Consider the following 48,046-nt stretch of genomic DNA (forward strand, 5'->3'; position numbering starts at 1 on the left):
TTATTTACCAATCTTTGGGACTGAAATAGCAACACTTTTTGTCCTATAACCCTTATTTTATCTATTCATATTTACTGTATCATAAAAAGGACTCTACATTCTTATGAGTAGAGTCCTTTGTTGTATATAGACTGCTATAGGATATCTATTATAAACTAGATATCCGTCTATAGTTAGCTTATTTAAGTTGTCCAGCGGCAATAGCAAGGTCACGCCAATAGATGGCTTGCATATAACCATATGTATCTGGTTTTAAAGTGATTAATTTAGCTTTATTACGTTTTTCTTCACGTAATAGTTTACCTGTGCGAGCGTCAATAATATTACGTTGGTCTTGAACCCATTGAATCGTATCATTGTCTTGATCAAAGTAATAATGGTTAATATACTCTGTCATATAGTATTGAGCGCCTTGATGACTATAGGTACGACCTATAATTTCAAATTTATTACCTTCACCAGCAATAACTTTAACGCGTTGTTCAGCGTAATAATTTTGGCCGTTCATACGATATAAATAGGCATAGCCTCGTGCATTCTCTAAATCGGCAATATTAACTGCTTGAGAGGGCAGGATACCTAAGATTGTGAAAGCCGCTACAATTAACAAAATTTTTTTCATTATTACACCTCAGGATAGAGAACTTTAGCCTCTTTTATTGCGTCTTGAATGATTTTCTTGTTACGTGATCTTACCATTCCAGGGATACGGAATAAGTCGATAATCATCCAAATACCTAAGCCACCAGCTGTTAACCAATAGATGATATTAATAACTGGTTTATTTAAATAAAAATAATGGACCCCAAAGACAAACCAGAATAAATACGCTAGACCCGTATCTTTTTGGCGTGCTTGTGCTGATAAAACATAGTTTTTTTGTTGCTCAGTTAAACCTTGCATAAGTGCTAATATATCAGGTGTCATATAATCTCCTTTATACTATATACTATTTGGCATGTGGCTGGTCAGATTCAGCCACAACATGGACAACTAATTCTTGATCAGAAGGAATCTGTGCCATGACCATAGGCATAGGTACATCCATAGCAGCTGCAATACCTTTGATTTGGCGCATTGCTACTGGTACGACAGTACCATCGTCTTGTACATTTTTCTCTAATACTTCAATTTCAGTGGTAGTTAAACCTGCTTTATTTGCAAAGTCTTCAATGGATACTCCGTTGGATTCACGATATTCTTTAATGAAATCTCCGATATACATAGATTCCTCCTATTTATAGATACTATTATATTGTAATTAAAATTATCATATATGGCAATAGATGAATGAAAGATGAAGTTAAAAGCAAGAAAGCAATATATAAAAGGTAAAGCATAAAACGTAAAACATAAAATATGAAACATAAAACATAAATGGTGAAGTATATAGTAGGTGTTAGAATAGGAGTAGAAATAGAATTAAAATTAAAATTAAAATAGTTGATAAACCTGTCAAGTACGATAATAGTAATGATATCCGAATAGTGTATAACTGCTATTTATATATGTATAAATTAATGGATAGTAGAATTGTTAATAAAATTACAAAAATAAATTGACTTAATACGATAGCGGTGTTAATATTAACTCATAGAAAACATCATATTTGGGAATAGGTGCTGAAAAGCATAATAGAGAAGCTGGTTAAATGCCAGCACGGTCCCGCCACTGTATGGTCGAGCGAGTCTAAATTAAGTCACTGGGAAACTGGGAAGGCTAGATGAGCGATGAAGCCGAGTCAGGAGAACTGCCTATTCAACATTCACCATTTGACCTACGAGAGATAGGGAGGAGAAGTTAATAGCTCCTTTTTACGTACCCGTAAAAAGGATTTTTTAGTTCTATACAATCTAAATTACATGACTTTAGTTTAATTTAGAGATTAGTACTATATGACCTAAATGTCGTGCTATGGTCATGGTGGATTATACCTTCACGGTATTACCAGCATGACATATGTTATGACTGTTAATATATTTTATGGTAAATGTAGGGCATGCATTTATTCATCATCATCCTAAAAAAGAGGCTGACCCAGGATTCTAGTAGTTCGGATTATGGGTCAGTCTCTTTTTATCTGGGGCGGTCTCTTTTTAATAGATTTATGAAATTTAAGTTAAATATCAAAAAATGATTGACGATGAATTCTATACATGATATTATTATTTCAGTTGAGACGCGGGAGTGGCGGAATTGGCAGACGCACCAGACTTAGGATCTGGCGCCTTACGGCGTGGGGGTTCAAGTCCCTTCTCCCGCACCAACTTTATTGCACCTTTTGAGGTGCTATTTTTTTTGCCCAAAATTTAGCGACTATATTAAAAAATAGATGCTTAATTTGTAAACAATGAGTTATTAGTAGACAAAGAGTTATTACATTATATGTTATAATGAATTAGTTAGAACTATTCGATTAATAACGACTATTTAATAATACAATTAGAGTAATACTATATGGTGCAGTATGGATAATACATTAACTCAGCTGCTTTCACATAACCCATCCTTTGTGGAGGGGCTAAACGCATTTCAGCGGAAAGGAAAGTCAGTTATATATGGTCTTAGTGGATCTCAAAAGAGTTTCCTCTTACGCCAAGCCTTTTCTGCAGGTCTGACAAAACCTGTAGTTATCGTAGTCCATGATAAGGATCATAAAGAGATGTGGGAACGGGACTTAGCTTTTTTCATGCCCCATGTTCCAGTTCTATCATTTCCTATTACAGATCATGTAGACTTTACAACTGTAGCACGTAGTCTTGAAGACCAAGGTGCACAGATGCGAGCATTAGCACTTCTGGCATGGCAAGAGCCGACGGTGGTCATTGCTAATGCGGAAGAGGTGACACAGTATGTGGTATCTCCTCAGTATTTAAAGGGTCAATCATTGCGTTTTGCATTGAATGATACTATTGAACGTGATACTGTTCTTGAACAGCTTGTAATAATTGGATATGAACGGGTAGACCAGGTGGAACAACGTGGTCATTTTGCTGTGCGCGGAGATATATTAGATATTTATCCTGTTAATAGTGATAATCCCATACGTATAGAATTCTTTGGAGATGAAATCGATACATTGCGGTTTTTCTCTGTAGAGAATCAACGCTCTATTGAACAAATTGAGTCTTATACGGTGACACCTTTCTTCCTTGGTAAAAGCGATGCAGATAGTACTTTATTATCGTATGTAAAGGATGGAATCCTCATTTACGATGAGCCAGGACGTATTCAAGAAGCGTTAAAGAAGTTCCTCAAGGAAGACCCTACACATCGTAAAAATCATTGTGACTGGAGTGAATTGCAGCGCACTGTAGCAGCGACTACTCAAGTGGCTTTCACATTTATGCAACAGCGCTCTATTGGTCTTACTGGATTTAACCCTATTGGTATTCAAGGGAAGACGATGACGAGCTTTGAGCGTCAAATTCCTTTATTAACAGATGAAATTAAGCAATGGCATCGCCTAAATCATCAAGTTGTATTGGTGTTAAATAACCAACAACGACGAGAAGGTATTGAACGAGCTCTTGAAGGGGAAAACATTGCTTTCGTTCATGGTGAAGAATGGATTGCAAAGCCTAATACGGTTGTTATATTACAAGGCTTATTGACTGACGGCTTTGAATTGCCAAATAGTCATTTAGTAGTGGTCGTAGAAGGTAACATTTACGGACAACAAAAGCGCAAGCTTCGCAACAAGCCTAAAAAGGGTCAAGAAATCAATTATTTTACGGATTTGACCCCTGGGGACTATGTAGTACATAGTATGCACGGTATCGGTAAGTATATTGGCCTTAAAACGATAGAAACGGAAGGTATTCATCGTGATTATATTGAAATTGCTTATGCGGGAACGGATAAACTATTCTTACCAGCCAACAATTTAGATCAGTTACAAAAATATATCGGCAATGAAGGTGATGTGCCTCGCATTCATAAGATGGGTGGCCGTGACTGGGCTAAGGTTGTTACAAAGGCCAAAAAATCCATTGATGATTTGGCAGATAAGCTCGTTGAGATATATGCACAACGAGAGATTACAGAAGGCTTTGCGTTCTTGCCCGATCAACCGTGGCAGCAAGAGTTTGAAGATGCGTTCCCTTATGAAGAGACGGAAGATCAGTTACAAGCTACGGCAGAGATTAAAGAATCTATGGAACGACCTGTTCCTATGGACCGCTTGCTAGCAGGCGACGTAGGCTTTGGTAAAACGGAAGTAGCTATGAGAGCTATCTTTAAAGCCGTTATGAGTGGCAAGCAAGTTGCAGTGCTCGTACCGACTACTGTTCTGGCACAACAACATTTCCAAACCTTCTTGAATCGTTTTGCCCCATTTGGCGTAAAGGTAGATGTACTCAATCGTTTCCGCAGTACAGCTGAGAAGAAACAAGTTCTTAAAGGTGTTGAGGATGGATCCATTGATGTTCTCATCGGTACCCATTCGCTACTTAACAAAAAGGTTGTCTTTAAAGACTTGGGTATGCTCGTTGTGGATGAAGAGCAACGTTTCGGGGTAGCACAAAAGGAAAAATGGAAAGAGTGGGCTAGTAATATTGATGTGCTTACCTTAAGTGCTACACCGATTCCAAGGACTTTACATATGTCTCTCGTAGGTGTTCGTGAGATGTCCGTTATCAACACGCCACCAGAAGAACGCTTACCTGTTCAAACCTATGTGGTGGAATATGATATGAATCTTGTGGCTGATGCGATTAAACGCGAATTAGCACGGGGTGGGCAGGTTTACTTTGTTTATAACCGCGTAGCATCTATTAATCATATGGGTGAATTATTAGAGGCCGCGTTGCCTGGTTTACGCTATGCTATTGCGCATGGACAGATGACAGGTCGACAAATTGAGGAAATCATGACCGATTTCTATGAAGGACATTATGATGTATTATTGTCTACCAGTATCATTGAAACCGGTTTAGATATTCCGAACGCCAATACTATCATCATTTATGATGCGGATCGGTTGGGTTTATCTCAGCTCTATCAAATGCGTGGACGGGTAGGGCGCTCTCGTAGACGGGCCTATGCATACTTTATGTATCGACCTGACAAAATGCTTTCAGAAGCTGCAGAAAAGCGCTTAAAGGCTATTGAAGAGTTCACGGAACTGGGTGCGGGTTTCAAACTTGCTATGCGAGACTTAGAAATTCGTGGTGCTGGTAATCTATTAGGTTCACAGCAACATGGCAATATCGCATCTGTCGGCTTTGGTATGTACGTAAGCATGTTAGAAGAAGCCATTGCGAAGGCTCAAAATAAAGAAGTTGAGCGAGAAGTATCCATTGATCCAGCTATCGACTTAGAGGTAGATGCCTTTATTGATGATGAGTACATTAAAGACAGTGCTCGTAAGATTTCTGTATATCAACGGTTGTTACATATTAAATCTAAAGAACAGCTTGATGACATGACAGATGAACTCATAGATCGTTTTGGTACGCCTACAGATCCGGTAGATAGATTATTGCGTATTGCACAAATTAAAGAGCAAGCACGTCTGCTGGGCATTAAAAGTATCGTTCGTAGAGATAAACAGCTTACGATTCATTGGCATGATGACTCCAAAATGGCCGACTGGGATATGGGGGCTGTACGAGAAGATTTATGGAAAAAAATGAAATTTGCAGATACTAAGCCAGCCACATTATATGTGAGCCTTAATGGCATGAAAGGTTCTGTTTTGACCATTACGGAAGCGGTGATGAAGGCACTGAGCCACAAGTCATCGACTAAGGAGGGCCTATGAATCGATTTTTAAAGGGTGCCATGATTTTAACCTTAGCCGGTATTATCGTGAAGGTCATCGGTGCGTTTAGTAAAGTTCTTATCGCCCGTGTTCTTGGTGGTGAAGGCATTGGCCTATATATGATGGCTTATCCAATCTACCAAATTATCGTCAGTATCTCTGCGGCAGGCATTCCAGTAGCCATTTCTATTATGATTGCGGAAAAGCTCGCCAATGATGATATGCGGGGCGTACAACAAGTATTTTCTGTATCTTTAAGAGTACTCACTATTTTAGGCTTGGTATTTAGCGTGGCCTTATATGGTAGTGCACAGTGGCTCATAGATACCCAGATTATTACAGATCCACGAGCACTCATAGCCATTCAGCTATTGTCGCCAGCTATCTTTGTGGTGACTATTCTAAGTTGCTTTAGAGGGTATTTCCAAGGGTTCCAATACATGGTACCGACAGGAACGAGTCAAATCTTTGAACAAATCTTCCGCGTATCCTCTATGGTTGGGTTAGCTTACTACTTCATCGATCGAGGCTTACATTTAGCGGCTGGAGGTGCTACCTTTGCCACCTTCCCAGGCGTGTTAGCAGGTTTACTGGTATTAATTTTCTTTTACTATCGTCAACGACGTGTGCGTGAGCAGATGCTTTCACAACAGAATCCAAATGCTATTTATGAAAGCAACAGCGCTGTAGTGAAACGATTATTTAGTCTCGCTATACCTGTATCTATGGCAAATATTATGTTGCCTATGGTATCTCTCATCGATACATTCATAGTGCCGAAGCGTTTGATGGATATTGGGTATTACCTCAATGAAGCAACAACACAATTTGGTTACCTCACAGGGATGGCCACGTCACTCATTGGTTTACCTATCATTATGACCACCTCTTTGGCGGCTAGTTTAGTACCGGCTGTATCTGAGGCTCATGCACAAGGTAATGTAAAGCGAATCGTACAGAGAGCAAGTACGGCTTTTAAAATTGCCAATATGTTTACTATTCCAGCTTGTATCGGTCTTTGTGTATTAGCTACCCCTATTTCCTTGCTGATTTATGCAACTCCTAATGCCGGGCCTGTTATTGCCGTTATTAGCCTAAGTATTGTATTCTTAGGGTGGCAGCAAATTACAGCTGGTATTCTGCAAGGTTTGGGGCGAACTATAATTCCTATGGTAGCGATTTTCGTTGGTTTATTAGTGAAAACATTCTTAGATTATGAGCTGACAGGAACTGTTGAACTTGGTATCAATGGTGCTGCATGGGCCACAAACTTAAACTTCGCCATTGCTGCACTTATTAACTATATGTTCGTAAAGAAATATGTAGGTTCTGTTCTTAATAAACTTGAATTACTGAAAATTGTCGTATCTGCTATGGCCATGGGGGGGGCAACGCAAGTTATCTATGTGAGTACCGTAGAGTTATTAGGTAATGGTGGTGCAGTAGCTGCCGCTATTGTAGTAGCCGTATTCGTATATGGACTATCTTTGTGGCTTACTAAGGCCGTTGTGAAGGATGATATGTATCATTTACCAATTATCGGCAAGCGTTTACAAGCTCGTCGAGATAAGGAGGAAGCAAAACTCTATGAAGAACAATACTAATGAACCTGTATCTGTGCAACCATTAGTGGATGTTGTAAAAGCCTTACGTGCACCTAATGGGTGTCCTTGGGATCAAAAGCAAACTCATGAATCCTTACGCCGTTATTTCATTGAAGAAACCTATGAAGTAGTAGATGCCATTGATAATAAAGATATGCCCAATCTTCGTGAAGAATTAGGGGATGTATTATTACAAGTTGTCTTTCATAGTCAACTAGCAGAGGAAGCTGGACATTTTACCTTACAAGATGTAATAAATGATGTCACTGCAAAAATGATTCGTCGTCATCCTCATGTTTTTAATCCTGAAAATGATGAAAAATCATACTCATGGGATGAATTAAAGGCAAAAGAAAAGAAAAATATTCAAAATTCTGTATTAGATGGTGTGTCTAAAAGTTTACCTGCTCTAGTGGCCGCTTATAAGCTTCAAGAAAAGGCTGGAAAGCTAGGTTTTGACTGGGATGAGCTCGATCCGGTTTGGGCGAAAGTTTCCGAAGAAATGGATGAATTTAAGGAGGCTATTGCCCAAGAAGATAGAGAAAATATGGAAAAAGAGGCAGGAGATGTGCTTTTTTCCTTGATTAATCTATTAAGATGGTATAAAATAAGCGGTGAAAATGCACTAAATCGCACAAACACAAAGTTCCGACAGCGTTTTTTACATGTAGAAGCTTGTGTTAACCAAAGCGATCGCTCATGGGAAGACTTTTCATTAGCTGAGCTGGATGCTTTTTGGGAGGAGGCTAAAGTGCAGGAAAAGTAGCCTGGAGGTTTGCATACTTCTAAGGTATAGTATTTTTAAGGAGGTTCTGTCATGAACAAAACAGAATTAATCGCAAGTGTTGCACAAAAAACTGAATTAACTAAAAAAGACGCTGAAAAAGCAGTAAAAGCTGTATTTGATACAGTTGCTGAAGAATTAGCTGCTGGCGGCAAAGTACAAGTTATCGGCTTTGGTACTTTCGAAGTTCGTGAACGCGCTGCTCGTGAAGGCCGTAACCCACAAAACGGTAAAACTATCACAATCGCTGCTTCCAAATCCCCTGCATTCAAAGCTGGTAAAGGTTTGAAAGAGCAAGTTAACGCTACAAAAGCTAAAAAACGCAAAAAATAATCCTTAAAGGATATGAAAGAGACCTTTCGAGGTCTCTTTTTTTGTCTATTTATGGTATAATGCACAGAGAAAGGGTGCACTATGAATAACGAAACATCAAGGAAGGTTCTCATCGTGTCCGCCTCTATTGGGACAGGACATATGCAGGCCGCAAGAGCAATAGAAGAATATTGGAAAGAGAAAGAACCACAGGCAGAAATTACCCACGTTGATTTTCTTGATACAGACACAATATCTGTAGAGCATTTAATTAAGGGAACGTATATCAAGATGATCGACGTGTTCCCAATGCTATACGATATGATTTATCATGCATCAAAAGGGGAGCGAGGGGGATCTATTTTGCAAACTGCATTATCGTATCTCCTTAAAAGTCGTATGCTCAAGCTTGTTCAACAAGAGCAACCAGATGTGATGGTCTTTACCCATCCATTTCCATGTGGGGCGGCGTCTATTTTAAAGCGCCAAGGTCATATTAATTTGCCACTGGTAGCGATTATGACGGACTTTAGCAGTCATCAATTTTGGCTCTATCCACAAATTGATACATACTATGTAGCGACCGAGTCTATGGTCCCCGAAATGGTATCTGCTGGTATTGATAAAGCTCGTATTCATGTTTCTGGTATCCCTGTGCGTCGTGCCTTTTTCCGTGACGCTATTGAGGAATATAGATTAGAGGAACCTGTGAAAGTACTCGTAATGGGTGGTGGTCTTGGTTTGGGCTCCCTCGAAACGGCACTCAAACATTTAGATGAGGTTAATGGTATCGGTGAAATTACAGTAGTAGCCGGTCAAAATACATCTCTCTATGAATCCTTGATTACCCTTAGTGAGTCCATGAAAACAAAGACTAATGTATATGGGTATACTACAAACATTTCAGAGCTTATGAAATCATCGTCCTTACTCGTTACAAAGCCAGGCGCTTTGACTTGTATGGAGGCTGTTACAATTGGGGTGCCCATGTTATTCTTTAATGCCATCCCAGGGCAAGAAGAGGCTAATGCAGAACTATTAGAGCAACAGGGCTGTGCCCGGTGGGCACGTGATATTCACAACTTAGAAGACGTTGTGACTGCACTGCTTATTAATCCTTCAAGACTACAACAAATGTCTGAGCGCGCTCGTGAATGGAATGTAGATGGGGCAGCTAATATCGTAAATAGTTTAATTGAATTTTTAGACGCTAAAAAGAAAGAGGAATTAGTACAAACTGAAGAAGTAATTGGCTAATCAAACTTTGATATATAGTAAAAAAAGGCTGTAATAGAATGCGGTTTTACCGCATTCTATTACAGCCCTTTGTATTATTGGTATTGTTCAATGTGTTCTTCTCTAATTCTTTGTAGTGTTTCTAAGAACTCATCTGTGCTTTCAGTACTATCTAAAAGATCTTTTAATTGATAAGAATCCTCCAATGTAACACTCCATTGGAAGGAGTCGTTATCATCGTATACATTGAATACGATTGGTGTCTCTAAGTCCTCTGGCATATGACCGTCGTCGTCGGACACAGTTGCATAGGTGCCATCTTCTAAAAGCTCAGTAAATAATGTGTCATACCCATCGATGTCGATAAGTTCAAAGTTAATACTTTCATAAAAGTCTAAAAGCATATCCGTCGCCATGTGGACCTCCTCATGAATATATATATGTTACGTTTATTCTACTGAGGGCGAATGTTACTGTCAATGGTAATGTGTAGTATAATAAGTAACAGAATTACAAAATAGGAGAATAACATGAACGTTATTAGTTTACAAAATATAGAGAAATCTTATGGTACAAGGCTACTCTTTAAAGAGGTCAATATTACATTTACCACTGAAAAGCGACTAGGCCTTGTGGGCATCAATGGCACAGGGAAATCTACGTTCTTAAAAATATTGGCAGGCCAAATGGAGGCTGATAAGGGCACCATTGAGCGCAATGGCAAGGCAAGTATCCATTACTTAGCGCAGACCCCTGACTTTGATGCGGAATCCACCTTGCTAGAGGCCGTTCTAGATGGGGACCATCCTCGATTACAAATGGTAAAAGCCTTTGAAACCATCAGTCGCGAATACCGTCAAATGCAAGAAACTGGTGGAGATGATGCTAAATTGTCTCGTAACTATATGAATGCCTTAGAACAAATGGATCAGCAAGATGGTTGGCAAGTAGAGCAGGAGGCTCGTATTATTTTGTCTAAACTGGGCTTTCCCGATGTAGAACAAAAGGTTGCCTTATTATCCGGTGGTCAAAAACGTCGTTTAGCACTTGGTCAAGCTTTGCTATATCCATGTGATTTATTATTACTAGATGAACCGACAAACCATTTAGACGAAGATAGTATCGACTGGCTTGAGTCTTATTTAAGTGCCCGTCAAGGGGGACTCTTAATCAGTACCCATGATAGATATTTCCTTGATTCTGTATGTAATGGAATTTTGGAACTGTCGAATCGTCGTATGTATCAATATGATGGGAACTATGAAGAATTCATTGCTTTGAAAGCAGACAGAGAAGCTCGTGAGGCTGCGACAGAAGAAAAGCGTCGTCAGTTTTTAAAACGAGAAATTGAATGGGTTCGCCGCGGTGCTTTGGCGCGAACTACAAAGCAAAAGGCTCGTTTAGACCGTTACGAAAAACTAAAAAATATGGAGAAAACGCGCCGTCCTGACCAAATGGATCCTATTGCTTTAAAGACGCGTTTAGGAAAAACCATTTTTGATATTGAGCATTTAGAGTTTTACTTTGATGAACGACCTATGATTAAGGACTTTACTTATCATGTGGTGCGCCATGACCGTATCGGTATTGTAGGACCTAATGGTGTAGGGAAGTCTACCTTTATGAATATCCTTGACGGCACCTATGAGCCTACAAGCGGTACTATTGGTAAGGGTGAGACAGTTCGTATTGCTCACTTCAAACAAGAGTTGCCAGAGTTTGACGAAGATATGCGTGTTCTCGATTATATTCGTGAAGACCATTCTTATATGGTACTCGGCGATGGCTCTACCTTGAGTGCCGGTCAAATCCTAGAACGATTCCTTTTTACACCTGAACTTCACGGTGTGCCGATTCGTAAGCTATCTGGTGGTGAGCGTCGTCGCTTATATCTTTTAAAATTGCTGATGAGCGCGCCTAATGTATTATTGTTAGATGAACCGACAAATGATCTTGATATCCCTACATTAGAGGTATTAGAGGATTTTCTTGATTCCTTTAGTGGCGTCATCGTTACCGTATGTCATGATCGGTACTTCTTAGACCGTGTAGTAGATAAGCTATTTGTATTTACTGGTGATGGTCAAATTGAAATCGTTCATGGTTCCTATTCTGATTACAAGGATGCTCTTGATGAAAGTAACGGTGGTAAACGTCCATTCTATGTGGCAAATGGTAGCACAACTGCTAGCACTAAAACTTTAAGAAATGTAGATTCTGATAATGCTGATACCGATGAGTCTATTCTTAATCAAGCTAATCTTTCCAATACATCTGCTGATAATAGTGGCATAATTAGTGGTGAAGTAGATACTTTTAAAGAAGCCCCTAAGAAAGGTCTCAATAAAGCGGAAGAGGCAGAGTATGCGAGCATTATGGATGAGTTGCCAAAACTCGAGCATTTATTGAAGGGTCTAGATGTGATGATAAGCCAAGTCGCTACTGATTATGAAAAAATGCAAGCCTTAATGGTTGAGCGAGAAGAGGCTCAAGCCCAAGTAGATGCGCTTACCGAACGATGGATGGAATTGGAAGAACGCTTATAAATTCACGTATCATGCGATTTATTAATATCTGCTATGCAAAGGAATTACAAGTGCTTTTATTGATAAAATATACAATGTATAGTATAATTTCTTCGATTAACGATAACAACGTTACCTAAGTAGGAGGAAACTCATGAGTAAGTATGAATTTTTAGACCGTCGCGTACCAATTGAAGACGGAAATATTGCATTAGTTCAAGATTTGTCTAAATGTAAAAATTGCTCCTTATGTCGTAAAGCTTGTGCTGTAGACATGGGTGTATTTGATTATTATGATTTAACAACTAATGGGGACCATCCTATTTGTATTCATTGTGGTCAATGTGCATCTATCTGTCCATTTGATTCCATCAATGAACGCAGCGAAATTGATGAAGTAAAAGCTGCAATTGCTGCTCCTAATAAAATTGTTATTTTTCAAACTGCACCAGCTGTACGGGTTGGTTTAGGTGAAGAATTTGGCCTTGAGGCAGGGACTTTTGTAGAAGGTAAGATGGTAGCTGCTCTTCGTAAGTTGGGTGGCGATTATGTTTTAGATACAAACTTTGGTGCTGACATGACTATCATGGAAGAAGCATCCGAGTTGTTAGAACGCGTTATCAACAGTGATGCGGTATTGCCTCAATTTACATCTTGTTGCCCAGCATGGGTTAAGTTTGCTGAAACATTCTATCCAGAATTCTTGCCAAACTTGTCCACTGCTAAAAGTCCAATTGCTATGCAAGCGCCTACGCAAAAAACATATTTTGCTGAAAAAATGGGCCTTGATGCAAAACAAATTGTTGCTGTTGCAGTAACACCTTGTACAGCTAAGAAATTTGAAATTCGTCGGGAAGAAATGAATTCTTCTGCTGAATACTGGGATGCACCAGACATGCACGATACAGATTACTGTATTACTACACGGGAACTTGCAAAATGGTTGCGTGCAGAAGAAATTAATTTCGATGACCTTGAAGATTCCGCATTCGATCCATTGATGGGTGAAGCGTCTGGTGGTGGTATCATTTTTGGTAACACTGGTGGCGTTATGGAAGCTGCTATGCGTGCAGCTTACAAACTGGCAACTGGTGAAGATGCACCACAAACATTGATTCCATTTGAAGCTATCCGCGGTATGGATGGTGCTCGTGAAGCTGACGTAGTAATTGGGGATAAAACATTACACGTAGCAGCAGTACATGGTACTGGCAACTTGCGTAAGTTTATCGAGCGTATGCGTGCGGAAAATATCCATTATGACTTCATCGAAGTAATGGCTTGCCGTGGCGGCTGTATCGGTGGCGGTGGTCAACCACGTGTTAAATTACCAATGGCTGATAAAGCTCGTGAAGCTCGTATTGCATCCTTGTATACTCGCGATGCAGAGGTACAAGTGAAAGCAGCTTGTGATAATCCAGATATCCAAAAATTATATGCTGAGTTCTTCGATGGCAAACCTATGAGCCATAAAGCACATCACATGTTACATACTACATTTGTGAGCCGTGCAGAAGACTTAGGGCCTAATGGTGCTTGTACACCTGCTACATGCCCAACATCTGTACCTAACTTGAAAAAGGCAGCAGAAGCGGCTAAAGCAGCAGCGGAAGCAAATTAATAAAATATGAAGCAGATAGTTGATAATGAGGTCAGCTGTCTGCTTTTTTTATGAAACATATGCTATATACGCATAGGGGTTAAAATATAGAGATTAGTAAAATAGTTTAGGAATTACAATTAGTGTGCTATAATTAAGATATTATTATAGAAGCAATCAATACTGTTTCAGGAGGATCTTCATGGCTTTTAAATTAAAAGGAAAAGAAGAAAAATTTTTTAGTATTTTAGAAAATCATGCTGCTCTTACATTTGAAAGTGCAGAGATGATGGAGCGTGTGTTTAAAGGCGAAATCTCTAAAGAAGAGGCTTTTCCTGAAATTGATACAAAGGAAAAAGCTGCCGATGAATTAGTAAACGAAACAGTAGATAGTTTGCGTAAAACATTCATCACTCCAATGGATCGTGAAGATATTCAGCTCTTGATCGACCAATTGGATACTACATTAGATAATATCAAAGACATTATGGACAAAATGGTTATGTACCAGGTTGGTAAACCAAGTGATGGTGCTATCCGCATGAGTGAAATCGTTGTGAAATGCGTTAAGCATATCAATAAATCTATCAGTTACATGGGTAGCCTTAAAAAGGATCATGTTAAGGTGGAGGGTCGTGTACATCAAGTATTGAAACTTGAGTCTGAAGCGGATAATATTTACCACGAAGAAATGGCTAAACTTTTTACTGAGTGCACAGATCCAATTGAAATTATCAAATGGAAGGAAATCCTTAGCTCCATGGAGGATGTAATCGATGGTTGCGAAGATTTGGTTGGTACATTCCGCCGGGTAGTATTGAAGTATGCTTGATGCTCATTTTTTAGTATGGCTAGTTGTATTTCTAGCATTAGCCTTCGACTATATCAATGGCTTTCACGATACAGCGAATGCCATTGCTACATCCGTATCTACCCGTGCTATTGAGCCTAAAAAGGCGATTATGATGACTGCAATACTCAACTTCTTGGGTGCTATGGTTAGTACGGGTGTTGCGAAGACTATCGGTGGTGACATCGTTATGTCTGCGTCTCTTATCAATAGTAGTATTATTGCAGCGGCTCTTATTGGTGCCATTACATGGAACTTATTGACTTGGTATTGGGGAATTCCAAGCTCCTCATCCCATGCGCTCATCGGTGGTATCATCGGTGCTGTAGGTTGGTCTGTAGGCTTTGATGCTTTAAATGAGGCTGGTATCTTAAAAATCTTCTTATCCCTCGTTTTATCTCCTATCATAGCCATGATTGGTGGCTTTATTATGATGAAAATCTTGTTGCTCATCTTTGGTAGATTTTCTCCCATCGTATTGAATGATAGATTTAGATCCATGCAAATCGTATCTGCCGTTATGATGGCATTTTCTCATGGTTCTAATGACGCCCAAAAAGCGATGGGGATTATTACCTTAACATTACTTAGTGGTGGCTATATTGATACCCTTGATGTACCAATGTGGGTTAAGATAGCTTGTGCTACTGCAATGGCATTAGGTACAGCTGCAGGTGGTTGGAAAATCATCTCCACTATGGGTACTAAGATTTTTAAATTAGAAACTATTAATGGTTTTGCTGCAGATTTGAACTCTGCTATTACTATTTTTACCGCTACATTCTTGCACCTACCTGTAAGTACAACACACGTTGTAAGTGGTTCCTTATTAGGTGTAGGTTCCGCTAAACGTATTAAAGCCGTTAACTGGGGTGTAGCAAGATCTATGGTTATGGCATGGTTCGTAACGATTCCATTATCTGGTATCGTAGCTGCTATTGCTTACGAAGTAGGTCACTTACTATTTGGTTAATACATAACTATATAACAAAAAAAGACTGCGAAAGCAGTCTTTTTTTAGGACCTAAATTCTATTTTGAAAAGTATTTTAATGTTATATTTTGAAGTACCTTAATTAATAAGATCGTGTCTTAGAAATAGATAATAGATAATAGAGTTAGATTTTACTTGGTTTTAAATACTATATTCTATAAAAGCGATTTATCTATATTTGGCAACGTTGATGTTGGAATTCAAGTTGTATAGGAAGAAAAGCTTATAAATATGTGGTTTTAGGAATTATGCATTTTATTAATAAATGCAGTTTATTGCCTATTTATGAGTTGTTTTAAGTTTATTTAAAATGAATGGCTATTGCATACTTATGTAGCGGAGGTTATACTATCGGTAGAAGGAGTTTTTAAGTGAAAAGTGAGGTAAGTATATGGCATGGGGTGGAACTAGACGCGGTGCCGGGCGCCCACGTAATCCTATTAAACGTATTGGCAGAACGATTCGACTTAGTGATGAAGAATTTCTTTCACTAAAACCCTTGATCATGGCCATTAAGGCAAATAATGATAAACGATATAGGCAACAATGTGCCAGAAACACATAAATATATACATATAGCCAAATATATATACATATAAACGCATACATAACTAATTAGGCATTGTCACAGCATATACAACTTAATAAACTTTAAATCTAATTTACAATAACCCATTATTCCTAAATCTTTCAACTACAACACATCTCTACTCTCTAAAACATATGCTGTGTGCAATACAAGTAGTACGAAAAAGGTCCCGATTCTTTTGAATTGGGACCTTTTCGTTGATCATAATTAGGTAAATTAGTTTATAATCAGCTATATTAGTCGATTTTAACGCCATGAATTTCTTCAGCTAAACGTTTTAGGGCATCAACTGTACGTACACCAGGCGTGATTTCAGAAAGTTTTACACGGATAAAATGACCTTCTTTAACAGCTGTAATATCTTGAAGTTGAGGATTTGCTTTAATTTTTTCAATTTTTTGTTGGAAGTCGTCATCGTTACGGATAGAGTTACCATAGTCAGCGATGATGATGTAGTCCGGATTTTGAGCGATTACCGTTTCCCAAGAACCTTTAGCCCATGTTTTATCAACGCCTAATCCGCTCATTACGTTGTCAGCACCGATGAGTTTTAAGATGTTGGTAGTGTAACCTTCAAAGGCTGTGAATGGTTGGCCATCTTCAGAGTCATAAATGAATACACGTTTACGAGGTAAGTCTTTTAGTTTCGCCTGGATAGCCTCTAATGTTTTACGTTGACCTGCAACCCATTCTTCAGCTTTTGCTTTTACACCAAAAATCTCACCTAATTTAATCATGTCGTTGAAGTTCGTTTCTAAATCTGCTTTAGTAGACAACATAGAATCAGGAATCCAAATGTTAACTTTTTGAGCAATCATTTTCTCTGCAGGGATAGCACGTTTGCTGAAGGAGTCAGGCCAGCCTGTAGCAAAGTCTGGTTTTACAGACATGAATACTTCGTAAGAAGGCCATTTTTCTGCTAAAACTTTTACCTTGTCATAAGATGCTTGAAGAGGTGGATAGATTTCTTCCTCTTTAAATGCAGTACCTGCCATTTTGTCCTCAAGGCCTAATTGAAGCATCATTTCTGTAGTCGCTTGAGACATGGATACAGCATGAGTTGGGGAGGATTTTACAGCAAAGTCAGTTTTTGTACCGTCAAATGTTTCACTCCATGTTACAGCTTTGACGTTGTCAGCTGCATTTTTAGTTGTGTCAGAACCACAACCAGCGATAGCAAATGTGGCACAGGCCATAGCAATTAATACTAACTTTTTTGATTTTCTTAATTTTTGAAACATAGTAAGCCCTTTCTTATGATTAATAATATAAATGATAGCGCCCTTCATCCCAAGAGGTTTTGAAAGGAACTTCAAATATGGGTTCAAGAATTTCAGGTGTTAGCACCTCAGTGGGGGAACCTTCCTTTAGGATTGTTCCTTTATTCATAATCACAATATGATCACAGTATTGAGCCGCTAGATTTAAATCATGTAGAACTACGATTGTTGTACCTTTGAAAGCTCGCAATTGTTTCATAAGTGCTACTTTGTACTTCATATCTAGATGGTTCGTAGGTTCATCTAAAAGAAGTATTTGAGGTTTTTGCGTTAACGCTTTCGCAATAAAAACGCGTTGCTTCTCGCCACCTGAGAGATGATGAATTTCTTCATCAGATAAATGTGTAATGCCTACTTCGTTCATATAGTGTTCTGCGATTTTTATATCTTCTGCGCTATAAGTGCCGAAGTGTTGCTTATATGGATAACGGCCCATGAGGACGATATCTTTTACGAGAAAATCGTCGATCATAGAGTCCCTAGACTGTGTTAAAACTGCCACTAATTGAGCAAACTCACGACCTTTATAAGACTCTAAGGGTCTATCATTTAATATAATTTTGTTTTTAGATGGTTGAAGCCGATATAGATGGCTAAGTAGTGTAGACTTACCACATCCATTCGGTCCAATGATGGCTGTTATTTTATTAGCCGGAAATGTTACAGAAATATTCTTTAGCACTTCCTTTTTCTCATACGAGAAGGACAGCTGATTAATTTGATACATAGTATCTCCTATAGACATGACATACACTAACCATTATGTTTGTAACGATTCATAATAATCCAAATAAAGAGTGGAGCCCCTAGTAAGGATGTAAGAACACCGATTGGTATTTCCTCCGGACTATACAGAGCTCTTGATAACACATCTGACCATATCATGACGATACTGCCGATTAGAGCACTAAAGAGTAATGTATTTCTATGCTTAGGGCCACCTACAATTCTTGCTAGGTGTGGAATTATGAGTCCTATAAAGCCGACTACCCCCACTTTTGATACTAATGTGGCAATGACAATAGAGGATATAATAACGATGCTTAGCTGCAGCTGTTTAACTGATAAGCCCATTTGTGCTGCTTCATGATTACCTAGTAGTAGCACATCAAGATCTTGATTAAACATATAGATGTATAGCATAAACAAGGTTACAATGATAGCCGTTAATGGTAAATCACCCCATTGAATGCCTGCGAAGCTACCTAATAGCCAGAACATAGCACTTCGAACTTGTGCCTCGTGCTTGGCTCCGTAAATAATCATCATAGTTAAAGCCGAGAATATACCAGTCATACCCATTCCTATAAGAATGAGTTTTACAGGACTATTACTTTTACCAACACAGAGTAATACCATTATGATGGAAAGGGCAGCGCCTAAGGCGGCAAAAATAGGCGTATTATACTGGCCTAAGAAGGGGAGCCCACCCATGATGATAGCAAAGACGGCACCTGTACTAGCACCTGACGAAACACCTAATACATAAGGGTCGGCTAGGGCGTTTCTTGTTACCGTTTGCATTAACAAACCCACAAGCGATAGGCCAATACCTGTCAGCACCGAGTAAATCAGTCGTGGTAAGCGTATATCTGTAATAATCGTATCTGTCATCGAAGCTTTGGTGTTAGGATCAATCATCGACATAAGAGCGGAAATAATTTGATCTAAAGGGATAAAATTAGCCCCAAACTGCAAAGCTGTTACTAAGGAAATGCAAAGTAGTAACCCTAGTATAAATACTTTTACGGAAGTCTGCATAAATTCTCCTTATTCTATTTTTTATGTAGGTGAAATCTACCTCAATTAAGTATAGAGAAATTTCAATATATATACAATATACATACCTGTATGGGTATAATAAATATAAGTGTTCTATAGAATGTTTATGAGAGTTAAAGGATTAAATAAAGAGCAGATAGATTTATTCATTTTGATAAGGTATTGTTATTTTGATATATGAAAAACTTCTTAGAATGGATATAATAGAAGTGTATATATAGATGTAAGCCTAGGAGGTGTTAGCTTGTTACAAGATTTATTATCCGAGGATAATGTATCGTTTCACTATCCCGCTGAAACGTGGGAAGAGGTAATTCGTCACGGTGGCCAACTCATGGTTGATGCTGGTTTTACTGATCCATCTTATACTGAGGCTATGGTTGAGGTGGTACGAGAAATGGGTCCATATATTGTATTGGCTCCAGGTCTTGCGATGCCACATGCTCGTCCTGAACATGGCGCAAAACGAGTAGGTACAGCCTTAGTTACATTGGAAAAACCATTGAACTTTGGTAGCCCAGATAATGACCCTGTATCTGTAGCATTGTTCTTATGTGCTCCTAATAAGGATGAGCATATTCAATTGTTAACAGATATCGCTACTTTGTTTGAGGATGAAGAATTCTTAGATGCAGCCGTTGAGTTTGAAAGTATAGATGATGTACAAGCATTCTTGGCAGAGCATTTAGACGATCAATAATAGACATAGAAGGAGGCAATCATGATTTCTGTATTAACTGTATGCGGTAATGGCATTGGTTCTAGCTTGATGCTAAAAATGAAAATCGAAGAGATTTGTGCTGAAAACGGTATTGATGCACAAGTTGAGTCTATCGATTTTAATGCGGCACAAGGTCGTAAGGCCGATCTGATCGTAACTGTAAAAGAATTGGCAGAACAATTTGAAGGTAAAAATATTGCTATTGTTCGCAGCTATATTAATAAAAAGAAAATCACAGAAGATGTTCTTGAAGCATTAAAACAAGCTGCGCAATAATTTTTAAGAACTATATATAGGAGGTAGTGCCATGGAAATGGTATTAGAGTTCTTACGTGATGTGCTGTCTCAACCAGCACTTTTGATTGGTATTATGTCATGTGTAGGCTTAGTTGCTTTGAAACGTCCGTTTCATAAGGTAATGACAGGTACATTAAAACCGATTCTTGGATACTTAATGCTCGCAGCAGGCGCTGGTGTTATCGTTAGCAATCTTGATCCACTAGGCAAGATGATTGAACATGGATTCCATATTACTGGTGTTGTACCAAACAATGAAGCTATCGTAGCTGTTGCACAAAAGGTTCTTGGCGTTGAAACGATGTCTATTCTTGTAGTAGGCTTATTGATGAACTTATGTATTGCTCGTTTCACCAAGTTCAAATATGTGTTCTTAACAGGTCATCACAGCTTATTTATGGCATGTCTCATGTCTGCTGTACTCGGTACTGCAGGTTTATCCGGTGTGGAACTAATTCTTGTAGGCGGTTTCTTGATGGGTGCATGGTCTGCTATCTCTCCAGCTATTGGTCAAAGCTATACTTCTAAAGTTACTGATGGTGATGAAATTGCACTGGGACACTTTGGTAGCTTAGGATATTACCTATCAGCATGGGTTGCTAAATATGTAGGTAAGGCAGAAGATAGTACGGAAGATATTGAAATTCCTGAAAAATGGGGCTTCTTGCGTGACTCTACATTATCTACTGCATTGACTATGATTGTATTCTATTTGATTGCAGCCTTTGCAGCCGGTTCTGAATTTGTAGCAACATTGTCTGGTTCCATGAGCCCATACTTATTCGCAGTTATGAGTGCTATGAACTTTGCTGTAGGTGTAGCTATCGTATATTCTGGTGTACGTATGATCTTGGGTGACTTGATTCCTGCCTTCCAAGGTATTGCTACAAAAATTATCCCTAATGCCATCCCAGCAGTAGACTGTGCCGTATTCTTTACATATGCGCCAACTGCGGTAGTATTAGGTTTCATAAGCTCCTTCATCGGCGGTATCATCGGTATGCTCATTCTTGGCGCTGTAGGTGGTGTATTGATTATTCCTGGTTTAGTACCTCATTTCTTCTGCGGTGCAACAGCAGGTATTTATGGTAATGCTACAGGTGGTCGTCGTGGTGCCGCAGTAGGTGCTTTCCTTAATGGTTTAGCTATTACATTCTTGCCAGCGATGGCACTTCCAGTTCTTGGTCAATTAGGCTTCCAAAATACAACATTTGGTGATGCGGACTTTGCTGTTATTGGTCTTGTATTAGGCCACGCATTTGAATGGATTGGTATGGCTGGTATTTATGGTATTGTTGCTATTGCTGCATTGGTACTTATCATTCCTAACTTTATTAAAACAAAAGGTAAAGTAATTAACTACGTAGAAGAGGATTAATGAAAACAACTCAACAATACAATAATATTATAGTTAGATCTGTATTTCTGACCATTGGTGCAATCAGTTTTGTCCTCGGTACAATAGGTATCGTAATACCACTGTTTCCAACAATTCCGTTTTATATGTTAACAGTATTTTGCTTTGCCCGAGGATCTGAACGATTCCATAAGATGTTTTTGGCGTCTAGTTTATATCAAATGACTGTTGGTAATTATAAACGTGATAAAGCGTTGACATTGCGGACAAAGTTGACCATTCTCGGTTTTCTTACTATCATAATGGCTATTGGAGCCTATTTTAGTCAAAATAGTCCAGTTGCTCTTATTTTGATGGGTCTCGTGTGGATTGGTCATGTAATAGCATTCGCCTTTTTTATAAAAACAAAAAAATAAAGAATTATCTCTCATAATTCTGAATATAGCCTTGTAAGTTAGACTGTATTAGTTAAACTTGCAAGGCTTATTTTATTGTAAAATCAATACACAAATATCAAAAACTTATATTTTTAAAGAAAAAAATGAATTATTACTATTTTTAATTTGACAATGAATATCAACAAGTATACTATGATAACTGTGTATATAATAATTTTTATAGTATTTGTGTATATGGTGATTGTATGAATTCACATAATCATGCAGTTTCACATGCAGGAACTTCTATGTCAAGGCATACAGTGTTTGACGGTATCGATTTGATGTTCCTTGATGTGAAGCAAGAAACGATTCAATTTTATGCTAAATCACATACAAAGACGTTTGCCATAAATCATTGTGAAGAAGGGCGCATTGAGTGTAAGTTTACATCCGGTGATTATTTATATATGGGGCCAGGTGATATGTCCTTAGGGTGGCATACGCATGCTGATTACCAACATGAGAATTACTTTCCTACAAAACTATTTAAGGGGATCGTATTACTCGTAGATGTTGAAAAGGCTCAACCCGTATTGGATTCACTTGTTACTGAGTCGCGTATTAATTTAACAAGCCTAGCTGAACGATTTTGTGAGCATTCCGAATATGGTATGATGATGGAAGAGACGGAATCTGTTCGTCAGATTTTTTCTAGTTTATATAAAGTGCCTGATCAAATTAAGGGGCACTATTTTAAATTAAAAGTTATTGAAATTTTCTTACTCTTATCAGTTATTTCTACAACTAATCATGAAAAGAGAAGCTCTTATCGTAAACAACAAGTAGATATTGTAAAAGCTGTTAATGAACATATATCTACACAGTTTATGAAACGGATTACCATTGACTCCTTGTCTGAGCAATTTGATATTCCCACATCAACATTAAAGCGTTGTTTTAAAGGCGTATATGGTACGACAATCCATCAATATTTAAAGGAGTGTCGTATTAATGCAGCTAAGCGCTTGCTTGAAGAGTCAGATCAATCTGTTCTAGAAATTGCTAATGCCGTAGGCTACGAGAATGGCAGTAAATTCACCAGTGCATTCAAAGAGGCTACTGGTGTAACTCCTAGTGCTTATCGTAAAGTATAACTAACTTAAGTTAAGCCAAACTAACCAAGTCATGCATATAGTGTTAGTAATATTTAAAATATGACCATCTAAAGCTTAGAACAAGTAGGTTATAAAAACTTAATATTGTCCGAAATGTATATTTTTGGTCTTTTCGGAGTAGATATGCAAGATACACTTTGCTAACATTAAAATGTAAATGATATTCAATGTCATTATATGTTGGCGAAGTGTATCTTTTTAGTTGGTAGTGGGAGATACAAAACATGTGGTTAGTTAGAAATTGAGGAGGGCACAATGAACAGGTGGGGACAGACGAAACGGACTATCATTCTGTCGAGTGCAGTTGCCTTATGGCTTAGCGCACCTCTCGTGGTTTGGGCGGATAATGCGACTGTTACTACAGATGTTGTTCATGTCAAAGGTACATGGGCAGAAGAAGAAGCAAAATTGAACTCACAGCAAGTGCAAATCATTACCAAGAAAGAGATTGAAAAGAAACAGGCGAAGTCCGTTGAAGACATTATATTTACTCAAACAGGTGTATCTAGAACCGTTGATGCTATGGGCCGTGTAGGTGTATCCATCCGCGGTGCCGAAGCGCGTCACACACTGATCCTTGTCGATGGTCAGCCGGTGCTAGGTGATTTTGATAAGTACTCTGGTGCAGCAGACGAAGTACAGCGTCTAGGTACAGAAAACGTTGAACGTATAGAGGTTATTCAAGGTGCTGCCAGTGCTAAATACGGCTCTGATGCTATAGGTGGTGTTGTTAATATCATCACGAAAAAGGCACAAAAGAAACCATCATTGCAATTAAATGCAGAAGGTATGCGTCGTAAGAGCGATGGCGATGTGTTCCCATTCCAAAACTTCTTTATTCGTGCCGACTCTGGTCAAATGGGAAAATTAAAGGTTGGATTATCCGGTAGTAAACGTGATCTCATGCCTGTCTTGGCCTCCGTTAGCCGCCGTGAATCTGGTATGGCTTTTGACTATGCAAAACATAACTTTAAGCCCAATGTACTTCGTTACTACGGCGATGCGGCCGATATCGGTCTTGTAGCAACTTACGAGGCAAATGATAAAAATAAATTTGAAATGCGCCTCAACCGTTATACAGAAGATCTTGTGCGCGATGTTAAACACTCTGACTCAGACTTAGAGCCTCAACAACATTTTAAACGTACAGCGGACCGTAATACGGCAAACTTACAATGGTCCTCTCGAGCTGGTAAAAGCGACTGGACTGTTGAAGCTAACTACTCCCGTATCAAAGAAAATGATGTAGCTCTCATTAGTTATACTGGTCGTTCTGCCTATGAAGGATCTAATGAGTTGCGCTATATCGATAATATCGATCACCGTCAATTAGACATTCGAGCTAACGCGAACACCCAAATCAACAAAAATCATCTGCTTAGCTACGGCGTAAGCTATGCTCGTGAAGAAGGTTCTGGTAGCCGATTGAAGAGCTCTCCTAATACAAGCACTATGTACATCGATCCATGGGATTACGATAAGAGCTTGCTAGTGGATAAACTTGACCGTCTTGTAAGACGTAAAGGTGATAACAGTATTAAGGTGTATTCTCACATTCACGACTACAAATTCATCAATTCCGGTGGGGGGATGCCGCAATGGGATATGGATTATGAATACTATGGCGCCGAAACAGATGCTCAAAAACCAGGTATTACATACGATGACTATATTAATTATGGTTTATCTGAAAGCCGATTAAGTGATTGGTCTAGTACATCCCCTAATAATCAACCTGTAACGGATGAGTTTAAAGCTCGTTATAAAGCGTTAGAAGATCGTTTAAAAGCTGAAAATCCTGTGTTATCTGCTACCCGTGCCAATATCGTAGGTGACTACTTTAAATATGGCGAATCCAATGATCCAGAAATGCGTAAAAAGGCACCTAAATTAAATGGCAAAGCCTTCTTAGAAGAGTACCGTAATCGAGACCAACGATTGACCACTGGTAGTGGTACAATCCGCAAGTTAAACGCTTATATTTCTGATACTTGGCAAGTGAATAAGAATTTAACATTATCTCCAATTGTACGCTTTGACAATAGTAGCTTGTTTGGTTCTAACCTATCTGCCTCCTTAGGTATGACCTATAACGTAAATGGCAATACACACCGTAGATTTAAAGCCAATATAGGTACTGGTTATACTGAGCCAGGTATGGGCGAATTGTGGTATAACTGGGAAATGTATGCTTCCAATCCTGTAGGGATTGGGGTGGCAAAACTCGGTTGGTACTGGGCTGGTAATCCTAATTTGAAACCAGAAAAATCTGTCAACTTTGACATGAGTTTAGAAGGGGAAAATAAAAATACCTATGCCCGCGTAGGCGTATTCCACAACCGCATCAAGAACTATATGTCCGTATACTTCACAGGGGACTTTATGGACTTTGCGCCATACCTTAAAGGCGATGCAAAGTACCAACGTGCACCAGACATGATTTACAGCTTTAAAAATATTGGTAAAGCAGAAATCACTGGTGTTCAAGCTGAAGTACAACAAAAGTTCGGCAAATATTGGTCTGGTAAGTTAGGTTATACATACTTACATGCCATCAACAAGAGCGATCCTTCAATGCCTCGTCAATTGCTTGATAAACCAATGCACAAAGTTGACATCGGCATTACTTATGACAATCCTAAATCCGGTTGGAATGGATCCATTTGGGGTGATTACTATATCAACATGCTTGATAGTAATACTCTTAATAACGGTGGTAACTATTGGCCAGATATCTTGTCCGGTGATGCAGGCGTTTATAATAAGCAAACCTATGAAAAGAAAACCTTTGGTATTTGGAACGTAATGGTTCAAAAACGATTCAACAAAAATGCCATGATGTACTTTGGTATCAACAATATCTTTAACCATCGCGATGATGACCGCGCTACACAAGAACGGGTCTATCGCATGGGGGTTAACCTTAAATTTGGTGGTGGAGATGGCACAAAAACGACGGCTATCGGCAAGACCAAAGATGGTGCAAAGGCTGGTGTAGCAGGGGCAACTGTGGCGGGTGCTAATGGTGAAGTTGGTAGTGCAGAATCTAGCGTACAAAACGTAGCTGATGTAGTTCGTTTAACTGACTTTATTCGTTCTGATTTTGATACCACTAAAGAGCGTGGTATTACATTAGTGGGCGACTACAGAGCGCGCTGGATGGCACATGATGGTTCTAATAGACCTCAATCTCCATTTAGAGCTAACTCCGCTATCGGTTCTGCAAAAGCGAATATGTACGATGCCAATCGTCATAGCTTTGAACAACGATTGCGCCTAGGCTTTGATGCACGCCTTAATGAGTTTACAAATCTTAAGGTTATGGGCAGTGCAAGTGGCATGAGTGGTGTCGATACAAGCTGGACTCAATCTTATTCAAAAGGTTTTAACCATCAACGTCTGGATACAGTGGATCTTACAAGACGCGTTAAGAAATGGGACGTATCGGTGGGCCGCTTAACAGAGCCTATGGGGGCTAGTGGATACTGGTTTGGTCAATCCTATGATGGTGTTCGTGCCGTTTGGAATGGGCACGACTCTCAAGTTCGTATCGGTGTTGGTACTTTCAAACATAGTACAGGCATCACTGATTCTGCCTACACTCATGCAGTACATGAAGTTATCTATAGACCACCAACAGCGGCTGAATTGATTGGTATTAACCGTGATGAGTTCCCATACGACATTACTAGTGCTACAAAAACGGGTTCTGATGGTGAGAAAAAAACTACTGAAGATGCAGCTGCACCAGATAGTCCCGATGGTATTTATGCTTCTACTTACAAAGGTAAGACAGATAGCATCTACTTCTATCAACAGCTAAAAGAATTGCAAGATGAATATGATGCGTATAAAGCTACATTGAATCTAAGTTGGAGCAATCCAAACAGGGATCAAGAGATTGAAAAGGCTAATGCAAAGCTTGCAGAAACACAACAAAAACAAGCTCAAATCATGAGCCGCTTACAAGATATTCTTACAAAGGCATACCCTACAGATATGGCTGAGAAGAAATTCTCCCTCGATATTCCATCTGATGGATATGCAATGTATGAAATCACTAATAAGAATACAGGGGAAAAACTCTATAAGACCGGGGACATTATGTATAATGTGAACTCTTCTTTATACCCTGAATACTTAAAAGAAAAGGCTAAGGGTCTCATCATATCTACTGATAATAAAGATGCTTTAGTAAATCCTAAAGCCTATGTTGAAAAACATGGTGACGAGATTAATCAATCTGTAGCAGAAATTGCTAGATATAATGCTACAGATAATTGGAGTAACTATAACAATAGTGAGCTTGATGTGGTTTGGGTTAAACAGCCAGATGGCACGTTCAAACAATCTTATGATTACTATGGACAACCAGCTAGTGATTATGAGTTCACTGGTTATGTAGGTGCTAAAACATATAAATACGCCAGTGGTAGCTATGTATTTAGCGATTTTGATGCTAAAGATGCAATTTACAAAAAGAACTTTACAATGGCCTCCAATGATTGGGGTGAAGGTAGTTCTTACTATGGTTGGGGCATGCCAAATGCATTGTTTAACTATATGTATAATCTTGAAAAGGTTGTACATGATGCAGAGTCTGAAAACAAATTACCTCGTGAAGCGATTGGTAAGATTATTGGCAATTTGATTCAAACAGAAGGGGTAGTTCTTGAAAAAGATACTGTGCCAGCTATTGATAAAGCAGCCTTTGTTCAATACAAGAAACAAATAGGCTCTCGTCTTGGTTTACAAGCGTGGTATTTACGTTCCTTTGGCGGTAAAACGCATACATACCTAAATGCAAATGGCAACGGTAATGATGAATATAACTTCTCCAATGTAGCTCATGTATTCGGTATCGGCGCTAAATATCAATTAGGTGCTAATGCATCTGTTACTGTTGACTACGGTCAAAACCGTTCCAATCTTGGCCGTTACTTAAACGGCAATACTGTTTATGAACATGAACGAGGCACAGCAGACTTTACACTTAAAGGTCATCAAATGGGGGGGACCCCACACTTCTGGATGGCTCGTCTAGATATTGGCCGTGCTGACCTAGATATTCCAAAATCTTGGAATGCGTTCATTGATTACAAATACTTCGAACATGGCTCCTTCTTTGGTGGGAATGGTACTGGCGCAGTACCGGATCGTTATCTCGACGGTATTCGCAGCTTTACATTAGGTGCCGGCTATGTACCTCGCAAAGACTTACTCCTTGAGGCATTCTATACATTCGATGCGAAGGGCACTAATAAACGAGATACTTTATATGGTAGTGAAAGCTTTAAGTTAGGCGATTATACAAGAATTCAAGGGACCTACCGGTTCTAATGTTCAGTCTGTAAACAGGCAGAAAGGTTACTAATATGGAAAACTTAAATTATGTCATTCACTTATTTCATAGCGGCGGGTATGTAATGTATCCATTATTATTCTTGTCTTTTATGGTTATCGCTATCGCTGTAGAACGTGCTTTCTACTATCACAAATACGCTGGTAAAACTTTCGTTGTTACTCATGCAGTTAATGAACTAGCAAAATTACAAAATTGGGCAGAAATTGATAAAGTAATCAAAGAAAACCCATCTATTGCAAGCCGTATTGCGGAAGCAGGCTTAAAGAATGATTCTAGTGAAGAAGCAATGAAGACAGCTTTTGCTGATCAAATGGGCGTTGATGCAGTAGGTTTCCGCAAATATATGGATTACCTCAGTGCGACAGTTACAATATCTCCATTATTGGGCCTATTAGGTACAGTAACAGGTATGATTGGTTCATTCAGTATTCTCGACTCTGGTGCTGGTGCATCCGCCATTACTGGTGGTGTCGGTGAGGCCCTCATCGCTACAGCATCTGGTTTGTGCGTAGCCATCATGGCCTTTATTGTATATACAGTATTTAGTCATCGTTTGGATTCTATCATTAACCAAATTGAAAGTATGTGTGTCAGTATTGTTAGCGCTAAACGAGAAGGGTGGAAATAATTATGAACTTGCAAAGCTTTCGTATGAAAACTAAGCCGGAATTCATGATCATTCCAATGATTGATATCATCTTCTTTTTATTGGTATTCTTCATGATGAATAGCTTACAAACAATAGCTCAAAAAGCATTATCTGTACAATTACCACAAGCTACTAGTGCATCTGCACCAGCTCAATTACCTGTAGTACTCACATTAGATGCAGAAGGTCATATTACGATTGATAACAATCCTATGAGCATTGATGATGCTGAGGCAATGGTTAAACAACGTATTCAAGAAAATCCTAACGCTAGTGTTATCTTACAAGCGGACAAACGAGCAGCTCATGGTCAAGTAGTAGCAATCATGGACATGCTAAAACAATCTGGTGTTAAACGATTGGCTATTGCAGCTGAACAGAAAGGATAACTATGGGACTAGGCATATCATGGAAAAAAGCAGCCATTATATCCGCCGTAGTTCATCTAGTTGCTCTATTTATTGCAGTCATCTTTTTCGTAGTCGTTCCAGCCATTCAAGAAATGGATACCTATGAAATCGACCTCACACAAAGTGTTCTCGATGATGGCGGCAGTGGTCATGCCGGCGGTGGTGGCGGTAATAGGTCAGATTTATTCCCTAAACCACTATCGGCTGATGAAGTGGCGGCAAGAACAAAGGCTGTTGTAGCAAATGTTGATCCATCTCCAGCAACAGATATTCCTGATGCAGTAGATGTAGCTCCGAAAAGCGGCGAACATAAAGGTGCTGCCTCTGGGGATAATTCCGCAGGTGGTACAGGCCCTGGAACTGGTGGTGGTTCCGGCGGTGGTAACGGCACAGGTGTTGGCCCTGGTGATGGGGATGGTCAAGGCCAAGGCAAAGGCAATGGTGATGGCACTGGTAATGGTGATAATCATGGTACTAGTAAGGCTGCCTTCGATAAGGCTGGTTTCTACGCAGCTGTAGACAGTCAAAAACAAATTCCATATGCGGCGATTAAACGCAAAATGAATGTAGATACTACAATTTATGTCGAGGCACGTTTAGATACAGAGGGTAATTTAATTAGTATTGCCTCCTTAAGTGGTGGTGATGAGCTCTTTGTGGAAGCGGCCCTTGATGCAGTACGACGGGCCACACCATATCCAAATCATACAGGAGATATACAACCAGTAGAGGTTCCTGTACATTTTGTGGTACAGGCTGATGGTGAAGATGAAGAAGAATAGACTTATTTTAGTAATATATTTATTCGAGAATTAAAGGAGATAATTATGAAATCCATTATTTTATATTCTTCCCTCACGGGAAATACAAAAAGCGTAGCAGAAGCGATGGCTTCTGTAATGCCTGAAGGTACACCTTGCGTTTCTGTAAAAGAAGCGCCTGAGAATTTAGCTGATTATGACGCAGTATTTGTAGGTTTCTGGGTAGACCGCGGTACAGCGAATAAAGAGGCTGCTAAATTGATCGAAACCTTAACAAATCCTAATATCGTCTTCTTTGCCACATTAGGTATGTATGCAAATTCTGATCATGCTCGTGAAAGTATTGAAAAAGCATCTGAATTACTACAAAATAAAGAGTCCCTTGTAGATGGCTTCGTATGCCAAGGTAAAATCGACCCTAAAGTTATCGAAATGATGTATAAAATGTTCCCACCTGGATCTGCCCACGGACAAAGCCCTGAACGGGATGCGTTACATAAAGCGGCTGAAACACATCCAGATGAACAAGACTTTGCAAATGCAAAAGAATTTACAAAATCTGTACTTGCAAAGTTGCAAGCCTAAACTGAAAGGGGATTGGAGTATGAGTTTAGCAAGTTTCTTTGAATCCATTCCGGAGAAACAACGCAATCTACAATTAGGTTTAGAATGCGATAATCCGATGAGTGGTGCATTCCCTCATAAACGGGTTGTTCATGCAGGTCTTAATGGTACGCTTGTTTCTCCTAAAGAAACACAATCCCTTTGGGATACGTTAATGAATGGCACACCTAAAAAAGGTGAAATGCAATGCGCTTATATTCACATTCCGTTTTGTAAGACCAAATGCACATATTGTGGCTTCTTTCAAAACGGCACAAGTCAAAGTGTAGAGGACCAATATATTGATGGTCTTGTTAGCGAGTTAAAACTAGCTAGTGAACGTCCAAGATTAAAAGATGGGCTAATCCATGCCGTATTTATCGGCGGTGGTACACCAACATCTTTATCTCCAACAAACTCTGAAAGATTGTTAAAAGCGATTAAAGAGTATTTGCCACTAGCCAATGATTATGAGCTTACCTTAGAAGGTCGTATTCACGACTTAATTCCTGAAAATCTTGACGTTTGGATGGCAAACGGTGTCAACCGTATGTCCATCGGCGTACAATCTTTCAATACAGAAGTGCGTCAAATGGTAGGCCGTTTAGACACGAAAGAAACCGTATTAGAACGTTTAGCGGCGTTAAAAGCTTATGGACAATGTTCGGTGGTTATCGACTTGATTTATGGTTTGCCTGGTCAAACTATGGAGGTTTGGGAACAAGACTTAGCTGATTTGGTAAGTTCTGGCGTAGATGGTGCTGATCTTTATCAATTAAACGTATTTGATGGCAGTGATCTTAATAAAGACATTGCAAAAGGTAAGGTGCCAGCTGCGGCCACAACGGCTATGCAAGGGGATATGTTCGAATTTGGTCGTAAGTACCTTGATGAGCGTTCCTATCGTCGGTTAAGCGCAGCTCATTGGAGTGCCAACAACCGTGAACGTAGCTTGTATAATATTTTAGCTAAAGCGGGCGTACCGATGTTCCCATTTGGTAGTGGTGCCGGTGGTAATGTCGATGGGTATGGTATGATGCTACATCGTGCATTAAAGCCCTACGAAGATATGGTGAATCGTGGTGAAAAACCATTCATGGCCCTCATGAAGCAAAGTGAGTTACAACCTATCGTAAATCAAGTGGTAAGTCAACTTGAACAAGGCTTCCTCAATATTATGAGTTTGGTAAAACTAGATCCTAAACTAGATGAATTGAATTGGCTCTATAAATTATGGGAAGAACGTGGTCTCGTTGCGTATAATGGTTTACTATACAAATTGACTGCAGCTGGTGAATTCTGGACAGTAAATCTTACACAAAGCACCTTGGAAGCTGTGGAGTATATCATGACTGGTAAAAACTCCTTCGCCATAGAAGCGGTGGCTGCTCAAGATACTAAAACAACGTCTAAAGATAATCCTAACCAAGAGGTACGCGGTATTGGTCAAGGGAAAGCTAATATTTCCGTACCAACCGATGAAGATTCTGAAGCACAACGTAAGGATGCACTTATTGCTAAAGCAAAAGCTGAAATTGCGAAAAGCGGTGCCTCTGGTGAGTCAGCAGATCGAATGGTACAGGCTATGTACAATTTGAGTGCTGATGAAATTGAATATATGATGGAACGTATGATGTCTTAACCTGTTATAGCACACCTTATATCTAACAACCTCACTCACACACAACATATACTAAACAAGACAAACTACGTGACATACAGTACAATGTAGTACAAAGTAGCCCCAGACCATGGTCTGGGGTTTACTTTTTATACAACGAAATGTATTCTGTAACTATAGGAATTCATATAATGTTTAAACTATAAATATTACTTTACATTGAACGAGTCTACTATAATCGGATAAAAATACTTATACTTATAGTTTTAGTTATATTGATTGCAATGGTTATGGTGATAGTTAAAGGGGTAGGATAGGAGGTTAGTATGATTACATTTCCTCGAAAGGGTATAGATATTGTAGGAATTGGTGCTAGTACGTTAGATCGATTTATCGTCGTCGATCATTTCCCTACAGGCCGTGAGGTACAACAAGTGGTATCGTCTACTACAGATGGTGGTGGGCCAGTAGCTACAGCACTAGCAGTGGCCGGGAAATATGGTGCCCGTCCGGCCATGATTGATAGTATTGGTGATGACATGGTAGGGCGTCACATATTAGATGACTTTGAAAAATACAATGTTAATACAGAGGCCATTCAAGTTGAAAGCGGTGCTAACAGTGGAGTGGCAACAATTCTTGTAAAGGAGAGTACTGGTGAGCGTGCAGTATTTTTTGAACGGTCTACGGCAACTGAGCCAGAGTTTTTAGATGCTCATAAACAGCTGATAGGATCTGCCTATATTTTACATATCAATGGTCGACATCGCCAACTCATGCGCTCCGCTATGACCGTTGCAAAAGAGGGAGGTACTATCATTTCTTTAGATGGTGGTGCTCAGCGCTACGATGAAGACATGAAGCCAATTACAGAAGCTAGTCACATCGTTATCGTAGCTCGAGACTATGCTGAAAAATATACAGGCACAACTAATTTAGAAGATGCTTGTCGTATCATTCATGAACGAGGTGCCCTCATTGCTGGAGTTACCGATGGTGCTAAAGGTAGTTATTTTGTATGGCCTGATGGAACACCTTATCGATGTAAACCATTTCCTCAAGCTATCGTAGTCGATACAACGGGGGCTGGAGATAGCTTCCATGGTGCTTTTTTGGCTGATTTAGCACATACAATTAATCAGATGAAGTTGGAAGATCATACTCCGACGAGTAAGCTTGACGGTGCATCTATGTGTGCTGTAGAGTTGCTCAAACATTGCGGACACTCCGATTTAGAGAAGGCCGCTATTTTTGCATCGGCCGTAGCTTCATTAAATACACAAGGGATAGGCGGACGCAGTCCACTACCAACGTTACAGTCAGTGCAGGAACTTATAGGATAGGGCTAAGGTTATGTGGCAAAATACTCCAAAAAATCAAGTACAGCAATATATGCAACAAAATCCTTATCGTTTATTAGCCCTTAGCTTTTTGGCTGTCATGACTATAGGGACGATATTGCTTATGTTGCCCATATCAAATGCACAAGGGCATAGTACAATGCTTGTAGATGCAGCTTTTACTGCCGTATCTTGTGTTTCTGTAACAGGATTGGCGACAGTAGATACCTATTATCATTGGTCCTTATTTGGAAAAATCGTCATGGTAATCCTCATCCAATTAGGTGGTTTGGGGATTGTTTCCTTTACCACTATTATTGCTCTCGTATTAGGACGACGGGTAGGTCTAAAAAATCGTATGCTCTTGTCGGAGGATGTAGGGCAAGATAGCATGAAAGGACTTCTACACATTACGAAGAAAATAACGATTTATACCTTTTGTGTCGAAATTATTGGTGGTATCATCTATACCATTCAGCTATATCCCTATATTGGTGATGCTGCTTTATATACGGGGATTATGCAATCTATTTCCAGCTTTTGTAACGCAGGATTTATATTCTTTGATAATGATCTACCTTATGCCATGGTGGGCGATGTATTATTTAATATGAATACAATGGCCCTTATTGTAATAGGTGGTTTTGGTTATCTCGCAACGTTTGATATTTGGTCGCATCGCAAGTTACGACGTTTTGTAGATTTAAAACTACATACAAAAATAATGTTAGTTGGCACAACGACGCTCATCCTTTTAGGGACTATTATTTTCTTAGGGGTTGAGTGGGCGAATCCCAAAACCTTTGGCCCATTACCTATATGGAACAAGGTCATGGCCGCTTTATTTCAATCGATTACACCTCGTACAGCAGGTATTGCAACTGTAGACTATAATGCTTTACATCCCATTACCCTGTTTGTTACCATCATTTTTATGTTTATTGGGGCCGGTCCTAACTCCACAGGGGGCGGTGTCAAAATTAGTACCATTGCCGTCGCTTTTCTAGCATCCCGTACATTATTTAATAACCGTCCTGATACAGAGGTTTTTGAACGTCGTATTTCCATGGTTACTGTACTTAAGGCCAATGGGATTATCTTTTTATCTATCCTTCTTGTTTTACTTGCAACTTGCTATTTGGCTTGGGATGAGCCGTACGATTTTATTCGACTGCTTTTTGAGGTAACCTCTGCCTTTGGGACCGTCGGTCTTTCAACGGGGATTACACCTGATTTATCTGAAAGTAGTAAATGGGTATTGATGCTTGTTATGTTTACCGGTCGTGTAGGTGTTATGACTGTTATTGGTACTTGGGCGTTAAGAACGGCACCAACTAAACCAATTGGATATGCAGAAGAAAATGTATTATTATAAAAATCAATTAAGATTAATTGAGTCTAATTAAGTCTAATATAGATTAATATAAACGAGGTAGAGCATGAAACATAAAACAATAGCTGTTATAGGACTTGGTCGATTTGGTAGCACTGTTGCCAAGATGTTAGCCTCCATGGATCATGAGGTGTTAGGTGTAGATATTGATCCAGACGTTATACAAAAAATTTCACCATTTTTAACACATGCTATAGTTGCAGATACAACCGATGAAGAGGCAATCAAAGCATTGGCACTAAGCCAGTTTGATATGGTTATTGTGGCTATAGGTGGAAATCTTCAAGCTAATTTAATGACAGCTATGCTTCTTAAAGAATTAGGTGCACCTAAAATTGTAGCCAAAGCAGAAAATAATATACAAGGTAAAATGCTTCATAAAATAGGTGTAGATCAAGTGATTTACCCTGAATATGATATGGCATTACGCCTTGTACAATTCTTAACACGAGACCATGTGATGGATTATTTACAACTATCTAAAAATATTAGTCTTATAGAAATAAAAATGCCTTCATTTATGGTGGGGGCTAATTTAAAGGACTCCAATTTGCGTGAGAAATATAATCTTAATGCAGTAGGTATAAGACGCGGTGAGGATTTAGAAGTTCCACCAAACCCAAGTACTATTCTAGGTGAAGATGATAAATTATTAGTCATTGGGAATAATTCTGATTTAGATGCATTAACGATGTAGTGAGTATACGAAAGAAATATAACCATATCGAAAAATTATGATATAATTAAAATAGAATTCAGTATAGGTCATACGTATTCGTATGGCCTTTTTACATAGAAAAGAAGGTTATTATGACAGAGGAACAATATATAACAGCGCTGACCAATAACCCACATGGGATTAGGAATATTCCAAATCCAACGGAAGCGATGCAGCTTACCTGTGTAGGTCAAAACGGTATGTTGCTTCAATATATCAAAGAGCCTACTCAAAAGGTTATTGAAACGGCGCTTTCACAAGCACCACGAGCTATACAGTTCGTAGAAAACCCTACAGAAGAGTTGTTAAGTGCCTTAGTTAAAAAGGACTGGGCTATTTTAGAATATATAGACAATCCGTCTGACTCGTTAATTCGAAGTGCATTAGCGCAATCTGGTTGGGCCATTCGCTATATAGCAAATCCATCAGAAGACTTGCAATTAGAAGCGGTAAAGGCAAATTACGATGCGTTACAATATATTAAGGAACCTAACGAAGCAGTTCAATTACAAGCTGTACAGGAAAATTATTTAGCCTTGCGCTATATTAATGAGCCAAGCGTAGCCGTCCTAGAAGCGGCAGTGAAGCAAGATCCGCAAGCGATGCGTCAAATTACAAATCTTTCTAAAGAACTGGCATTACACCTATTTAAAGTCAGTGCAGCTATCTTAGGCTATATCCCTAATACATTAGGTGTTACGGTGGATGAAATTAAAGCTATCATCGTAGAAGCTATTTCTAGTGATACCATTGATGCGGACTATGTTCGTGAATTGATCAACAATAAAGCTATCGGTGGCCGCCAATCTAAATGGCCTATCGATTTATTGTCACTTATTGATGCGTATGGCACTAGAGCAGTAAAGAAAATCGCTGTAGGCGAATATTTGAAGTATTAGAATGGAGATACAATGAACTTTATAGATACAATGGCGAGCGTTGAATTAGTGCTTGCCGCAAATCAAGTACCATTGCTCGTCGGTGAAACGGGCATTGGTAAAACATCTCTCGCAGCGCGCGTAGCAGATGTACATGATTGGGAACTGGTTACTATCGACGGCAACCTTTTAAAAGAAGGTGAAATCGGTGGTTTGCCAACAGTAGAAACCGTGACGCACACAGATGGTTACGGCCATATTCATGAAGTAAAAACTACGGTATACGCGGTGCATCATACCTTGGAACATGTGGCGCAAGCCGTAGATAAAGGTCGCCAAGTATTGCTGTTTATCGACGAAATTAACCGTGCAGAACATGCAGTGCAACAAGAGTTGATGAACCTTATCTTGAACCGTGAAATCAATGGTTTCTCCTTGAGTGATCAAGTGCGTATTATCGCTGCTATGAACCCTGAGGATTCCTTTGATTACAAAACCATTGATATGGACCCAGCCCAACAAAACCGTTTTGTATGGCTCTATATGTATGCGGACTATATGCAATGGATCGACTGGGCTATCGACGCAGGGATTGAAGAAAAGGTTATCGAATTCATTTCTTCTTATCCTGAATATTTAAATCAACGCCACGAAGACGATATTGATGCCACACCTCGTTCCTTCGAGCGCGTATCTGGCCTATATACGATTTATAAAAACCAAAAAGGTTCCGCTTATGGTCGTGACGTATTTATGAATGTTATCCGCGGTAACGTCGGTAAACTCATTGCGGAGGCTTTTGTAAACTTTATCGAGTCCGATCAAGAACCGCTTATTACCTTTGATGATGTGTTGGCAGCAGTTCAAAAACCAGGTGCTATCATGTCTATGGCTGAGCAAGTTAAAAATGAAAGTCCAACGCGACTATATGTAGCGGCTAAAAATATGTTACATCGTTTAAATCGCAATAGTAATGCAGAGGAAATTCATCACTTTGTAGAATTCCTCGCATTATACCCAGGAGATTTGCGCATAGCGGTTATGAAAGATCTACGCAACACGTATGAGCGCGTATACGCCTATGCCATTGAAGATGATTTGTTCGTTGATACCTTCTTTGAAGCACAAAAATAGTTTTACCACATAGTTAACAAAAAGGAGGTGGAATGATGCAACGAAATTTAGATAAGGACGATATTCGCGATGCTTCTGACTTACTGACGCATATCGATGGTTGGGAAAAGACTGGCTCTTATGATGCGAATGCCATTGAGGCTCTCAATCGTTGGCATGCGAAACGAGAGCGCATCCATTGTGAAGCAGAGGCTTTATATACACAAATTTATGCAACCTATGAGGCCTATGTAGATAGCTATGAAGCGCAACATCATAGTATGGCGCCTGAACGTATAGCAGCGGACTTGATGAACCAAAATATGTCGGATAGTCATATTGGCACCATTGGTCGAGCTCTTGAAGATATAGAAGTAGAAGGCACAAATCTTGCGGTTATGCAGCAAGCCGTTATGACACCAGCCTTTGAGCAACGATTATGGAATATTTTGCATGATGTAAATAGCTTAATCCTTGAAGAGGACCAATTCTTTGGTTATTTCTATTTACAAATGGCTCATCGCATTCGCTTTGACATGACCAGTGCTTTTGGTATTAATTTAAAGCAAGGCGGATATGTACTCTATGTAAATCCCTTTATTTTATTACGCCAACCGCCGGATGTGATGAAGGACGGCATAAAGCGCGAAATACTTCATATTATTTCGGCTCACTTGTTGCGGGTAAAATCACTGAGCCAAAGTTTTAATAAAACAGCGGTTCACATGGCCATGGATATGGTGGTAAATGATTATCTTGAACATGTGGACCGTGATGCGGTAACGGTAGCTAATGTGAATGAACGTTTTGGTTTATTATTAAAACGGTTCCGTACCATTGAGTACTATGCGAAGGCTATCGACAAGGTTATGAAAGAAAAGCCAGATCTCTTTGTACCTGTTGACAATGCAGAAACGGCGGTAGCTATGGAGTTTAATCCTCAAACAAGTCATGATATTTGGGATGAATCTGATTCTATTGATACAGATACGATGGACCAAATTACGGAGCGTTATATTAAGGTCGCCTCCAAAGGTGATATGGAAGGGTATGTAAAAAGTCTCATCGATACGTTCCAAAAGACGCGTCGAGCCTTGCCTTGGTATTTTTACCTAAAAAAACTGATGGGGAAGGTAGCGAGTGGCTATAAAAAGACGACCATGCGTCGTAATCGTCGTCAGCCGGAGCGTCTCGAATTATCTGGCACCTTGCGCCAACATAAGGCGAATGTGTGGGTAGCCCTCGATATGAGCGGTAGCATTACCGATGTTGAGTTTACTAATGCATTAGAGCAAGTACTGCAAATCGTGCATGCCTATAATCATCGCATTACCGTAGTAGAATGCGATAACGAAGTGCGTCGTACCTACACGATGGAATCCGTGAAGGACGTTAAGCCGCGCCTCGATGTGCGTGGTGCCACAGCTTTTGCGCCTGTGTTCTCTCTAGCTAATCAAAATCGTGTGGATTTACTAGTATACTTTACGGATGGTAAAGGGGAGGAACGCCTCCGGGAGGCTCCAAAAGGCTACAAAGTACTTTGGGTACTAACAGGTGAGAACCCTCAATTATCTTTGCATAATTCCTATGGTTTAGTTCGAGAGCTAGGCTATGTAGGTGTAGATGAAACACAAGATATCGATGAGTTTGTACGCATGTCTAATCGAGGTGGTTTCTCCATGGCGAACCAAGAGTTCTAGGCCAATGGGTAATCGCTTTACTTCATTAGGTTTTCTCCTATAACCCTTTTGGTTAGGTCCTAAAAATAGACCTAACAATAAAAAATGACGCAATTCCAATGGATTGCGTCATTTCTATGTCATAATTGGGGCTTAGCTGTTAAGTTCGATAGAGGAACCTGGCTCGATAATGAGCGCTGTTTGATTGTATTTGCCTTCAACTAAGCTTGTGAATACACCTGGTTCACGGTCGATAACAGGCCATGTTTTGTAGTGAATTGGAATGGAGATACGCGCTTTTACATAAGAAGCGGCAAGTGCAGCATCTTCTACGCCCATCGTGAAGTTATCACCGATTGGAAGCAATGCGTAGTCAATATCGCCAAAGCGATTCAATAATTTCATGTCGCTAAAGAGTGCTGTATCGCCAGCGAAGTAAAGAATATCGCCGTAGAAGTCTACGATGCAACCTGCTGCATGCCCGCCTGGAATGCCAGCGCCGTGGAAGGCAGGAACCATGCGAACAGAACCAAATTCGAAGTCGAATTTGCCGCCTAAATGCATAGCATGAGCACGGCAACCAGCAGCGGTAGCTTTACCAGCTATCTCAGCTGTGGAGATAACGAGTGCATCATTTGCTTTAGCGATGAAATCTGTATCACCATAATGATCGTCATGACCATGGCTAACAAAGATATATTGGCATTTAATATCTTCTTTTTTTGCTACATCCCATGTGTTGCCCGTTAAAAATGGGTCGAAAATCATGGATACATCACCGCGAGTGAGCATAAAGCAAGCGTGACCGAAATAAGTTAGTTTTGTTTTCATAGGAACACTTCCTTCCTTATACATACAATTGTTAATTCTATTGTATAATATAATTAATGAAAATAAAACTATGGATGATAATTTATGCATAATTAGTAAGGATATAGTATGGATTTAACACATTTTGATCAAGATGGTAATGCCTGGATGGTAGATGTGTCCGATAAGGATATTACATCTCGTACAGCTGTGGCTGAAGGTTTTATTGCCATCAACGACGCTATTTATGAACGTATCGCGGCGGGTACTATGAAAAAGGGGGATGTCCTTAGTGTAGCGCAACTAGCGGCCATCATGGGCGCTAAACAAACGAGTAATCTCATTCCCCTATGCCATCCGTTGGCATTGACTAAGGTTGAGGTGCACTGTACCTTAGTAGATGGTGAAAGCCCAGCTTGCACCGATGAAAATCACAACAAGGCCGTTAAGGTGAGTGCTATCGTTAAAACAAGTGGTAAAACAGGCGTTGAAATGGAGGCCCTTACAGCTGTTCAAGTGGGCCTACTCACCGTATACGATATGTGTAAGGCCATTGATAAAGGCATGATTATGGGCCCTACATACCTCGTAGAAAAAGAAGGCGGTAAAAGTGGACATTTTGTGCGTTCCTTTGTAGAATAATATAGAAATAAAGAATAGGGGAACGATAATGGAAATAGTACTTTATGAGCCAGAAATCCCTGGCAATACAGGAAATATAGCGCGTTTATGCGCCGCCAATCACATGACTTTGCACCTTATCAAACCGCTTGGTTTTTCCATCGATGATAAGCATGTAAAACGAGCTGGTCTTGACTACTGGCATTTGGTAGATGTGCAAGTTCATGAGAATATTCAAGAACTATATGAGAAATATCCAGATCGTAGATATTTCTATGCTACTACAAAGGCTAAGCATACACACTCTGAGGTCAACTATGAAATTGGGGATATGCTTGTATTTGGTCCTGAATCAAGAGGTTTGCCTGAAAGGCTTTTAGAAGGTAAAGAGGATACATGTATTCGCATACCAATGGTCGATGAAGCTCGTTCTTTGAACCTGTCTAATGCAGTGGCTATCATTGCCTATGAAGCTATGCGCCAACTTGATTATCCAGATCTTAAAGCAGAAGGGAACTGGATTCAACCTAAATAATTATACTTTCACTATAGACGGATATAGTATACGTATGTGTTAAAGAACCTACCAAATCTTTATGACCGGTAGTGTTTCGTACAGTGTTGTTAGAGGAGGATATTATGAACTACGATAAAGCTCATGATTTAGCTCACGCTATGCGTGAATCCGAAGAGTACAAAGAGTTAATGGCTGCTCAAGAAGCAGTGAAAGCTGATGCAGTAGCAACGTCTTTGGTACGCACATTTATGGCACAACAAATGCAATGGGAATACGCTAAGTTGTCCGGTGCTCCAGAAGCAGATGAATTGCAAAAGAAACAAGAGGAATTGATGCCTCAAATTCAAGAAAATGCTGCAGCGACTTCTTATTTGCAAGCGCAAATGCGTTGGAGCCAGATTTCTAATGATATCTATAAAATCATTAGCGAACCAATCACTGAGGGGATGAAAGTGTTAGATCATGGCGAACAACAACAACCAAAACATTAAGGCCTTAAAAGAAGCCTTATTAGAGAAATTACCAAGTACACGTGTACGAGAACAGGAGTTGCTTTGTCATCATACGACATTTAAAATTGGTGGTCCTGCTGATTTATTTATTGAACCTACGACGATGGATGAGCTGAGCTTTACGCTGCGCACCATTCACGAATTACAAGTGCCTGTAACTATTATCGGTTGCGGCTCCAATATTTTGGTGAAAGACGGTGGTATTCGCGGTGCTGTCGTATCGGTTCGACATATGACGCAAATCATGGATTGCAATGATAATGTATTATGTATTGGTTCTGGTTATATGTTAAAGGATGCTTCTGAATTTGCTTGGGAAAATGGATTATCTGGCCTTGAATTTGCCATTGGTATTCCAGGAACATTGGGCGGTGCTGTATTTATGAATGCAGGTGCTTATGATGGGGAAATGAGCCATGTCGTTACATCAGTATTAGCTGTAGACTTCCAAGGTAATATTAAGGAGTATGATGCGTCTCATCTAGATTTTGCTTATCGTCATAGTGTGTTCCACGATAACCATGAGGTTATTGGTGAGGTCGTTATGACACTCAAACCAGGCGATAAAGATACTATCAAAGCACGCATGGATGAACTCACAGAAAAGCGTGAATCTAAACAGCCATTGGAGTTTGCTAGTGCAGGTTCAACCTTTAAACGCCCACCAGGGTATTTTGCAGGCACCCTCATTGAGCAAACAGGCCTTAAGGGCTTATCCGTAGGCGATGCACAAGTATCTCATAAGCATGCGGGCTTTGTCATTAATACGGGTAGTGCGAGTGCGAAGGATGTCCTTGATCTCATTGCAGAGGTACAACGTCGTGTATATGATCGACATGGGGTTCATCTTGAACCAGAAGTACGCATGATTGGTGAAGACTAATTAAATAGTAATGAAAGATTTCTTATGCCTTTTGTTTTTATTCAAAATCTTGATAGATATAATTCCAAGTTTTGTCTTTTATAAGCATGAGGTATAAGGAATCTTTTTTTATAGTGTTTTTGACTTTTCTCTATAGACTGCGTTATAATTAACTGTTGCCAATTTTGGGAATATACCAATATAGAGACTTTCATAAGTCCTATGTGATATAAAATATACTGAAAGAATTAAAGGGAGGATCTTATGATTCGCGAAAATCTTCGTAATGTAGCGATTATCGCCCACGTTGACCATGGTAAAACTACTTTGGTGGACGCGTTATTAAAACAAAGCCATGTGTTCCGTGAAAATGAAAAAGTAGCAGAACGCGTAATGGACTCCAATGACTTGGAACGTGAACGCGGTATTACTATTTTGTCTAAAAATACTGCTGTAATGCATGATGGCATCAAAATCAACATTGTTGATACTCCAGGCCATGCTGATTTCGGTGGCGAAGTAGAACGTGTACTTAACATGGTTGATGGCGTATTGCTTCTCGTAGATGCTTATGAAGGTCCGATGCCTCAAACTAAATACGTTTTGCGTAAAGCATTAGAACAAAAATTGAAACCAATTGTAGTTATCAACAAAATTGACCGTCCTGACCAACGTGTTAAAGAGGTTGAAGATGAAGTTCTTGAATTGTTTATGGAACTTGAAGCTGATGATGATCAACTTGATTTCCCTGTAGTATACGCATCTGCTCGTTCTGGCGTATCTAAAACTAACTGGGATGATGAAGCTGTAAACATGGAACCATTGTTCAAAACATTGATTGAAGAAATTCCTGCACCTGAAGGCGACATGGAAGGTCCTCTTCAATTCATGGTAACTACACTTGATTATGATAACTTCATTGGTAAAATCGCAGTAGGCCGTATCGTTCGCGGTAAAATGAAAACTAACCAACAAGTGGCTATCATGAATGGTGAAAGCACTCGTAAAGCGAAAATCGGTCGCGTATATACTTACAATGGCTTGAATCGTGTGGAAACTGATGAAGCTGAAATGGGTGATATCATTGCATTCGCTGGTATCGACGATATCAACATCGGTGAAACTGTAGCTGATGCTGAAAATCCTGAAGCATTACCATCTATCTCCATCGACGAACCAACATTGTCCATGGTGTTCTCCGTAAATAACTCTCCATTTGCTGGCCGCGAAGGTGAATTCGTTACATCTCGTCACTTGCGCGATCGTTTGTTCCGTGAAGTAGAAACTAACGTTTCTATGAAAGTAGAAGAAACTGATTCTGCAGATGCTTTCAAAGTATCTGGCCGTGGCGAATTACACTTGGCTGTATTGATTGAAACTATGCGTCGTGAAGGCTACGAATTACAAGTAGGTAAACCTCGCGTAATCTTCAAAACTATTAACGACCAATTGTGCGAACCACTTGAAGCATTGACTATCGACGTACCTCAAGAATTCATGGGTACTGTAATGGAAAACCTTGGTCAACGTAAAGCTGAATTGACTAATATGGTTGAATTAGCTGGTTACCTTCGTATGGAATTCGTAGTTCCAGCGCGTGGTTTGATTGGTTTCCGTGCACAATTCTTAACAGCTACAAAAGGTAATGGTATCATGAACCATGTATTCCATGGCTATGCACCATATAAAGGTGAAATTCCATCCCGTACACGCGGTGCTTTGGTAGCCTTCGAAAATGGTGAAACAACTCCATATGGTTTGAACTCTGTTCAAGACCGTGGTACATTGTTCGTTGGTCCTAACCAAGACGTGTACGCAGGTCAAGTTATCGGTGAAAACACTCGTGAACTTGATATGGATGTTAACCCATGTAAGAAAAAACACGTTACTAACATGCGTTCTAGCTCCTCTGACGAAGCAGTTCGCTTGACTCCACCTCGTATCTTCTCCTTGGAGCAAGCACTTGAGTGGATCAACGATGACGAACTCGTTGAAGTAACACCAGAAAGCATTCGTATGCGTAAAACGATTCTTGATCGTAATGCTCGTGCGAAAGCTGCTAAAAACAAAAAATAATATCTATATAGATAGAAAGCGACGCTCCTTAGGGGGCGTCGTTTTTGCATTATATCGGTATAAGAAGGGCATTTCATACATGGGAATAAACAATATTTTCATTGTTTACTTTAATTAAGATATTCTTTTTTATTATAACCATATGAAAAAGATGATAATTTTATCAATTGTGTTGGATTGGCATATAAAGGGATGTATATACAAACTCCGTATATTAACTAAGTTATAGGGGTATTGGTATATACGAAATGTATAGAACGCTGTATAATAATAACAAGTTTGTTGAAACAAGTTATTGATTATGGAGGTTCTTATGAATAAGAAAATCTTAGCTTCTTTGTTCGCAGTAGGTTTAGCTGCAGGATGTGTGTGCTCTTCCGTTGATGCGCATGGCGTATTCTTTGCAAACCGTCTTGATGAAAAAGTATTAGTATTAGGTGAAGGTCCTTTGGATAACGCTTACAAACCTGAAATGGTAACAGGTCTTGTAGGTTATGATAACAATGGTACAGTAATCCCTGTAGAAGTTGTTAAACACGAAAAAAATATTGCCATCGTACCAACAGACAAATTAGGCGTAACAGCAACTAACTTTGACTATGGCTACTGGACAAAAGACAAAGATGGCAAAACTGTTCATAAACCAATCACAGAAGTACCTGGTGCTCAAAAAAGTACACATGCTATCAAATATAACGTTCACTACTGGAATGCAGAGGCAAAACCTTTAGACAATAAAGATGCTTTTATCCAAATCATTCCTTCTGTTAACCCATTGACACTTAAAAAAGGTGATACCTATGAAATTCAAGTCTTGAAAGAAGGCAAACCATATGCAAATGCACCTCTTATCAAAGACGTAATCAATGATCTTACTAACGAAAGCCAAGCTGATGCAAACGGTAAAGCCACTGTTACAGTAAGTGCTAATGGCCTTAACGTAGTAGGCGTTGAAGTAGGCTTCCCAACTCAAATTAAAGGCGAGCAAAACAAATACTTTAGCGCATTGTCCTTCATTATCTCTCCTGAAGAATAATAATTAGTAATTTTAGTGCTTACCATAGATAACACATAGCGTATCGATGCAGGGGTACGATATAACTTCTAATTTCATTATGCAAAAAACATCGACTAGTTGATGATAACTAGTCGATGTTTTAGTTTTAGGATAGGTTTCAAAACTGAAAATGTATTGATTTAACAAATTCATTTTTCTATGCTAATATATAAAAACTAGAGCTTATACAACTTCTTAAGTAAGAATTGGGAGGTATTATATGAAGGTTTTAATTGTAAATGGTAGTAGTCATGTAAATGGAACAACTATGCAAGCTATACAGGAAGTACAAAAGGTTTTTACTGAAAGTAATGTAGATACTGAAGTCATTCAACTTGGTAATAAGCCAATTCGAGACTGTATTGCATGTGGCTATTGTTTTGAACATGGTGAATGTGTATTCAAAGATGATGATGTAAATGCATTCATTGAAAAAGCGAAAGATGCAGATGGTTTTATTTTTGCCACACCTGTATATTATGCACATCCAACTGGGCGTATTTTATCCTTTTTAGATCGCGTATTTTTCAGTGCGGAAAGTGTTAAACCGAATCCATTTGCCTTTAAACCGGGTGCGTCTATTGCTGTAGCTCGTCGTGGTGGTACAACTGCATCCTTTGATGTGCTTAATAAATATTTCGGTATTTCTCAAATGCCAATTGCAGGATCTACCTATTGGAATATCAGCCACGGCCTAGTAGCAGAAGATGCTAAACAGGATGAAGAAGGCATGCAAACCATGCGTAACCTTGCACGTAATATGATTTGGATGATGCGTAGCTTTGCTGTAGCTAAAGAGCAAGGCGTACCATATCCAGATACTGATACAGAGACAAAAGTATCTACAAATTTTGTTCGTTAATAACTTATTGCTTGGTGTGGTGTTAAAGGAGATATAATGGTTAATGTTTTATTTATCTGTCACGGCAATATTTGTCGTTCTACGATGGCAGAGTTTTATATGAAGCATATCGTTAACAAGGCGGGGTTAACCGATTCTATTTATATCGAGTCCGCAGCTACATCTCGTGAGGAAATAGGAAACGATACCCATAACGGAACAAAACAAAAGCTAGATGAAATGGGTATTCCTTATACTCGTCGTAAGGCTCGTCAAGTAACGATAGATGACTATCATAACTTTGATTACCTCGTTATAATGGATGAAAATAACGCACGTAATTTAAAACGTATCATTGGGGCTGATGTAGACTCCAAGGTGTACAAGGCTATGTCTTTTATTGGTAAAAACCGTGATGTAAAGGATCCTTGGTATACGGGTAACTTTGACGAAACTTATGACGATGTAAGTCGCAGCTGTGATGCTCTATTAGAGTTGATTAAAGAGCGAATGTAATAGAAACAGCCTCTACAGTTAGCTAACAAAATGCTTAACTATAGGGGCCTTTCCATATGTGACTTGTGTTTGATTACTTTATACTATCGAAGCATAGCGTTATATGGTATAATTTTTAGGTGTTCATGCGCCTATAGCTCAGGGGATAGAGCGCCGGTCTCCGGAACCGGGTGCGCAGGTTCGAATCCTGCTAGGCGCACCAAATAAAAGGCTTCTCGATTTCGAGAAGCCTTTTTATATGTCTTTATTCTTTATGTTGATGTATAGTTCAGAAAGTTATATTTTAGCATTTATATTTAGTACAACGAATTCCTCGTGCTTGAAATTCACCCATCAGTAAGTCTATTGATTTATCAATGATTTCTTCGTTAGTTATATATACCATCTTTTGGTAATGTTTATGCTTCATGAATGAAATTTCACATTCCTTATATATTGGGTATGGTATAATATTC

Annotated in this window: 43 protein-coding genes, 2 tRNA genes and 1 riboswitch; of the genes, 37 read left to right on the plus strand and 8 right to left on the minus strand. The window is 39.4% G+C overall.

Features of this window, described 5'->3' with window-relative positions; all coding sequences use genetic code 11:
* Positions 1-178: 178 nt before the first annotated feature.
* From RWZ05_RS06915 to RWZ05_RS06925, 3 genes are read right to left on the minus strand one after another with little or no spacing between them, the layout of a single operon-like run.
* On the minus strand, positions 179-622 hold the full coding sequence (locus RWZ05_RS06915) for a hypothetical protein (protein WP_314643144.1): 444 nt from the start codon (positions 620-622) through the stop codon (positions 179-181).
* Between the two features lie 2 nt (positions 623-624).
* Positions 625-927, minus strand: a complete 303-nt coding sequence (locus RWZ05_RS06920; protein ID WP_314643146.1) for a TM2 domain-containing protein — start codon at positions 925-927, stop codon at positions 625-627.
* 22 nt (positions 928-949) lie between these two features.
* The gene (locus tag RWZ05_RS06925) at positions 950-1,225 is read right to left on the minus strand and encodes a helix-turn-helix domain-containing protein (RefSeq protein ID WP_314643148.1); all 276 of its coding nucleotides are present in this window, start codon (positions 1,223-1,225) and stop codon (positions 950-952) included.
* A gap of 375 nt (positions 1,226-1,600) precedes the next feature.
* Positions 1,601-1,773, plus strand: a riboswitch (cobalamin riboswitch).
* Positions 1,774-2,181: 408 nt separating this feature from the next.
* On the opposite strand from RWZ05_RS06925, the gene RWZ05_RS06930 reads away from it, so the two are divergent.
* The 6 genes from RWZ05_RS06930 (at position 2,182) to RWZ05_RS06955 (ending at position 9,721) form a co-directional block, all read left to right on the plus strand.
* Positions 2,182-2,266, plus strand: a tRNA-Leu gene (locus tag RWZ05_RS06930).
* Between the two features lie 201 nt (positions 2,267-2,467).
* Complete coding sequence (mfd, locus tag RWZ05_RS06935) at positions 2,468-5,764, plus strand: transcription-repair coupling factor (RefSeq protein WP_314643149.1); 3,297 nt, start codon at positions 2,468-2,470, stop codon at positions 5,762-5,764.
* Positions 5,761-7,368: a polysaccharide biosynthesis protein gene (locus tag RWZ05_RS06940; RefSeq protein ID WP_314643150.1), complete on the plus strand. Its 1,608-nt coding sequence runs from the start codon at positions 5,761-5,763 to the stop codon at positions 7,366-7,368. Before mfd ends, RWZ05_RS06940 begins: the two co-directional genes overlap by 4 nt.
* Positions 7,352-8,134 carry a nucleoside triphosphate pyrophosphohydrolase gene (mazG, locus tag RWZ05_RS06945; protein WP_314643152.1) on the plus strand — a complete coding sequence of 261 codons (783 nt, stop codon included), beginning with the start codon at positions 7,352-7,354 and terminating at the stop codon, positions 8,132-8,134. Before RWZ05_RS06940 ends, mazG begins: the two co-directional genes overlap by 17 nt.
* A 51-nt stretch (positions 8,135-8,185) precedes the next feature.
* On the plus strand, positions 8,186-8,485 hold the full coding sequence (locus RWZ05_RS06950; protein WP_009351071.1) for an HU family DNA-binding protein: 300 nt from the start codon (positions 8,186-8,188) through the stop codon (positions 8,483-8,485).
* An 81-nt stretch (positions 8,486-8,566) separates the two neighbouring features.
* Positions 8,567-9,721, plus strand: a complete 1,155-nt coding sequence (locus RWZ05_RS06955) for an MGDG synthase family glycosyltransferase (protein ID WP_314643154.1) — start codon at positions 8,567-8,569, stop codon at positions 9,719-9,721.
* Between the two features lie 74 nt (positions 9,722-9,795).
* Here RWZ05_RS06955 and RWZ05_RS06960 read toward each other — a convergent pair whose 3' ends face one another.
* Positions 9,796-10,116, minus strand: a complete 321-nt coding sequence (locus tag RWZ05_RS06960; protein ID WP_314643155.1) for a hypothetical protein — start codon at positions 10,114-10,116, stop codon at positions 9,796-9,798.
* A 114-nt stretch (positions 10,117-10,230) separates the two neighbouring features.
* Between RWZ05_RS06960 and RWZ05_RS06965 the strand changes: the two genes are divergently transcribed.
* The 5 genes from RWZ05_RS06965 to RWZ05_RS06985 all read left to right on the plus strand — a co-directional run bounded on the left by RWZ05_RS06965 (position 10,231) and on the right by RWZ05_RS06985 (position 16,162).
* On the plus strand, positions 10,231-12,246 hold the full coding sequence (locus RWZ05_RS06965; protein ID WP_314643156.1) for an ABC-F family ATP-binding cassette domain-containing protein: 2,016 nt from the start codon (positions 10,231-10,233) through the stop codon (positions 12,244-12,246).
* A gap of 133 nt (positions 12,247-12,379) precedes the next feature.
* Complete coding sequence (locus RWZ05_RS06970) at positions 12,380-13,846, plus strand: [FeFe] hydrogenase, group A (RefSeq protein ID WP_314643157.1); 1,467 nt, start codon at positions 12,380-12,382, stop codon at positions 13,844-13,846.
* Between the two features lie 181 nt (positions 13,847-14,027).
* Positions 14,028-14,657, plus strand: a complete 630-nt coding sequence (locus RWZ05_RS06975; RefSeq protein WP_314643158.1) for a DUF47 family protein — start codon at positions 14,028-14,030, stop codon at positions 14,655-14,657.
* Positions 14,650-15,648, plus strand: a complete 999-nt coding sequence (locus RWZ05_RS06980) for an inorganic phosphate transporter (RefSeq protein WP_314643159.1) — start codon at positions 14,650-14,652, stop codon at positions 15,646-15,648. Before RWZ05_RS06975 ends, RWZ05_RS06980 begins: the two co-directional genes overlap by 8 nt.
* A 391-nt stretch (positions 15,649-16,039) precedes the next feature.
* Positions 16,040-16,162 carry a hypothetical protein gene (locus RWZ05_RS06985; protein WP_314643212.1) on the plus strand — a complete coding sequence of 41 codons (123 nt, stop codon included), beginning with the start codon at positions 16,040-16,042 and terminating at the stop codon, positions 16,160-16,162.
* Between the two features lie 331 nt (positions 16,163-16,493).
* Here RWZ05_RS06985 and RWZ05_RS06990 read toward each other — a convergent pair whose 3' ends face one another.
* Genes RWZ05_RS06990 through RWZ05_RS07000 form a run of 3 tightly spaced genes read right to left on the minus strand, consistent with a single transcriptional unit; the run spans position 16,494 to position 19,298 of the window.
* Positions 16,494-17,498 carry an ABC transporter substrate-binding protein gene (locus RWZ05_RS06990; protein ID WP_314643160.1) on the minus strand — a complete coding sequence of 335 codons (1,005 nt, stop codon included), beginning with the start codon at positions 17,496-17,498 and terminating at the stop codon, positions 16,494-16,496.
* Positions 17,499-17,517: 19 nt separating this feature from the next.
* A complete protein-coding gene (locus RWZ05_RS06995; RefSeq protein ID WP_314643162.1) occupies positions 17,518-18,264 on the minus strand; it encodes an ABC transporter ATP-binding protein in 747 nt (248 codons plus the stop codon).
* Between the two features lie 26 nt (positions 18,265-18,290).
* Complete coding sequence (locus tag RWZ05_RS07000; protein ID WP_314643163.1) at positions 18,291-19,298, minus strand: iron ABC transporter permease; 1,008 nt, start codon at positions 19,296-19,298, stop codon at positions 18,291-18,293.
* A gap of 265 nt (positions 19,299-19,563) precedes the next feature.
* On the opposite strand from RWZ05_RS07000, the gene RWZ05_RS07005 reads away from it, so the two are divergent.
* The 17 genes from RWZ05_RS07005 to RWZ05_RS07085 all read left to right on the plus strand — a co-directional run bounded on the left by RWZ05_RS07005 (position 19,564) and on the right by RWZ05_RS07085 (position 39,800).
* The gene (locus RWZ05_RS07005; protein WP_265138616.1) at positions 19,564-20,019 is read left to right on the plus strand and encodes a PTS sugar transporter subunit IIA; all 456 of its coding nucleotides are present in this window, start codon (positions 19,564-19,566) and stop codon (positions 20,017-20,019) included.
* A gap of 21 nt (positions 20,020-20,040) precedes the next feature.
* Positions 20,041-20,316 (plus strand): PTS sugar transporter subunit IIB, encoded by a 276-nt coding sequence (locus tag RWZ05_RS07010; protein ID WP_009351056.1) that lies wholly within the window; start codon positions 20,041-20,043, stop codon positions 20,314-20,316.
* A gap of 31 nt (positions 20,317-20,347) precedes the next feature.
* On the plus strand, positions 20,348-21,715 hold the full coding sequence (locus RWZ05_RS07015) for a PTS ascorbate transporter subunit IIC (RefSeq protein ID WP_314643164.1): 1,368 nt from the start codon (positions 20,348-20,350) through the stop codon (positions 21,713-21,715).
* Complete coding sequence (locus RWZ05_RS07020) at positions 21,715-22,110, plus strand: YbaN family protein (RefSeq protein WP_314643166.1); 396 nt, start codon at positions 21,715-21,717, stop codon at positions 22,108-22,110. The genes RWZ05_RS07015 and RWZ05_RS07020 overlap by 1 nt, the downstream gene beginning before the upstream one ends.
* A 227-nt stretch (positions 22,111-22,337) precedes the next feature.
* Entirely contained in the window at positions 22,338-23,228 is an 891-nt protein-coding gene (locus tag RWZ05_RS07025) for an AraC family transcriptional regulator (protein ID WP_314643168.1), read from the plus strand.
* Positions 23,229-23,504: 276 nt separating this feature from the next.
* Positions 23,505-28,589, plus strand: a complete 5,085-nt coding sequence (locus RWZ05_RS07030; RefSeq protein WP_314643169.1) for a TonB-dependent receptor domain-containing protein — start codon at positions 23,505-23,507, stop codon at positions 28,587-28,589.
* A gap of 35 nt (positions 28,590-28,624) precedes the next feature.
* A complete protein-coding gene (locus tag RWZ05_RS07035) occupies positions 28,625-29,242 on the plus strand; it encodes a MotA/TolQ/ExbB proton channel family protein (RefSeq protein WP_314643170.1) in 618 nt (205 codons plus the stop codon).
* Positions 29,243-29,244: 2 nt separating this feature from the next.
* Complete coding sequence (locus RWZ05_RS07040) at positions 29,245-29,652, plus strand: biopolymer transporter ExbD (RefSeq protein WP_314643171.1); 408 nt, start codon at positions 29,245-29,247, stop codon at positions 29,650-29,652.
* A gap of 2 nt (positions 29,653-29,654) precedes the next feature.
* Positions 29,655-30,455, plus strand: coding sequence for an energy transducer TonB (locus tag RWZ05_RS07045; protein ID WP_314643172.1), 801 nt, complete (start codon positions 29,655-29,657; stop codon positions 30,453-30,455).
* 45 nt (positions 30,456-30,500) lie between these two features.
* A complete protein-coding gene (locus RWZ05_RS07050) occupies positions 30,501-31,019 on the plus strand; it encodes a flavodoxin family protein (RefSeq protein ID WP_314643174.1) in 519 nt (172 codons plus the stop codon).
* 19 nt (positions 31,020-31,038) lie between these two features.
* A complete protein-coding gene (gene hutW / locus RWZ05_RS07055) occupies positions 31,039-32,679 on the plus strand; it encodes a heme anaerobic degradation radical SAM methyltransferase ChuW/HutW (protein WP_314643176.1) in 1,641 nt (546 codons plus the stop codon).
* 305 nt (positions 32,680-32,984) lie between these two features.
* Positions 32,985-34,001 carry a carbohydrate kinase family protein gene (locus RWZ05_RS07060; RefSeq protein WP_314643178.1) on the plus strand — a complete coding sequence of 339 codons (1,017 nt, stop codon included), beginning with the start codon at positions 32,985-32,987 and terminating at the stop codon, positions 33,999-34,001.
* Between the two features lie 10 nt (positions 34,002-34,011).
* Positions 34,012-35,373 (plus strand): potassium transporter TrkG, encoded by a 1,362-nt coding sequence (locus RWZ05_RS07065; RefSeq protein WP_314643180.1) that lies wholly within the window; start codon positions 34,012-34,014, stop codon positions 35,371-35,373.
* A 64-nt stretch (positions 35,374-35,437) separates the two neighbouring features.
* Positions 35,438-36,088 (plus strand): TrkA family potassium uptake protein, encoded by a 651-nt coding sequence (locus RWZ05_RS07070; protein ID WP_314643182.1) that lies wholly within the window; start codon positions 35,438-35,440, stop codon positions 36,086-36,088.
* Between the two features lie 113 nt (positions 36,089-36,201).
* Positions 36,202-37,008, plus strand: coding sequence for a hypothetical protein (locus RWZ05_RS07075; protein WP_314643185.1), 807 nt, complete (start codon positions 36,202-36,204; stop codon positions 37,006-37,008).
* 12 nt (positions 37,009-37,020) lie between these two features.
* Positions 37,021-38,121, plus strand: a complete 1,101-nt coding sequence (locus tag RWZ05_RS07080; protein WP_314643187.1) for an AAA family ATPase — start codon at positions 37,021-37,023, stop codon at positions 38,119-38,121.
* A 35-nt stretch (positions 38,122-38,156) separates the two neighbouring features.
* Complete coding sequence (locus tag RWZ05_RS07085) at positions 38,157-39,800, plus strand: VWA-like domain-containing protein (protein ID WP_314643210.1); 1,644 nt, start codon at positions 38,157-38,159, stop codon at positions 39,798-39,800.
* Between the two features lie 132 nt (positions 39,801-39,932).
* Here RWZ05_RS07085 and RWZ05_RS07090 read toward each other — a convergent pair whose 3' ends face one another.
* Entirely contained in the window at positions 39,933-40,610 is a 678-nt protein-coding gene (locus tag RWZ05_RS07090) for a metal-dependent hydrolase (RefSeq protein WP_314643189.1), read from the minus strand.
* A 108-nt stretch (positions 40,611-40,718) separates the two neighbouring features.
* On the opposite strand from RWZ05_RS07090, the gene moaC reads away from it, so the two are divergent.
* From moaC to RWZ05_RS07135, 9 genes are all read left to right on the plus strand, one after another.
* Positions 40,719-41,231, plus strand: coding sequence for a cyclic pyranopterin monophosphate synthase MoaC (gene moaC, locus RWZ05_RS07095; RefSeq protein WP_314643192.1), 513 nt, complete (start codon positions 40,719-40,721; stop codon positions 41,229-41,231).
* Positions 41,232-41,259: 28 nt separating this feature from the next.
* Positions 41,260-41,745, plus strand: coding sequence for a tRNA (uridine(34)/cytosine(34)/5-carboxymethylaminomethyluridine(34)-2'-O)-methyltransferase TrmL (trmL, locus tag RWZ05_RS07100; protein ID WP_314643194.1), 486 nt, complete (start codon positions 41,260-41,262; stop codon positions 41,743-41,745).
* A gap of 104 nt (positions 41,746-41,849) precedes the next feature.
* The gene (locus RWZ05_RS07105; protein ID WP_314643196.1) at positions 41,850-42,218 is read left to right on the plus strand and encodes a YlbF family regulator; all 369 of its coding nucleotides are present in this window, start codon (positions 41,850-41,852) and stop codon (positions 42,216-42,218) included.
* The gene (murB, locus tag RWZ05_RS07110) at positions 42,190-43,122 is read left to right on the plus strand and encodes a UDP-N-acetylmuramate dehydrogenase (RefSeq protein WP_314643198.1); all 933 of its coding nucleotides are present in this window, start codon (positions 42,190-42,192) and stop codon (positions 43,120-43,122) included. The genes RWZ05_RS07105 and murB overlap by 29 nt, the downstream gene beginning before the upstream one ends.
* Positions 43,123-43,365: 243 nt before the next feature.
* On the plus strand, positions 43,366-45,177 hold the full coding sequence (gene typA, locus RWZ05_RS07115) for a translational GTPase TypA (RefSeq protein WP_314643201.1): 1,812 nt from the start codon (positions 43,366-43,368) through the stop codon (positions 45,175-45,177).
* Between the two features lie 313 nt (positions 45,178-45,490).
* On the plus strand, positions 45,491-46,213 hold the full coding sequence (locus tag RWZ05_RS07120; protein WP_314643204.1) for a DUF4198 domain-containing protein: 723 nt from the start codon (positions 45,491-45,493) through the stop codon (positions 46,211-46,213).
* Between the two features lie 241 nt (positions 46,214-46,454).
* Positions 46,455-47,096, plus strand: coding sequence for a flavodoxin family protein (locus RWZ05_RS07125; protein ID WP_314643206.1), 642 nt, complete (start codon positions 46,455-46,457; stop codon positions 47,094-47,096).
* A gap of 36 nt (positions 47,097-47,132) precedes the next feature.
* Positions 47,133-47,591, plus strand: a complete 459-nt coding sequence (locus RWZ05_RS07130) for a low molecular weight protein-tyrosine-phosphatase (RefSeq protein ID WP_314643208.1) — start codon at positions 47,133-47,135, stop codon at positions 47,589-47,591.
* Between the two features lie 127 nt (positions 47,592-47,718).
* A tRNA-Arg gene (locus RWZ05_RS07135) sits at positions 47,719-47,793 on the plus strand.
* Positions 47,794-48,046 lie beyond the last annotated feature (253 nt).

The organism is uncultured Veillonella sp. (genome assembly GCF_963543145.1).
Lineage (GTDB): Bacteria > Bacillota > Negativicutes > Veillonellales > Veillonellaceae > Veillonella.

Bases quoted from the DNA above. Each gene is read 5' to 3' on its own strand.
- RWZ05_RS06915 (WP_314643144.1), bottom strand. From the start codon at position 622: ATGAAAAAAATTTTGTTAATTGTAGCGGCTTTCACAATCTTAGGTATC.
- RWZ05_RS06920 (WP_314643146.1), bottom strand. From the start codon at position 927: ATGACACCTGATATATTAGCACTTATGCAAGGTTTAACTGAGCAACAA.
- RWZ05_RS06925 (WP_314643148.1), bottom strand. From the start codon at position 1,225: ATGTATATCGGAGATTTCATTAAAGAATATCGTGAATCCAACGGAGTA.
- mfd (WP_314643149.1), top strand. From the start codon at position 2,468: ATGGATAATACATTAACTCAGCTGCTTTCACATAACCCATCCTTTGTG.
- RWZ05_RS06940 (WP_314643150.1), top strand. From the start codon at position 5,761: ATGAATCGATTTTTAAAGGGTGCCATGATTTTAACCTTAGCCGGTATT.
- mazG (WP_314643152.1), top strand. From the start codon at position 7,352: ATGAAGAACAATACTAATGAACCTGTATCTGTGCAACCATTAGTGGAT.
- RWZ05_RS06950 (WP_009351071.1), top strand. From the start codon at position 8,186: ATGAACAAAACAGAATTAATCGCAAGTGTTGCACAAAAAACTGAATTA.
- RWZ05_RS06955 (WP_314643154.1), top strand. From the start codon at position 8,567: ATGAATAACGAAACATCAAGGAAGGTTCTCATCGTGTCCGCCTCTATT.
- RWZ05_RS06960 (WP_314643155.1), bottom strand. From the start codon at position 10,116: ATGGCGACGGATATGCTTTTAGACTTTTATGAAAGTATTAACTTTGAA.
- RWZ05_RS06965 (WP_314643156.1), top strand. From the start codon at position 10,231: ATGAACGTTATTAGTTTACAAAATATAGAGAAATCTTATGGTACAAGG.
- RWZ05_RS06970 (WP_314643157.1), top strand. From the start codon at position 12,380: ATGAGTAAGTATGAATTTTTAGACCGTCGCGTACCAATTGAAGACGGA.
- RWZ05_RS06975 (WP_314643158.1), top strand. From the start codon at position 14,028: ATGGCTTTTAAATTAAAAGGAAAAGAAGAAAAATTTTTTAGTATTTTA.
- RWZ05_RS06980 (WP_314643159.1), top strand. From the start codon at position 14,650: ATGCTTGATGCTCATTTTTTAGTATGGCTAGTTGTATTTCTAGCATTA.
- RWZ05_RS06990 (WP_314643160.1), bottom strand. From the start codon at position 17,498: ATGTTTCAAAAATTAAGAAAATCAAAAAAGTTAGTATTAATTGCTATG.
- RWZ05_RS06995 (WP_314643162.1), bottom strand. From the start codon at position 18,264: ATGTATCAAATTAATCAGCTGTCCTTCTCGTATGAGAAAAAGGAAGTG.
- RWZ05_RS07000 (WP_314643163.1), bottom strand. From the start codon at position 19,298: ATGCAGACTTCCGTAAAAGTATTTATACTAGGGTTACTACTTTGCATT.
- RWZ05_RS07010 (WP_009351056.1), top strand. From the start codon at position 20,041: ATGATTTCTGTATTAACTGTATGCGGTAATGGCATTGGTTCTAGCTTG.
- RWZ05_RS07015 (WP_314643164.1), top strand. From the start codon at position 20,348: ATGGAAATGGTATTAGAGTTCTTACGTGATGTGCTGTCTCAACCAGCA.
- RWZ05_RS07020 (WP_314643166.1), top strand. From the start codon at position 21,715: ATGAAAACAACTCAACAATACAATAATATTATAGTTAGATCTGTATTT.
- RWZ05_RS07025 (WP_314643168.1), top strand. From the start codon at position 22,338: ATGAATTCACATAATCATGCAGTTTCACATGCAGGAACTTCTATGTCA.
- RWZ05_RS07030 (WP_314643169.1), top strand. From the start codon at position 23,505: ATGAACAGGTGGGGACAGACGAAACGGACTATCATTCTGTCGAGTGCA.
- RWZ05_RS07035 (WP_314643170.1), top strand. From the start codon at position 28,625: ATGGAAAACTTAAATTATGTCATTCACTTATTTCATAGCGGCGGGTAT.
- RWZ05_RS07040 (WP_314643171.1), top strand. From the start codon at position 29,245: ATGAACTTGCAAAGCTTTCGTATGAAAACTAAGCCGGAATTCATGATC.
- RWZ05_RS07045 (WP_314643172.1), top strand. From the start codon at position 29,655: ATGGGACTAGGCATATCATGGAAAAAAGCAGCCATTATATCCGCCGTA.
- RWZ05_RS07050 (WP_314643174.1), top strand. From the start codon at position 30,501: ATGAAATCCATTATTTTATATTCTTCCCTCACGGGAAATACAAAAAGC.
- hutW (WP_314643176.1), top strand. From the start codon at position 31,039: ATGAGTTTAGCAAGTTTCTTTGAATCCATTCCGGAGAAACAACGCAAT.
- RWZ05_RS07060 (WP_314643178.1), top strand. From the start codon at position 32,985: ATGATTACATTTCCTCGAAAGGGTATAGATATTGTAGGAATTGGTGCT.
- RWZ05_RS07065 (WP_314643180.1), top strand. From the start codon at position 34,012: ATGTGGCAAAATACTCCAAAAAATCAAGTACAGCAATATATGCAACAA.
- RWZ05_RS07070 (WP_314643182.1), top strand. From the start codon at position 35,438: ATGAAACATAAAACAATAGCTGTTATAGGACTTGGTCGATTTGGTAGC.
- RWZ05_RS07075 (WP_314643185.1), top strand. From the start codon at position 36,202: ATGACAGAGGAACAATATATAACAGCGCTGACCAATAACCCACATGGG.
- RWZ05_RS07080 (WP_314643187.1), top strand. From the start codon at position 37,021: ATGAACTTTATAGATACAATGGCGAGCGTTGAATTAGTGCTTGCCGCA.
- RWZ05_RS07085 (WP_314643210.1), top strand. From the start codon at position 38,157: ATGCAACGAAATTTAGATAAGGACGATATTCGCGATGCTTCTGACTTA.
- RWZ05_RS07090 (WP_314643189.1), bottom strand. From the start codon at position 40,610: ATGAAAACAAAACTAACTTATTTCGGTCACGCTTGCTTTATGCTCACT.
- moaC (WP_314643192.1), top strand. From the start codon at position 40,719: ATGGATTTAACACATTTTGATCAAGATGGTAATGCCTGGATGGTAGAT.
- trmL (WP_314643194.1), top strand. From the start codon at position 41,260: ATGGAAATAGTACTTTATGAGCCAGAAATCCCTGGCAATACAGGAAAT.
- RWZ05_RS07105 (WP_314643196.1), top strand. From the start codon at position 41,850: ATGAACTACGATAAAGCTCATGATTTAGCTCACGCTATGCGTGAATCC.
- murB (WP_314643198.1), top strand. From the start codon at position 42,190: ATGGCGAACAACAACAACCAAAACATTAAGGCCTTAAAAGAAGCCTTA.
- typA (WP_314643201.1), top strand. From the start codon at position 43,366: ATGATTCGCGAAAATCTTCGTAATGTAGCGATTATCGCCCACGTTGAC.
- RWZ05_RS07120 (WP_314643204.1), top strand. From the start codon at position 45,491: ATGAATAAGAAAATCTTAGCTTCTTTGTTCGCAGTAGGTTTAGCTGCA.
- RWZ05_RS07125 (WP_314643206.1), top strand. From the start codon at position 46,455: ATGAAGGTTTTAATTGTAAATGGTAGTAGTCATGTAAATGGAACAACT.
- RWZ05_RS07130 (WP_314643208.1), top strand. From the start codon at position 47,133: ATGGTTAATGTTTTATTTATCTGTCACGGCAATATTTGTCGTTCTACG.